The organism is Gallibacter sp. Marseille-QA0791 (assembly GCF_965119705.1).
Lineage (GTDB): Bacteria > Bacillota > Clostridia > Peptostreptococcales > Anaerovoracaceae > Lentihominibacter > Lentihominibacter excrementipullorum.
Genome location: NZ_CBCPMH010000001.1, coordinates 2,651,774 through 2,709,444 on the forward strand (window position 1 = coordinate 2,651,774; position 57,671 = coordinate 2,709,444).

The window sequence follows — 57,671 nt, forward strand, 5'->3', positions numbered from 1 at the left end:
TTATCCCTATATTCCATGCAAAATCATTTTTCTATTAGGCATCATGGGCATCAAAATCGTAATTATAACTGAAATGACCTCAAAATTATAGGTTTGTCTTTTTTATCGCTTTTTGAAAATGCAAGTTATAACCTTGATTTTTATAACTGCTACTCATGGTAATTATCCATTAGCCCAGATTTCTGATAAATCTACAGTGGAACTCTGAGGCTGCAAGTTTTTCGGTAGCAAATCAACTTGTACTAAAACAGGAAAATTGGATGCGATACCGGTAAAAATACAAGCGCCTTGAGGTAGCACCGAAATCATCTCATACGACGTGTTATCAATAAACGCTACCGCTTTTCCTATCGCACGAATATCTTCATTATTTACTAGGCGATGAATAAAATAATTATGAAGTTGAGAAATGATAGTTTCGGATATATCAGAAGGACGCTGGCTAGAAATTGTAAGAAAAACGCCAAACTTGCGCCCTTCCTTAATTATTTCTTCAAAAGTCTCCAATCGATAATCTTTCCAAGTTTGACTTTCTCTTTCCGAAGCGGTAGATAATATGTTATGTGCTTCATCGATAATAATATGTAAACTCTTTCCTTGATAGTTCTGTTTATGAATATCATAAAAGTGCTTACAAATTATCAGAGGTATTATTTTTTTGAATTCAACATTAACATCGACGAGTGAGTACACAGACAACCAATCGTTAGTAGTATTATCCGAAATAGAAAATAGCTTTTTTACCCTTTTTGAGCGATTTTCATATCTACCAATCAGTGGAGCTATATGTTCTTCATTTATTCGTTGTGAACTGAGTTCTTCCAGGAATTTGAATTTTATTGAAAAGTCAAATAAGGAGTATTCATCAAGTGCACTAAAATTACCGTTAATAAATAGCGCATCCACTATTTCGCTTGTAATTGCTTGGTTGAACTGAGCCTTCGTATCTGGCCATATGGTTCCAGTTGTAGAATCTCGACATAGTATTACCTTTGAGCCTTGATTGCGAGGATATAGAGAATCAAGAATATTGTATGCCTCATCAGTATTACGAAAAAGTATTTGTAGTATATCTTTTATTTGGTTTAGCTGTTTTACAAATAATGTTGGATTTTCATAATAATTATCGAACATTGATGTCAACAAAACCCGAATATAATTCGCAACTGACCCGTTTTCTAAATTGATTTCGCGCAAACGTTTATATAAGGATATTGTTCTATTTAGGAACGGGCGTTGAGTCTTTTCGGTTGCTTCACATATGATCGCCCACATATCAATGTCTTCAAGAAATGCATGGGAAATAGGTATTTTATCTCCATCGTCTGTTCTTGTAGAGAGATTGTATACTCGCTTAGTGTCGTCAAATGCTTTTGTATACTCGCCATTAAAATCAATTAAAATAAATTTGCTTTTTGAGAATCCAGGGGCTGGCTTAAATTTGGAGAAACATTCGGTATATATCTTAGCTAATGTATTAGATTTTCCGCTACCGGTATTGCCAAATATGCCAATGTGACTTGCAAAAAGAGAACTTGCATTTACATATAGTTTTTCTTCCTTGTAGTCATTAATTGCTCCAATACAAATGGATGTCTCTTTTTTTTCACTAAACTCAAATATTTTTTGTACTTCATCATTAGAGAGAATATATGCATCCGAAAAGACAAGCGGAATATCAATTAGCCCTCGCTGAAAGCGACCATTGTTGAGAACACCCATAATACTGACTTCGATAATACGATCAATAGTTGCACTCTCTTTTGTAAAACGCTGTGTATTTATAGAGTTTGTGGGGAATGAAATCTCTTGTATATACTCGCCTTCTATCTTCCCGATAATATTACTAAAGCCTTTTGGTATCTTAAGAAAGCTGCCAACAGATACATTTTTAATAATTTGACCTTGGTAAACTAAAATATTACTGTTTTTATTTTCAAAAACTCTAATTCGTATTTTTTGCCCTCGTACCTCTACCACTTGTCCAATTTTATAGAAATCATTTTGCATAACTATCCCTCATAAACTATGCATGAATACAAGATAATATTTGATTGAAATACTCCAAAGATAATTCTTGTCCTTCAAGGCAAATATAAGTAATGTTGTTGTTCTTGGTTTCCCCAATAAGTCGCTCGTATTTTGCAATGTCTTCCTCTTCGTAACAGGAAATTAGGCATTTCAATGATGGATTAACCATAGACCGCTTTATTAAATCTCGAATGTGTTCATCTCTAAAGGAAAAACCATTTGCAATAAGTAATACATTTTCTTTTTCTAACTCGTTAGAAAAAATTCGTAGTAACTCATAATATGTCTTATTCAATAAAGTATCACTGAACTTCTCTTTTGTCGGATTAACAATTAGAAAAGCGTGTTTGTACGCTTCAAGCATAGAATCAAAGTCTTTATATCTTCCAATTAGAGTATCTAAAAAATTTGATTCAACCATAGCTCTAATTTGTTTTATGGCATCAGATGATGTTGTAGCTGAAAAGTGCTTTTCAATTGGTTCCTCTATAGCGGCATCAAACAAAGGAGTGTATTTCTCATGGAACTTCTGTATAGCAGAATTGTACAACTGGTATTCAAGATTACCTTCAATAATATCCCATGCCCAAGTTACGGAACCGTGTAACTTTACAAGATTAAGTGACGGAATCTCAGCTTTTCTATTTGAAAACACCGCTTGTCTGTAATACGATTTTGTATAATTATCAGTAGAAAACAAAGGCCGTATTCTACCCTCAAAACCATCGTTACATATACACTTTGAATGATCGAAAATTGTTTCAATAATTGGGTCATAATTCGTAGTGAAAATATTAAACTGCCGGTCAAGTACTGGATTACTTCTTTCATTGAAAATACGATAAACTATATTGCCAAATTCTTTATAGGGTGTAAAATCAGCCGAGTATATGTTAACCTTATCAGCGATAGGAGCAATACACTTCTTGAAGAATAGCCAGTAAAGATACGCTGAAATAATGGTCGCCTTTTTTTCTTCATTTTCATTGTGAGCTTTGAATATTCTAAGTTCCTCAAAAACGATTTCATTATTACCCAGCATACCAAGTAATTTTGATGAAAAACCAGCACCAAGCAAAAAGTTTACTCTACAGCCGGAAAACAGATTCTTTAGGCAGCTACTTATATCTTCAGGCATCTCCACCATACTATCTTTTACGCTCAATTTAATTACTTTTTCCATATTTTTACCCCCACAAAAAACATCCTGCCTATTTGGCAGGATGCATATGTTTACCTTGCATAGCTGCCGTTCAAATAATCTTAGAAAGGCTTTGCTGTACAATGTCACTTTTCACTTGTCCAAAGAAAAAGCATTGTAATTTATTATAGCACATTTTTTCATAGTTCTCAACAACAAGCGACAATTAACGGCTATTGAAGCAAGAGTGTAGCTCTTTAGTTTCATACAGCATAAAAAGCGGGGAAGAAGTCATTGACCTCTTCCCCGCTTTCGTGCACCCTGTATGGCAACTGCCCTGTTTTAGTCGTTTGTTGGTATTGTTTTATGAGTAGCTACCCTTAGGCAGCGTTCTTTTTATATTGTTGTGAAATGAACTGTTGTCGGCGATATATCGGTTGTAATCAAAACAGGCATCTGGTACCATAGTGATACTGACATTACTTTAACTGTAAATGTTGGGCAAGTTAGACAGCAATGGAAAACAGAGAAAGAAAGTATGAGAGAAATATTGAGACTGAAGAAAACAAACTGCAAAAACTGCCATAAGTGCATCAGAAACTGTTCTGTGAAATCCATAAGGTTCACGGCGGGGCAGGCACATATCGTCGAGGAAGAGTGTATACTGTGCGGGCGATGCTTCGCGGTCTGTCCTCAGAATGCGAAAGTCATAGCCAGCGATCTGGAGAAAGTAAAGGTGCTGTTGCAGCAGGGGCAGGTTTATGCCAGCGTTGCGCCGTCTTTTGCTGCCAGTTATCCCGGGATAGGTATAGACTCGCTGGAGATGGCATTGAAAAAGCTGGGATTTGCAGGAGCCGAAGAGACCGCCATAGGAGCTACGATAGTGAAAAAGGAATACGAGCGGATACTGGAAGAGGAACGCCCTAATATTTTGGTTTCCTCATGCTGCCCTAGCATAAATTTGATGATGCGAAAGTATTATCAGGATATATTATTTACGTTAGCACCGGTCATCACGCCGGTCCAGGCTCATTGCCGGGATATAAAGCGCCGTCATCCGGACGCGAAAGTGGTTTTTATCGGACCGTGTATCTCGAAAAAAGCTGAAGCAGAGGAAGACAGCTTGATAGATGCAGTCCTGATGTTTGATGAGTTCAATAATTGGCTCAGTGAAGAAGGCATAGAGCTGGAAAAGAGCGAAGACAGACGTGAAGGCGGGAAGGCCAGACTGTTTCCGACAGCAGGAGGCATCATAGAGACTATGGTGAAAAATCCGGGATACACATATTTTGCTGTGGACGGAGTAGAGAAATGTATGGACGTTCTGGAGGAGATCAGGGAGGGCAGCCTGCATCGGTGTTTCATAGAGATGTCGGCGTGCGAGGGAAGCTGCGCCGATGGACCTATCCTGGACAAGATGAAAAATACACCTGCTCAAAACTATCTGCAGGTGGTACGATATGCGAAGAAGCAGGATTTCCTTGTGAATGAGTATGACAGAGAAGATATCCGCGAGATCCATGAACCTATTCCGCAGAAGACGGAGCAGCCATCTGAAGCCGAGATAGAAGCAATGCTGACAAAGATGCATAAGGTATCGGGGCAGAGAGAACTCAACTGCGGTTCATGTGGATATGACACATGTCGTGAGAAGGCCGCAGCTATTATACAGGGAAAGGCCGAGATTTCCATGTGCCTTCCGTATATGCTCAATCGCAACGGGGACTTGTCGGATTCCGTCGTGGTCAATTTCCCGGATGCCGTTATCGTCCTCAACGAGAAGCTGGAGATACAGAGACTCAACACAAAGGCGAAAAAAATACTCAGAGTGATGGATGAAGGAGATGTATTGGGCGAAAACATCGGGCGGCTGCTGGATCCGGAACCTTTCGAAATGGTGATGCTGAAGAAACGCGATATCGTAGATGAACAGGTATATCTGGCAGAGTATGAGCTCTATGTGGAACAGACAATAATGTATGACAGTGAAAGTCGCCAGTTTATCTGTGTCCTGTGCGATATCACGACAGAGATGGATCTTAGAGAAAAAAAGCGGGCCAGTCAGTATCAGGCGATCGAGATAGCTGATGATATGGCCAAGAAACAGCTGAAGATTGTCCAGAGCATAGCCTCTCTGCTGGGCGAGACCACGTCGGATACTCTCGTAGCGTTGGAACGCCTCAAGGAGGTGATATCCAATGACTGAGACGTTTTACGCTGATATAGGATATGGGAGCCTGACGAAGGAGGGAGAGATGATCTGTGGAGATCACGTTGAGCAAGTGGAATGTGAGGACGGCTCTACGGTAGTGGTCCTGGCCGATGGGCTGGGAAGTGGAGTGAAGGCATGCATACTGTCGACTCTCACATCAACGATGCTTTCCAGGATGATAGCCGAAGATCTTCCCATTGCCGATTGTGTCAACGCTGTAGCGGAGGCATTGCCCATCTGTTCGGTGAGGGAGCTGGCATATTCTACATTTACAGTATTGCATATATCGACATCCGGACTTCTCAGTATATTCCAGTATGATAATCCTTCTGCGATATTGCTGAGAGATGGGGCAGAGGTGGAAATACCTTTTTCTTCCTTCATCGTAGGGGACAAGGTCATAGAGTCGGCACGGATGCAGCTGCAAAAAGGCGATGTTATCATCGCTGTCAGTGATGGTGTGGAAAACGCAGGAGTCGCTCATGGCGGAGCCAGTTATGAAGGGAGATGGGGCAGGGCCGATATAGCGGAATATATGGAGCCCATCAGCGTGGTGGGATTTTCCGCGAAGACTATGAATACCATATTGCTTGATGAGTGTTTCAAGAGGTATGTGGCAGAGCCGGGAGACGATACGACTGCGCTGACTATCTGCATAAAAGGAAGGGAGCAGGTCAATGTGCTGATAGGACCGCCTGCCAACATGACGGATAATAAGAAGATGATGTCGCTGTTTTTCTCAAAAAGGGGAAAGCATATCGTATGTGGCGGAACTACAGCCAGTATAGCGGCTGATTATCTTGGCGAGAAGATAGTGGAGGATCCTTATATACAGAGCGATCCGGATGTACCGGCTATGGGAAAGATAAAAGGTGTGGATCTGACCACTGAAGGTGTCCTGACCATTGGCAAAGTCCTGCAGTATGCGGAAGATTATCTGGAAGATAACGGGACTTATGTCCAGTGGTGTTACAGCAGGGACAGCGCGTCATTGATGGCCCGGATACTATTCGAAGAAGCGACTGATATCGATTTTTTTATAGGGAGCGCTGTCAACCCGGCTCATCAGGGAATGGAGGAGACCATTACCTTTTCCACGAAAATGAAGATCATCAATGATCTTAAGAAGTGTCTCAAGAAGATGGGGAAACGAGTACGGAGCACGTACTTCTGACAATCACATAAAACCTCCTGCGGCATATTTTTAATGTAGGAGGTTTTTTATTATGAAAAAGGAAGTGACAAGGTCCATCATCAGATTGATAGTGACGGCCTTTTTATTGATAAACGCTATTCTTACGGCTAAAGGGATAAATCCTATCCCATTTGACGAGTCGGCTGTCACTGAGATGGCGACGCAGATAGCGGCGATCGCAAGTTGCATATGGGTATGGTGGAAAAACAACAATGTGACAGAGAGCGCTCAGTATGCTCAGGAGACTTTGAAAGTACTCAAGAAGGAGCATACGGACGATGGAGAAGCGGGGATATTCGATGACGACGATGAAACGGGGGAACAGTGATGCTTACGGTGAAACAATATCAGAAGAACCTGACTCACTATTATGCTTATTATACCGGGCCGATAGACGGTATAGTAGGGTCGAAGACTGTCGCGGCTATCAAAGCTTTTCAGCGAGGGCACAGTGTCTTTGCTGACGGGATATATGGTGTCGATACCAATGCCAGACTGGTATCGTCGATCAAGTCGCTGCAGGGAAAACTCAGTGTGACGAAAGACGGTATCATAGGACCCGATACCATTGCAGCCATAAAAGCTACACAGCGCAAGTACGGCCTGACGGTAGACGGCATTGCAGGGACCCGGACCATCGCCAAGCTCAATGGCGGTGTCGGAACGGCAGGAAGTTCATCATCTGCTGCGTGGAATGGTTCTTCCCATTTCAGCAAGGCGGAATTCAAGTGCCAATGCGGAGGAAGATATTGTAACGGATATCCTGCCAATGTCAGCAGCAAACTGATCGATATCCTCGAGGCGCTGCGGTCATATTATGGGAAGCCTATAACCATAACATCCGGTTTGAGATGCGCCCGTCATAACGCTAACGTGGGCGGTGTTTCCAATTCCGCCCACAAGTACGGGCGGGCAGCCGACATCTATATCCCGGGGATCTGCGGTACAGCGGCAGGCCGCAGACAGGTGGTGTCGAAGGCTTATTCCCTCGGCGCCGCTTATTCCTATGCCAACACATCAGGGATGGGGAACGTGGTTCATGTCAACGTGTGATGGGGCCATGCATGCACAACTGCCCGGATAAATTGGAGCTCTCGGCGTCTTTCTGGATTTTTCGGGATGCCGGGGGCTGTTTTTTATAGCTTCGCATGACGGAATGAAATATCGTCGTATCTTTTACATGGGGATTTTATCTTAACTTTTTTGCCGAATCGGGAAAAATGTATCTGGCCGCTTCCGATGGCCGGAGCGTTTTTGGCAGTGATGGTGAGCGGCATGTAACCGTTCAATTCCTGTACACCGTATTGGAAGAGAAGTGAGGACATAGGAAAGCTTGGCCCGATTATGATAGGGTATTTGCTCAGATGGATGAGCCTTGGAAGAGTTTTGTTGATAAAAGCAGAACCTGTTATGAAAGTGTAATCCATTTCGGGAAGTATGTATTCGCATGCAGGATCGGGATAATCACCTGGTTCCGGCCTGCGCTCCAGCACATATACATCGGAATCCAAAAGAAACCGTTCCAGATTTATGAAGTGACCTACTATCCCGACCTTCTTACCTGCGGCCAGTTTCCTGTAATCATCGAATCCATTGGTATCATTTTTACATATGCGAGCTGCCGTATTTTCAGGAGAATTTACATACGCATTCAGCGCGGCTGTACCGAAGGAAGCTTTTATGAAATCCCATGACTTGCAAAAAGCTGCGGCTTCTTTCAGTGGCATGTGGAGGAGATGGTTCATATCGGGTATCTGCTTGTTCTGTTCGTTGACCGTTACAGCGATACCAGCGTATTTCCCCGCAGTGACGATGGTCCACATGGGGCCTACGTGGATATAGTCGATACATGCATCCAAATCGTCAGGAATTTGGTTTATTATTCTGTCATAAAATTTCCACATTTAGGACGTCCTTTCTTAAATAAATACCTTTCTTTCACATTATCGTGTCTTTTTTATATTTAATATTTTAACATATTTGGGAATGTGAGAATGTTTTTCGGAAGGGATCCCGCGTTATTAGGAAATATCGGATAGATACCTGCATCTTCTGCTGACAGTCTCATTGTGACAAAAATGTAAGATTGGTGTAAGCCCCAGTCTATTGTGTTGCGACCCATCCCCGCTTATACTGGTGCTGTAAGGAAGATGAAACTTCCGGCAGCACAGTGACAGAAAAGCGGAGGTGGGTTTTTTATGAAATGGTTGAAGCGTATCGTATTGACGGCGGTGATGCTGCTGGCTTTGGGGGCGGCGGCAGTGATATGGCAGGGGTATCAGATGTACAGCGATGCTCTGGCGGAAAAACCGCTGACCGAAGCGGTGGAAGAGATACAGAGCCAATCTCAGTATACGTCTCTTTCGCAGCTGCCGGATATGTATCTGGATGCCGTTGTAGCGGTGGAAGATCACAGGTTCTGGAAGCATCACGGCTTTGACATTATCGCCATCGGCCGTGCCGTGAAGAACAACGTGGTGGCGGGGAGCCTGCAGGAGGGCGGCAGCACCATAACACAGCAGTTGGCTAAGAATATGTATTTTTCACTGGACAAGACCTTTACGAGAAAAGTTGCGGAGACCTTCATGGCTATGAAGATGGAACGGGAATATACCAAGGATGAGATATTGGAAATCTATGTCAATACCATCTATTTCGGGGACGGATACTACGGGATAAGGCAGGCCAGCGAAGGATATTACGGAAAGGAGCCGGCGCAGCTCAGCGATGATGAATGTATTATGCTGGCAGGACTTCCCAATGCGCCTTCCGTCTATTCCCCTTCTGTGAATCCTGAATTAGCTGCGGAGCGTCAGCAGTATGTGGCGGAGCAGATGGAAAAGTACGGATATACCGGAGATGAAGAAAAGTGATCGCGTCGGCTGTGAACGGTAATGGCAGAACTCCGCATTGATTTACGGCTGTCTTTCTGATAGACTGATATAAGAGAATAAAAAGGGAGGTGACGATATGCCATATATAGCTATAAAAGCATATCCGAAGGATGAAAAGACCAAGAAAGAGATCGTCGAGAAGATAAATCAGCTGTTCCTGGAAACATGGGGATGCCCTCAGGAAGCTATCAATATATCCATGGAAGAGGTGGATCCGGCAGACTGGGAGGAAAAGGTGGCTAAGCCGGACATCCAGGCTAATCCGGAGAAAATGATGATGGTCGACGGAAAGAAGACGTATTGACGGATACGGAACGGGAATATGGAGCGGCGATAAAGCAGTGAGATGGAGCATTGCTGTTTGCCGCTCTTTTTTTGAAACAGGCTGAAAACGCCGGAATAAATCACATCTCGCCGGGAATAATCGTTACACCGCCGGCGACGGATGGATTTGGCAGCCCGTGGACGGATCCTGTAAAGAGTTGTTTACAGGGACCCACAGGAGGTCCGGGACAGCCGGAGCAAAGTAGAAAAAAGGAGGGTAAGCCATGTGTACAGCAGTAGTCTACAGGAACGGGAAGACTTATTGCGGAAGGAATTTGGATAATTCCTGTTCGTACGGCGAAGAGATCGTCGTGATGCCGAGAAATTTCCCACTCCGTTTCAGACATGCAGATGAGATGAAGCATCATCATGCAATTGTGGGGACTGCCAGTGTTATGAAGGGCGTTCCGCTGTATTACGACGCGATGAATGAAGAAGGTGTGTGGGCGGCAGGTCTCAATTTCGTTGGAAATGCCATATATAGCAAAGCCTCCGGAGCATCCGGAGAGGTGGCGCATTTCGAGTTCATCCCGTGGATATTGAGTCAGTGCTCTGATATCGAGCAGGTCCGCGGGCTGTTGAAAAAACTGACCATCGTGGATACGCCTTTCGATACCGATGTCCCTCCGGCGCAGCTTCACTGGATAGTGGCTGACCGCAGCGGTGCTTCGATAACTGTTGAGAGTGTGGTAGATGGTCTTCGAGTGTACGATAATCCTGCAGGCGTGCTGACCAATAATCCGCCTTTTCCCATGCAGCTGTCGGGGCTCGGCAGATATATGGCGCTGTCATCTAAGGAACCGGAAAATCTCATGGCACCTCGGATCCCACTCTCCTCTTCCAGTTATGGGACGGGAGCAATAGGACTTCCCGGTGACCTCTCGTCGGAGTCAAGATTCGTGAGAGCCGTCTTCGTGAAGGAAAATTCCGCGGTGACAGATCCGGAGGAGGAAAGCATAGGTCAGTTCTTCCACATATTGGATTCGGTTGCCTTTCCGCAAGGATGCTGCGATTTAGGGAATGGTCTGTATGAAAAGACCATATACAGCAGCTGCTGCAGCTTGGAAAATGGGATATATTACTATACCACCTATGAAAACAGGCAGATAACAGCTGTCGATATGAGTCGGGAAGACATGGAGAATACTCAGCTGGCTCGCTTTGCCATGGAGCGAAAGCAGAGGATATTTTTCCGCAACTGAGTGCCGACACCGCCCTCGGCCGAAGAACAATTGAAGGCGGCGCCGCACTGTGATATAATTTCCATATCAAAAGCAAAGGAGACATGAAATGAACGACAGATATGCAGCCGCGTTGGAACGCGCTTTGTTCAACTGGTATCACAGCGGCGACGGGGCTCCCACAGAGCCGGTGTTCAATGCCCTGAAGGAGGGTCAGACTAACGATATGCAGCTTCTGGTCCCTATCGATATACCAGAAGCGTTGCTGAGACAGCTTTCCAGCCAGGAAAATCTTCAGGAGGGAGTGCGCTTTTCCATAGATGAGGATATGCCTATCAGTTTTAAGCACATACCTGTCGATGAGGAAGGCCGTTACCTGATCCCATTGTTCACCAGCGAGGAACAGATGGAGCTGGGAGAAAGCAGCTCTGCGATAAGCCAGCCTTTCGGCGCGTTGCTGGCAGCTATGGATAAATGGCCTGATTGTGTGGGGTTTGTGATAAACCCTTATTCCGATAAGATATGGGTGAATGAGGCGATACGTGGCAAAATAGCAGGTTTTGAGCCTAAGTCCCATGTCGCCTTCGTAAAGGGGAGCGTGCTGGATATGAAGGTGAGCGCCATCGTCAATTCGGCTCACAGGACTCTTTTGGGAGACAGCATGGTGGATGAGATAATCATGGACGACGCTGACGGCGCTCCGGTAGCAGAGGCTTATCTGTGCAGCGGGGGTCTCAATGGGGCTGTCCACAAGATGGCAGGGCCGGAGCTTTTTGACGAGTGCAGGACGCTGGGTGGCTGTGAGACGGGCGAAGCCAAGGTCACGGGAGCTTATGGCATCGACAACGCCGATTATATAATCCATACGGTTGGTCCGGTCTACGGTGGCGAGGCATCTGATGAGGAGGACAGTAAACTGTTGGAGCGCTGTTATCGCAATGCCCTGGATCTGGCTGTGGAAAAGAAGTGTGACAGCGTGGCGTTTCCGTGCATTTCTGCGGGTGCGGCAGGCTTCCCGTTGGGAAAGTCGGCTATGATCGCTGTCATCACCGTAGTGGAATGGTTCGAGGCCCATCCTGATGTGGTGATGAATGTATATCTCTGCAGCTTTACGGAAAATGAATATAAGAATTATCTCAGGATGATAAAGAGTTGATCTTGTTGTGCTGTATGAACGGCCCCGTGTCATTGCACGGGGCCTGATTTTATTATCGGTCTGCGGTCATGTGTGGGACGAAGGAGATCTTCTATGGATGAAAGAAAGATGAGAAAGGATATAGTGGAGCTGGGAAAGCAGCTGTTGGAACGGGAGCTGGTGGCGAGGACCTGGGGCAATATAAGCGGCCGGCTGGACAGGAGTGAGTGCCTGATAACGCCCAGTGGACTGGATTACAAGAGGATGGAAGAAGCGGATATTGTCCGTCTGGATATATCCACAGGGCAGTGGGAAGGGAACCGGGAACCTTCGAGTGAAAAGCTGATTCACATGGCTGCTTACAGCCGCTTCGAGGATGTGAGATTTGTCGTTCATACTCATCAGAAATATGCCACGGCTTTGGGAATGACGGGATTGGAGTCCATGGATATCAATGAAAGAGAGTGGGAAAGACTGGCGGGCGTAGGGATCGCTGCCTATGGACCGTCAGGCAGCGAAGAGTTGAGAGATGCCGTCGATGATGTGCTCAGGAGCGGCATGGAGACGGTATTGATGATACATCATGGAGCTCTCGTCTGTGGCAGGACCAGGGAACAGGCCATGGAACGTGTGTTGCTCCTGGAACAGGTATGCGGACGTAGTGTGAAAGGGATGGAGGGTGCCGGCGATTACGGCATCGTGAGTATATCGGGAGAGCTTGCTGATGAGCTGAGAGCAGGCTTTTCGAAGGCGGATGTTTTCAGGACGCCGGCTGTCGACATATGCGCGGCTAAAGGAGATGATATATATGCCCAGGTCGACGATATGGCTCAGATGATAGGAGAGCGGATACCTGTTGTCGGAAACACCAATGAGGCTGTTTCTTCCCTTAAGAGGTGGCCGGCAGTGCTGATAAAGGATGTGGGGGCAGTCGTAAGGGCGAAAACGGAGGATGATGTGGAGGCGCTGCGGCTGCTGGTGGACAAGGCATGTATCTGCTGCGTCCATACCCGCACTATGGATATGGAGCTGAAACTGGCAGAATCGGACGTTATCAGGATGCGTCACAAATATGAGGATGATTATGCCAGGAGAAAGGATGAGATGTGACGGGCTATTGCTCCACCGGCCTGTTTTTGGTATAGTTAAATGAAGACGATACGACGAAACCGGAAAACGAGGGGGAATACCATGGATTTTGAAACAGCGATGGAAATGCAAAGGATATGTACTGGAGAAAAACGGGAACTGACCAGAGGTCAGATAGCCGGACAGGTTATAGATGTCAGGAGCCTTACCAGGGGCCTTAAAGCGGAAACTGTCGCCAGGTGTGAGGAATACTATGAGGAGATGAAGCGAGACGGCACGAAAAAACTCTACGATGTGGACTCACTGATGGAAGAGACGGAGTCTGTGAAAGCGCAGTTCGAAGATTTTATGAAAAATTACAAGGCGGACGATATCTTCACCAAACTGTATGACAAGCTCGGCGATTTTTTCCAGGTGCCGCCTTTCGAAGGGCTGGACAGCATCGAATACGGAGTACACGAGGTCTGCGTCTTTTCTGTGCTGGAATATTTCACGTGGAAAAGTCTGCCGGGACATGATCATCAGCTTTGCCGCGGCGAATACAGGGAGAGTATAGCAAGACGGACCTTTGAGGAAGTGGCTGACAAATGGATAGGTGTCTTTGATGAGCTGCAGGAGAGATACGATAAGGTATCAGGCGATATGGATGACGAATACGGCTTGAAGGTGAAGCTGGCAGGATGCTGCATCATATCGGTAACGGCTATAAGAGATCAGGACGCGTTGGCGCTGGACATGGCTCAGGAAGGTGCGGAAGCCAGAGCGAAGGCTATCGTGGAGGCCAGGGAGAGCGACACGTACAAGGAAGGAGAGAGCGTTCTCACGGATAATGTAATAAAGCTGTTTGATTTTGTATATGAGCAGATAAGAGAGAACAGGCAGATAGAACGATGAGCAGTACACTGGATGAAGACCTGATATATGAGATATTATCAGTGGTGGAGGAAATACCGGAAGGTTGCGTCGCTACCTATGGTCAGATAGCCCGGCTGATAGGACGGGAAAAGAATGCCAGACTGGTGGGGAAAGCATTGTCGGTGGCCGGAATATATGGAGAATATCCGTGTCACAGGGTCGTCGATCATGCTGGCAGATTGGTTCCTGGATGGGATGAGCAGAGAGGTCTGCTGATAATGGAAGGAGTCCCTATGAAGGATGAGCGCCATGTGGATATAAAGAAGTGCAGATGGGATGAGAAAGGAGAGCAGTATGGCATTTAAAAAGGTGAAAGGCGACATAACAGAGATGAAGACCGACGCGATCGTCAACGCAGCCAACTCTCAGCTGGCGCGAGGTGGCGGAGTGTGTGGCGCCATATTCAGAGCAGCCGCGTCTGACAAATTGCAGGAGGATTGCAGGAAGCTGGCTCCATGTCCGACAGGTCAGGCAGTGATAACGGACGGATATGGATTGCCGGCCAGATATATCGTCCATACAGTGGGGCCTGTATGGAACGGCGGCGGTAATGGAGAAGAAAAACTGCTGCGCAGCGCTTATACCAGCGCCATGGAACAGGCGTGGAGAAAAGGGTGCCGCTCTATTTCCTTTCCGCTGATATCCGCCGGGATATATGGTTACCCGAAAGATGAGGCCATGAGAGTGGCTGAGGAGGCCATAGAGGAGTTCACAGAGGAGCATGATATGGAAGTATATTTGGTCCTGTTTTAATATTGCAAATATGTATCGCAAATGCAGCAAATTGATATCGAAAAGGTAACATATATAGTTGACTTTTTTAGCCATTTCCTGATAAAATATTATCAACGTGACAGATGAATAAAGAAATCCGAGTCCTGAACTCCTTCGTTTTGGCAAAGCATGGAGACTGGACCGATAGGGTCTGTGTGGAAACATATGGGCCTCCCGTATTAGGAAAGGATGAGTGCCGACTCTGTGAGCGTGCCGCGAAGGGGATATCGCGGGGCGAGATCGCGTTTGATGCTGTTTGATGTTATCGTTATTTACGATCCTTTCCGAGAGACGGAAAGGATTTTTTATTTGTCTCTAAAGTTGTTGTGCAGTTTGGGTTAATGTTGTTAAATCGGAGGCAATTATTATGAATTTGAAGAAAATGACATTGAACATCAACGGTGCTGACCGTATGTTCATCTGCGATCCGGAAAAGGATACGCTGGCATCCGTACTTCGTCGTCTTGGACTTACCGGAACGAAAGTAGGCTGCGGCACAGGCGTATGCGGCGCATGTTCCGTTATCCTTAATGGCAAAGTAGTTCGTTCCTGTACCAGGAAGATCAACAAGATCGAAGAGTACAGTTCGGTTATAACCATAGAGGGGATCGGTAATCCGCTCCATCCGCACCCGCTTCAGTATGCGTGGGTAAATCTTGGAGCTGTACAGTGTGGATTCTGCGTTCCGGGATTCATCGTCTCGGCTTACGCGCTGCTGCAGGAAAACTCGAATCCTACGAGAGAAGACGTCCGCGACTGGTTCCAGAAGCACAGAAACGTGTGCAGATGTACAGGATACAAGCAGATCGTAGACGCTGTAATGGAAGCTGCTGCTATCCTCAGAGGCGAGAAGACATTTGAGGATATCACATATGACTGGTCGAAGGATATCAAGGAAGGCTTCTATGGCAAACCGCTCGTTCGTCCTAATGCTATGGCAAAGGCATGTGGTGTATGCGACTATGGTGACGATATCGAGCTGAAGATGCCGGCTGAATCGCTGCATGCTGTCCTCGTGATGCCAATGAAGACGAACCACGCGAAGATCCTCAATATCGATTTTGAAGAAGCAGAAAAAATGCCAGGTGTTGTAAAGGTCATCACGGCTAAGGATCTTGCTCCGGCAGGAAAGCTGATGGCATATCAGTTCTCACCGAGAACGGTGGAATTTGAACAGACACATAAGATCCTGCAGGATGAGAAGATCGTAAGATGGGGAGATCCTGTGGCTATGGTAGTAGCTGATACTAAGGATCATGCCAGAGCTGCTGCCAATAAAGTGAAAGTTGAACTGGAACAGCTGACGGAATACATGAATTATCTGGATGCTGTAAAACCTGATGCTGAGAGAATACATGCGTCTTTCGACAACATATACAGCCAGCAGCCTGTACTGAAAGGCGATTACGAGCATGTGCCTGAGATGATAGACGAAGCTGCATATTCCGTAGAGGGAAGCTTCTATTCATCGAGAGAGCCGCATATGTCGATAGAAGGAGATACGGCTCAGGCATATTATGATGAAGATGGCAAGCTTTGCGTACATTGTAAGACCATGACCCTTTACTTCGACAGAGACGATATGGCGGAAGCTATCGGTATCCCTGTTGAAGATCTGCGAGTTATAGAAAACCCTACGGGAGGTTCCTTCGGATGGGCGATGAACGCCGCTTCCTACGCACTGGTAGGAGCTGCTACCAAGGTGACGGGAATGCCTGTTGCACTGTCCATGACTTATGCTGAATTCATGGCCTTCTCCGGTAAGCGCTCCCCTGCCTTCTTCAACGGAAGACTGGCTTGCGACAAGGATGGAAAGATCATAGCAGGTGAATTCGATTCAGGTCTCGACAATGGTGCATATCCTGAGATGGGTGACGATAAGCTGACGAAGATACTCAGATTCATGTTCTTCCCTTACTATGTTCCTAACGTAGTCGGTCTTGCCAGAAGTGCTGTGACCAACCACAACTTCGGCGTACCTTACAGAGGGTATGGAGCTCCGCAGGCTTATACATGCGGCGAGGCTCTTATCGATATGATGGCGGAAAAGATCGGCATGGATCCGTTCGAATTCAGATATAAGAATATTGCAAGGCCTGGAGATACGAACCTCAACCAGAGACAGTTCCTCCAGTATCCTATGGAAGAAATGATGGATACTCTGAAGCCTCTCTATGAAGAAGCTGTAAAGAGAGCCAAGGCTGAAGATACACCGGAAGTGAGAAAGGGCGTCGGTATCGCTTGGGGCGGATACAACGTAGGCCTGGGCGGAGTCGATGAAGCTACCGTGGCTATCGAGCTGGTAGGTGACGGCAAGTTCAGAAAGTACGACACATGGCAGGATCAGGGCCAGGGCGGAGATGCCGGTTCCCTTGTCTGCACGCTGGAAGCACTCAGACCTTACTTCCCTGACGTTACTCCGGATGATATAAAGGTGATCCAGACGGACAGCAAATACTGCCCTAACACCGGTGAGTCCGCAGGCTCAAGATCTCACTTCGCCAATGGTAAAGCCTCCATCGTAGCTGCCAAGATGCTGGCTGACGCTATGAGAAAGGAAGATGGGACATACAGGACCTATCAGGAGATGATAGACGAAGGAATACCTACGAGATATGACGGACACTGGGTTGCCGCGGACGAATGGGATTACTTCGACTTCCTCGATCCTAACGACGGAACAGGCGAACCTACATACGCTTACACATATGCCCTGTTCATGGCAGAAGTATCCGTAGAGACTGCTACAGGAAAGACTACGGTAGATAAGATGACATGTATCGACTGGGTAGGTAAGGTAGGTAATATCCAGTCCGTAAATGGTCAGGCATTCGGCGGAATGTCACACGCTATCGGATTCGCTCTTCAGGAAAATTATGAAGACGTGAGAAAGGACACCAATATGCTGAGAGCAGGAGTTCCTTACATTAAGGATATTCCTGACGATATGGTGGCTATCCATATGGATGGTTATGACGAGAGAGGACCTTTCGGTTCGTCCGGAGCATCGGAAGCATTCCAGTCCTCAGACCACGTGGCTGTCATCAACGCTATCAACAATGCCTGCGGCGTGAGGATCTACGACCTGCCTGCATCGCCTGAAAAGGTAAAGGCCGGTATCGATGCCATAGCCAGAGGAGAAGAGCCTGAAAAGCCAGGAAAGTACTTCCTCGGTTCAGAGCTCTATGAAGAACTTGAAAACCTCAAGGCCAATCCGCTCAGCTGGGATTGATAGCTGACTGTTGATCTGACGGATCGGAATAAGGAAGATATGGGAGTTGTCGCAGCGGAGAGTTTATCGATGCGGCAGCTCCCTGTTTTATATGAGTTGCACAGGTAATTTCGTGACGGAGAGGAGCGGTCATGACTAATTTTTATATCCATGTCTGTGAAAAAGGGCATGCAAAAACGGATTTCAGAAGGATAAAACCGGGACAGACTTGCGAGAAATGTGGTGCTCCACTTCTGGATTCGTGTCCGCAGTGCGGGGAGCTGATAAAGAAGTGGCATTACTACGGTTCCGTCCCCAGAGGTCCTAAGGCCGAGAGCTTTCCGTTGCCTGACAGGTGCCAGCACTGCGGCTGTCGTTTTCCGTGGGCAATAAAATAATCAAGATCTATCATTTGAATATGATTCCCTATAGAAACAGCAGGTTGTACAAATTGATGATTGCAACTTTTCGGGACAACTACCATCTTTTATGGGTTTATTTCGAATGTTGATAGAATCCGATGGACTTGAGACTGTCGAGCTGCTTCCACGTCGCGACGACTTTACTTTTGGAAGGCCGTAACGTATAATGTAGGAAGCTGAGAATAGAAAAGCAACCTTGATATCAGTAAGGAGAAGAGAATGAACTACAATCAGAATGGATCGGGAGGTTATCCTAACGGAGATATCCCCGGAAAGAATAAGGCTATAGCGTCCCTGGTGCTGGGTATAATATCGGTAGTGCTCTGGTTTTTCGGATATTCGTCCATATTGTCCATAATCCTGGGGATCATAGGACTCGTCCTTTCGTCCAAGGCGAAGGAGGAAGGATACGATGACAACCTGAGGATGGCGGGATTCGTCCTGTCGCTGATAGGTATTATCGGAGGAGCATTTTTCTTCGTGGCCTGTGTGGCGTGCGTGGGTCTGCTGGGGATAGCAGGCATAGGAGCCAGCCTGTGATGTCGGACATCATGGTGTTGGGACGGGAGATACCAATATATGGAGCGATAGGGATAACAGGCGTGTGCCTTGCATTGGCATGCGCCTTGTTTTCATGTAAAAGATTTGGATTGAGCAAGGACGATACGCTCTATGTGATGGTCTTCGGCGCCATAGGTGCTATGGCTGGCGCCAAGCTACTGTATCTGGCAGTATCCGCAGGAGCCATAGCAGGAGAGCTGACATCGGGGCAGGCGCCGTTGTCAGTGACTGCGCTCAAATACATGAGCGGAGGCATGGTATTTTACGGAGGGTTTATTGGAGGACTGGCGGTGAGCTGCTTTATGGCAAGACGATATGGGAAAGCCGGGGCGGATTTTTTTCCTGTCATCGTGCCTGCTTTCGCATTGGCTCACGGCATTTCAAGGTCAGGATGTTTGCTTGTGGGATGTTGTTACGGCGTTGAAACGTCAGGAGCTTTCCATATCACATATGAGTCGTCCATGATAGCGCCCAACGGAGTGCCGCTGATACCGGTGCAGGGCATGGAAGCGGCAGGAGAGCTTATCATTTTTTTTATACTTATTTGGCTTTCTCGTCGTGTGAAGGACAGGAGAGATATCTTATATGCGTACATTTTTATGTATGCTCCAATGAGGTTCTGCCTGGAATTCCTGAGGGGAGATGAGGCGCGGGGGTTCATCATGACTCTGTCCGTATCGCAATGGATAAGCCTGGCGTTGATGGGGGCAGTTGTGGTGATGAAGGTGACGGACGTGACAGTAAGAGCGTGGCGCAGGCGGGATATACGGAAAGACGGAGAGTGAAAAAGCGTTGTTTTCTTTTCAAAAAGCATTATAATATTATTGTTGCGTACGGATAAGAAACGCGTCAAGAAGGGGGAACAGATGATAAGGAAAGCGACGAAGAAAGATCTGGACTCAGTGGTTCGGATATACGAATCAGTACTGATAGAAGAGGAAAAAAGGAATGAGAAAATGGTGGGATGGGTAAGGGGGATCTATCCTACGGATAAGACTGCCCTGGACGGATTGGAACAGGGATCATTGTTCGTTTATCAGGAGGGCGACAGAATAGTCGCGACTGCCAAGATGGATAACGTACAGGCGCCGGAGTACGCAGAATGCGACTGGGGATATGATGTGCCTTACGATAAAGTAATGGTGCTTCATACGCTTGCGGTCGATCCGGAATGCTCGGGGCGTGGATACGGCGGTAAGTTCATAGATTTTTACGAAAAGTATGCATCGGAAAATGGCTGTGATTATTTGAGGATAGATACCAACGTGAAGAATACCATAGCCCGCCATATATATGAAAAGCATGGCTACAGCAGAGCGGGAACAGTGAAATGCTCGTTCAAAGGTATAAATGATGTGTACCTTGCATGCTTTGAGAAGAAACTCTGAAAGGCGGAGCAACCTGAAGGCAGCGGAAGGGTAGACATCGGCAGGAAAATGTCTGACGAGGAACAACGGCAAATCTGACGGACCGGCCTCAGTCGGTTTGATCAGCAAGATAATCCTTGTCCTTATCCTTCTTGTGTGGTATGAGTTTTACGACGACCGAGTCGTCGTTTTTGTTTTTCACGAAGAAATATCCCAGCACGGAGAACACCAGGGCGCCTATGAAGTTCACGAAAAGATCCTGCATCGTATCGATGAGCCCGATATCGAGGTATCCTCCGAGGCCAAGATCATGCCCGGAGACTGTGACATCGCTGATATTTTCCATTACGACAGGATCATTTTCTCCTGTGGGATTGAGCATCACCGAAGATATTGTATGTATGACCGTATCTTTCTGCATATCGAAGCCTAAAAATCTGTCCATGGAGAACTCGAAGAATTCCCAGAACACTCCTATGGTCATGGAAAAGCAGAACGCCACGATCGATGTGAAGAGTGGTGACAGGTATATGAGGAGCCTGTCGCTCTTGTTGAGCAGCCGTACCAGTGAAAGACCGATGGCGGCGGCCAGGAAACCGTTAAGAGTATGGAGCACCGTGTCCCAGAAGGGGAAAATACTGTAGAAATTGAATATTTCACCCAATATTTCGGCAGCAAATATGAAAATGAGCATAGTTATTTCCAGCATGGTAGGCAGCTCGATGCGCAGCGCTACCTGGAGAAAGCTGGGAACTATCAGCAAAACAAGAGTGAGAAGGCACAGGAAGGCGCTCTCATAATTTTCAGTTACGACTGTGAATATCAGTACGCCGATAACAAGAGCACGTAATATCGTATATATGATAAAGGAACTGCGGTGTTCCCGAAGCTCCCGTTTAAGTGCGTTATGTAATCTGGGGATAATATTTTTTCTGTTTTTCATGCCTGTATCATGTCACATCCTTTTATGTATTTATAATATTATAACAGCAGACACAGGATAAATCCAGAACTCTCGAATAGTATGTATCATATCAGATATATGAGGAGGACGATATGATAACCATCAGTTTGTGTATGATAGTGAGGGATGAGGAGTCGGTTCTCGGGCGGCTGCTGGAACAGATGAAGGATGTGGTCGATGAGATCATCATAGTGGACACAGGATCTGTCGATAAGACAGAGGAAATTGCCAGACAGTATACATCGTCGGTCTTTCATTACCAATGGCATGACGATTTCGCTGCCGCCAGGAATTTCGCGTGTCAGAACGCTGCCATGGATTATTGGATGTGGCTGGACGCAGACGATGCAGTCACGCCGGAAAACCAGGCGCGCTTGCTGGAATTGAAGCGGACGCTGGAGCCTGATACGGACGTAGTAATGATGAGGTACGCGACCGGGTTTGACGAAAAAGGAAAGGCTAATTTCTCGTATTACCGAGAGAGGCTGATCCGGAACGGGAAAGGGTTCCGCTGGGAGGGGAGAGTGCATGAAGCGGTGACTCCTGCAGGAAAGGTGGTCTATTCCGATGTGGTGATAGAGCATCGTAAGGTGTTTCAGGGAGATCCAGACAGAAATCTGAGGATATATGAAGATATGCTCTGTGCCGGAGAGGAATTCAGTCCGAGGAGCCTTTTTTATTATGGGAGAGAGCTGCTGTATCACCAGCGGTATGAGGAGGCGGCTGCGGTGCTGGAAAAATTTCTGGAGACGGAGGAAGGATGGAAGGAGAACAAGATAGACGCGTGCTTGCAGGCGGCCAGGTGCTACGAAAAGATGGGCAATGCGGAAAAGCGTATGGGGCTGTTGCTGGAGAGCTTCCGGTATGATATACCGAGGGCTGAAGTGTGTTGTGATATGGGGCGCCTGTTCATGGAAAAACGGGACTTTGAAAAGGCGGCATATTGGTATGGTCAGGCATTGGCTGTTCCTGACAGATATGGAGAGGGCGGGTTCGAGCAGAAAGAATTTCACGGATTCATACCGCTGATACAGCTATGCGTGTGCTGTGACAGGATGGGCGATATCAACGGGGCGTGGCAGTATCATCTCCGTTCCGCTGTCCTGAAGCCTGAGGACGAATCTGTCAGAAAAAATCAACGATACTTCGAGCGCCTTTTTGCGGAGCGGTGAAAGGATGAAAAAGTGTCACCCTATTGGGGAAAAAGCATATGGTAGAGTATGGGCGTCGAGACGGACGCCGATATGACGTATGGATGAGAGATCCATGACAGTCAGCAATGAGGATGCTGATAAGGGGGAAAGTATATGCTTTTTAATAATTCCAACAATAACGACTGCTGCTGCGGTAATTACAATAATAGCTGCTGCAACAGAGGTGTTACCGGCCCGACAGGTCCGACAGGCCCGAGGGGTTGTCCGGGTCCGAGAGGACCAAGAGGCGAGCAGGGGCCGATGGGGCCTGAAGGGCCTATCGGATTTCCGGGTCCGGCAGGCCCAACTGGTCCAACCGGACCGACCGGAGCAACCGGTACTGCCGGAGCTATGGGGATAGCTGGAGCAACCGGACCTACAGGAGCGACGGGGCCTACAGGAGCAACCGGACCGACCGGAGCAACAGGTCCAACTGGCCCGACGGGCGCTGCCGGTGCAGGCCTTGATACAGTAGCCGAATTCACACCGGGAACAGCTTACGCTGCAGGAGCGATGGTTTATTACAATGGAGCGCTGTACCAGGTGGCCAGAAGCAATCCTGCCGGGACTCCGGGAACGTCGCCGGATTTCAATCTGGTCACTGTTACTGAGGAGACTGGTATCGCGGGACCTACCGGAGCTACCGGCCCAACAGGCCCAACTGGCCCGACTGGGCCAACCGGAGCAACAGGCCCAACCGGGCCGACGGGGGAAGCCGGAGCAACCGGGCCTACAGGAATAGCAGGGACAATGGGAGCAACCGGACCTACAGGAGCAGAAGGCGCCACGGGCCCGACAGGCCCAACAGGGCCAACCGGTGCAGAAGGAGCTGCAGGGACGGAAGGCGCTACCGGCGCAACAGGTCCGACCGGACCGACAGGCCCGACCGGTGCGGAAGGAGCCGCAGGAGCAGAAGGCGCCACCGGCGCAACTGGCCCTACCGGGCCGACAGGCCCGACCGGAGCTACCGGAGCGGCACCGACAGCCGCGTCGGCCGTTACGGACCTTTCGCCGAGCAGCTCCACTACCGATATAGAGAACAAGGTCAATGAGCTTCTGGCAAGTCTCAGAGCGGCAGGATTCCTGGAAAACTAGGGGAGTTGATATGCCACTGGCCCGGTGAATAAGAAGAGGTGTCGATCTGATACAGAACGACACCTCTTTTGTAATAGCTTTCCCGGAGGCACATGCTTCGGTGGTATTTACCAATTTCTCGAATATCGATATCCCAGGTGGCATCGTTCGTATGCCTGATTCTTTGAATGATGAAATGTTGATATCATCGAAAATGCCAAAATACATATATTTATGAAGTCTAATAGGCATTATTGACCTGTTTTGGTATTCTGCCAACCGACTGGTATGCCAAATACGTTGAAAAAATGCTGCTTTTAGGCATAGCTACGCCGTTTTCTTACAAGAAAAATGCTAAATGCTCAGGAAAAGAAACTGTCATTAGGCATATCGCTTTTGGGAAAGCGGGTCCGGATCTGCTATTTATGCCTAATACGCTTTAAAAATCCAGTCAATAGGCATATCCGCTGTGGGGAATGTTTCGTCGCGGCAGATATCTGACACGACCTGTTCACTTCACCGGTCGATGCTTTCAGAAATGTAATGTGATAAGACATATGTAACAAAAAGAAAAAAGAAAGAGGAATACTCTGATATAATTAATTCACCACAAAAAACATATCAAAAGGAGTATCGCCTCATGGCTATTGTACCCTGAAGGGCACAGGTAACAGAAGAAATGAGTATCGCCAGCGCGTATATGAATATGCGCTAAAGCATGGAGTGACAAAGGCAGCAAGAAGATATCACACCTACAGGCAGTTCGTATACAGACATCTTGAAAAGTATGAAAGTATGATGGAAGCGTTCGGAGCCTTGCGTTGAGGTCGAGGAAGCCTCAGCACAGCCCGAATGCATATACGGAAGAAGAGCTGAAGAGGATAAAAGAGAAAAGTGCATACGAGATGAAGGAATTCATAAAGAGTCTGAGAAAAAGAATGGGATTCAAGATAGAGACTATCCAGGTAGACAATGAACCGGAATTCGTAAATGACGATGCTAAGACGGAAAAGGACAGTGCATTTGAAAAAGCAGTAAAGAGGAGGAGATGAAGTTTAAAAGGACGAGACCGTATTCACTGTGGCAGAATGGTAAAGTAGAGAGAAGCCACAGCGAAGACAGTATTGGACTTCAAAATCCCCCATCAGGTAGTAGCAGAGTATTTCTCAAAGTGTAACAAATGTCTTGACAGTTAAGAAGCGGCAGCTTTCTTTACATCAAAACATGATTGTAGACCTTTTGAAGAGATGATATAATAATAACGATGCGCCTAAAGGCGCAGAAGAGCTACGGCAATCATATCTCAGCAATATTTTTGATCAGGTGGTGAAAGTTTGAAGGAAAGAAATGTGGTGTTTCTATTGATGTGCGTGCTGGTGTGCGCATGGGGACTGGATTATATCGTGGCAAAATCGGCCCTTGAGCTGTTGGAACCTCTCAATCTGTTGTTTTTGAAGTATACCATGGGTGTGCTGGTAGTCTTCATCGCTAAGATGATAAAGGACAGGAAGTTCTACGTCAGGCCGAGAGACATCCCGTTTTTTATCATATGCTCTCTGACAGGAGAGATATTGTATTACTTCTGTGAATACTCGTCGATGGATTATCTGCCGGTGTCGATCATCACCATAATACTGGCCTTCGTACCGGCTGTGTCTATCATAGCGGAACGCGTCGTATTCAAGAAGCGATTCACCGCTAAGATGATGTTGGGAGTGCTGATATGTGTGATAGGCGTGGGGATCGTCATCGGAGCGGATTTTCGGGAACTGCTGCAGGGCAGAGCTATAGGATATCTGCTGGCCTTCGGGGCGGTGGTATCGTGGAACATATATAATTTCATAACGGCGAAGATCTCGAGAAATTACGCGAGCCCGACGATGGCGTTCAATCAGCTCATCTGTACGATCCTGATACTTGGACCGTATGCGATACATACGATGCCGCCTGTAGATACGTTTACGCCGGAGATAGTAGGCGGGATAATGTATCTGGGATTTGTCAGCGCAGGGATGGGATTCATGATCACAGTCAGGAGCCTGAAGGTCCTGGGGCCGACCATATCCGCGATGTTTTCAAATTTCCTGCCGGTGACGGCTACATTCTTCGGATGGATATTCCTGGGCGAGGCGATAGGCGCGGCGCAGTTCATAGGCGGCGCCGTAGTTATAGCGTCATCGTGCATAGTGATAAAAGAGAAAGGTAAAATGGAGGAACGGTTAAATGAAGGAGAAACTGAACCTGACGATGCTGACTGACTTTTATGAGATAACCATGGCCAATGGATATTTCTGCAGCGATATGGCAGACGACATTGCGTATTTCGATATGTTTTTCAGGAGGATCCCGGACGAAGGCGGATACGCCATAATGGCGGGGCTCGAACAGCTGATAGAGTATCTGGAGGATCTGGAGTTCACGGATGAAGATATAGAGTTCCTCAGGAGCAAGAAGATCTTCGACGAGAAATTCCTCAGCTATCTGAAGGACTTTGAATTTACATGTGACGTATGGGCTGTCCCGGAAGGTACTCCTATATTTCCGGGAGAACCGATAATTACAGTCAGAGGACCTGTGATGCAGGCTCAGTTCATAGAAACGATGATACTCCTGATAATAAATCATCAAAGCCTCATAGCCACCAAGGCCAGCAGGATAGTGAGGGCTGCGGCCGGCAGACCTGTCATGGAGTTCGGCACGAGAAGAGCCCATGGCGCCAGCGCGGCCATATATGGGGCGCGGGCAGCGTATATAGGAGGCTGCGCGGGTACGGCATGTACCATATCTGACAGAGATCATGGGATCCCTGCCATGGGGACCATGGCGCACAGCTGGGTACAGATGTATGATGATGAATATGAGGCTTTCAAAAAATACGCGGAGATATATCCTACCAACTGCACATTGCTGGTGGATACTTACAATGTGCTGAAGTCGGGCGTACCGGCAGCAATAAAAGTTTTCAAGGAAGTGAAGCCGGAGAAGATGGGCATCAGGATAGATAGCGGAGATATATCATATTTGACGAAGAAGGCCAGAAAAATGCTGGACGATGCGGGGCTGGAGGATTGTTCCATCGTCGTTTCCAACTCGCTGGACGAGTATCTCATAAGGGATATAATCTCGGAAGGCGCCTGCGTGGATTCCTTTGGAGTGGGAGAACGTCTCATCACCGCCGGCTCGGAGCCAGTCTTCGGTGGCGTGTATAAGTTGTCAGCTCTGGAAAAGAACGGCAGGATGATACCGAAGATAAAGAAGAGTGAGAATGTGGAGAAGATAACGAATCCGGGATTCAAGAGCGTCTTCAGACTTTTCGATAAGGACAGCAACAGAGCGTTGGCGGATGTCATCGTCCTGGACGGGGAGACGATACCTGAAGGAGAAGAATATGAGATCTTCGACCCTGAGGCTGTATGGAAGAGAAAAAAAATAAGGAATTTCTATGTGAAGAATCTGAGAGAGAAGATCTTCGAGGGCGGAAAGTGTGTGTACCGATGTCCTGATATCGAAGAGATAAAGGATTACTGCGCAAAACAGCTGGACGCCATGTGGGATGAGATGAAGCGCTTTGAGAACCCGCAGACATATTACGTGGACCTTTCATATAATCTATGGAAGCTAAAGCATGATATGATAGAAGAGCTTTAAGAATGGGTCGGCCACGAAAGGCCGCATGTTTCGAAGGAGTGATCTGGACTAAGGATCGCCCTTCGATTTTTTTGCCGCGAATGGGTCGTACGAGTCAGTTAATGTATTGAATTTTCGCAAAACCGTTCAAATTTGCGGCGTTGCGGCTACATGTGTGCTCAGAAACGAAAAAAGCAAATATTTGCCGTATCTTTACTTTCGCTGTGTTATAATGTCCGTGCTGGAGGGGAATATGGTAGAAATGAAAAATCAAATAAGAGATTTTGTGGTGATGACAGTGGTCCTGGCATTGTCATTCGGACTCACTATTTCCATTCAGAATTTCCTTGACACGGAGGCTATCGCTCCGGTCATCTTCGTTCTGGCAGTGTTTATCGTCGCCATGGGAACCGACGGGTACAAGTGGGGGATACTGGCGGCGTTTCTCAGTGTATTGGCTGTAAATTTCGCTTTCACATTCCCGTATTTTGAGTTCAGTGTTTCCATGCCGGAAAATATCTTTTCGGGCATCGTTATGCTGCTGGTCGCTGCGATGACCAGTGCGTTGGCTACGAAGACCAAACGCCAGGAAGAGCTGAGACGGGAGGCGGAAAAGGAAAAGGTCAGGGCAGATCTGCTGCGAGCCGTTTCCCACGATATACGCACGCCGCTGACGACCATATACGGCGCGGGATCAGCTGTCATGGAAAATTATGATCTGCTATCGAAAGAGCAGCAGATGAAAATGCTCAAGGGCATATGTGAGGAGTCGGAATGGCTCATACGCATGGTTGAAAATCTGCTGTCGGTCACCAGACTCGACGGCGGTAATGTGTCCGTCATCAAAACTCCCGTACCGCTGGAGGAATTGATAGATTCGGTACTGATGAAATTCAGGAAACGTTATCCAGGCGTAGAGCCGGAAGTATCCATGCCGGAAGATTTTATCAGCGTCCCTATGGATGCGCTCCTCATAGAACAGGTCCTGCTTAATTTGATGGAAAATTCCGTTCGGCATGCTAAGGGGATGACGAGGTTGATCCTTTCGGTAAAGGTCGAAGATGAGAAGGCTGTTTTTCAGGTGTCAGATAACGGCAGCGGCATAGATGAGGGGAAAATCGGGGCGCTCGTGGGAGAAGACGGGAGATATGGAGAACGTTATGGAGATGCCGGCAGGACAAACAGCGGCATCGGACTTTCGGTTTGCGCCGCCATCATAAAAGCTCATGACGGCACCATCGAAGCCGAGAGCGGAGAAAGAGGCACCACAGTGCGCTTTTTCCTGAAGATGGAGGATTTGCAGGATGAGCAATAATAAATACAGGATATTGATAGTCGAAGATGAGGAGAATATCCGTGATTTTGTGGAAACAGTATTGGAAATGAACGGATATCAGGTCATGACGGCAGCCACCTGTGAGCAGGGGATGACTATGTTTGCGTCTCACAATCCTGATCTGGTAATATTGGATCTGGGCTTGCCGGACAGAGACGGGATGGATATGATAGAGGAGATAAGGAAGTCTTTCATCACGCCTGTCATAGTATTGTCGGCCAGACTGGCGGAATCGGACAAGGTGAAGGCTCTCGATATGGGTGCTAACGATTATATAGCGAAGCCTTTCGGGACTGCGGAGCTGATGGCCAGGATACGGGCCACACTGAGGAACGCCAGGTACAATGCTGCGGCGAGGGTGTCGCCTGAAGGAGTTTTTAAGGCCAGGGATCTCAGCATCGACTACGATCGGCGTCAGGTGAAGATAAATGATGAGAAAATAAGCCTTACCCAGACAGAATACAACATCGTTGCTTTCTTATCGGAGCATTCGGGAAAGGTAATGACATATTCGTCTATTATACATGCCATATGGGGCATGGAGGATAGCGGCAGTATAAAGCGGCTGCAGGTCAATATGGCCAATATACGGAAGAAGTTCGGAAGCAGGCCGGGGAAGAACCGGTATATATTGAATGAACTGGGGGTAGGATACCGTATGATAGACGGTGAATGAAACGAATGAGAATATACAGTAAGATATAGAATACAGATACAGACAGGAGGATAATCAAAGGATATTCATGTTTAGATTCATAAAGAAGCAGCCGACAGGACGCATCATAGCCATGGGCTTTGCGTTGGCTATATTGCTGGGCTCAGTGCTGCTGATACTGCCGTGCAGCGTAAAGGAAGGAGTAGATCTGAGCTATATTGACGCTCTCTATACATCTACCAGCGCCGTATGTGTGACGGGACTGATAGCCGTCGACGCAGGCGACACGTTCACGTCGCTGGGGCAGTTTTTTCTGGGACTTCTGATACAGATCGGAGGACTGGGCGTCACGGCTGTGGGCGCCGGTGTCATCGTTGCCATAGGTAAAAAGGTGAATTTCAAAGGGCGAAATTTGATAAGGGACGCGATGAATGTCAACTCGGGAAAAGGGATGGTCAAGTTTGTCAAAAGTATATTTTATACGACCATAATATTCGAGTTGCTGGGAGCTGTATTCAGCTTCATTGTATTCGTTCAGGATTACCCGCCTCTCAGGGCCGCGGGTATCAGCATGTTCCATTCGGTAGCCGCGTTCAATAATTCAGGCTTTGATATACTTGGAAATTTTCAGAATCTGATACCATATCAGAACAATGTGCTGCTGAACATAGTCACATGTGTGCTGATATTCTTCGGCGGTATAGGGTTCCTGGTAATAAGAGAAATGCTGGCTAAGCGATGTCGCTGGAAGAGGTTTTCCATGCACACGAAGGTGGTGCTGTCGGTAAGTCTGGCGTTGATAGTGGCCGGGACTCTGTTGATAAAACTGACGGAAGATGTATCGTGGCTTGGAGCTTTCTTTCACAGTGTTTCTGCCAGAACCGCCGGATTTTCCACATATTCGTTGGGTGAATTCTCCGACGCGGGGCTTCTGGCTATCATCGTGCTGATGTTCATAGGGGCTTCGCCGGGGTCTACCGGAGGCGGTATAAAAACCAGTACCTTCTTCATATTGCTCCAGGGGATAAAGTCGTCGGCGACCAACAAGATGGAAGAAGCTTTTCACTATGCGGTACCGGCCAACGCCTTCCATAAAGCGGCAGTGATAACGCTGATAGCTATCGGAGTGATACTGACGGGAACGTATGTGATGGTGATAATGGAGCCGGGGGTCTCCACCATAGATGCGCTCTTTGAGATGACCAGTGCATTCGGCACCGTAGGCCTTTCTACGGGAATAACCCCTGACCTGAGTGTGGGAGCAAAACTGCTTTCCATCATGGTCATGTATATAGGAAGACTGGGGCCGCTGACAATAGCGTCTCTATGGTACTTTATAAAAGGCGAGAGAACTCGCTATCCAGAAGGCAATATTTCCATTGGATAATGACAGGAGGTAAAAATGTTCAACAGATATAAAAGAGGAAAGATGTCCTACGGGATCGTAGGCCTGGGTCGTTTCGGATACGCTCTGGCCAGTGAACTGGCGGCGATGGAGGCAGACCTGCTGATCCTCGATAAGAATGAGGAAAAGGTAAGAGAGATAAGGGAATACACGGAGAACGCGCTGGTGATAAAGAATCTGGATAAAGCGTCGCTGCTGGAGACGGGTATACAGAACTGTGATGTGGCTGTCGTCTGTATAGGAGAGCAGATGGATACGTCTATTCTGACGACCCTCAATCTGGTGGGAATGGGGATACCCAGGGTGATAGCAAGAGCCACCAGCAGTGAGCACGGTGAGATACTGGAAAAGCTGGGGGCGCAGGTAGTATATCCTGAGCATGATATGGCGGCGCGTCTGGCAAACCGCCTTGAAGCGGCTAACCTGCCGAACTTCGCCCAGCTCAGTGACAGGATCAGCATATCGAAGCTGAATATCTCCTATGAGATGGAGGATGAAACTGTTGCGGAGACGGATCTGAAAGGGAGGTTCGGTGTCAACGTCATAGCCATCGAGAGCAGTGGTGTCGTATATAAGGATGTGGATCCTGATTATGAATTCAAGGAAGGAGACATCATATTCGTCATCGGTGACAAGGACAATATCAAAGAGCTTACGGAGTGGATAGAGGACGATTGATGAGTTTGATAGCATTAAAAAGGGGAGCCGCTGAGATGCGTCTCCCCTTTGCTGTAAGTCAAGATTATTTTTTCGATTCTCTTTGCGCGTCATCGCTTATTGGATGCGTTGAGGACGTTTCTTATCTTGTGCTGCACCATTCCTTTGATGGCGTCTCTGGCAGGTCCCAGATACTTTCTCGGATCGAAGTCCTCCGGATGTTCGGCGAAATGTTTTCTGATCTCAGCTGTCATAGCCAGTCTCAGATCCGTATCGATGTTGACCTTGCATACTCCGTGCTTGGTCGCAGTCCTTATCATATCCTCAGGCACACCCTGAGCGCCCGGTATGTTTCCTCCGTATTCGTTGCATTTTTCCACGAATTCCGGGAGAACGGTCGATGCCCCGTGGAGAACCAGCGGAGTATCAGGTATCAGCTTGTGTATTTCCTCCAGCCTCTCGAAGTCCAGATATGGAGTGCCTTTGAATTTGTAAGCTCCATGGCTGGTGCCTATGGCTACCGCCAGCGAGTCTACGCCTGTCTTTTCCACGAACTCAGCGGCTTCTTCAGGAACGGTGAATGTAGCGTTCCTGGCGTCCACCTTGATGTTATCCTCGATACCGGCCAGTTTACCCAATTCGGCCTCTACCGAAACGCCTTTGCTGTGGGCGTATTCGACGACTTCCTTAGTCAGCCTTATATTTTCTTCAAAGGGATGCTTGGAGCCGTCTATCATCACTGAAGTAAAGCCGTCGTCCACGCATTTTTTGCATATGTCGAAATCCTCGCCATGGTCGAGATGAAGGGCGATATCCAGTCCCGTATCCTCGATGGCAGCTTCCACCAGCTTCACCAGGTATACCGGTTTGGCGTATTTCCTCGCGCCTGCGGAGACCTGGAGTATGAGAGGAGCCTTTTCCTCTTTTGCAGCCTCAACTATGCCCTGAATGATCTCCATGTTGTTGACGTTGAAGGCGCCTACCGCATAGTCCTGCGTCAAAGCTTTCGCGAACATGTCCTTTGTAGTAACTAGAGCCATCATTGACCTCCTTTTATTCAAATGATGATAAAAGTTATTCGATTATTATGTCCAGGATGTCTTCCTGTGTTGAACCTTCCGGGATCTGGAAGGTCCCCGTTTTCAGCGTCGCTTCCTCTCCGTCGGCAGTCTGACTGTTCACGTATTCTTCGAAGTCAGCGGCCGAAGAAACGAGACCTTCGCTTTCCAATGTTTCAGAGACTGTCGTTATGGTGGCAGCGTCGTCGATGGTTATGGAGACGATGTTGGAGTCGGTATTTGAAGTTTCCTCTTGCTGCTGAGATTCAGCCGCTGCCGCCTCCCTCGCCAATTGCTCCGGATAATCCATTATGACGCCTATCCTTGTATATATTATAAAGGCTGCCGCCGCCAGTATTATCAACACGATTATTATGTCGTTCTTATCGTAAAAAAAATCCTTGATCTTTCGCATTTCAATACTCCTTCCACATACATATTAACTTTAACATATTTCATATGGTTTCTCAAATCCAAAAGCCTGGTTTTTGATGAAAATTTCTTCACAGATAGGTTTTTCGCTACAATAAATTTGTATTTGGATGTGAAAGTGTTGTATAATTACATTTATGGTGCGATTAATGATAACCGAAAATGAGGCGGATCAGAGACTCGACAGATTCCTGCGAAAATATTTCAGACGTGCTTCTCTCAGTTTCATCTACAAGATGATAAGGAAGGATATAAAGCTCAATGGTCGGCGTGTCAGGGAGGATACCATACTCAGTATCGGTGATCAGCTGACTGTATATATGCCTGAGGAAAAGTTCAGGGAGCTGACTGCCGGGAAAAAGAAGAGCACCGTCAAAAAGCAGTTCAAGGTGGTCTATGAGGACGAGGATATCCTGATAGTGGATAAGCCTCGCGGGCTTCTTATCCATGGAGATTCCAGGGAAAAGAAGAATACGCTGGCGAATCAGGTGTGCGGATATCTTCAGGAACAGGGCAGCTACGACCCGACGGGGGAAAAGACTTTCACGCCGTCGCCTGTAAACAGGCTGGACAGAAATACGACGGGGCTTGTGATCTTTGGGAAAACTGCCGCCGCGCTGCGGAGCTTCACACGCCTTATCAGGCAGCGCGATGGTGTTGAGAAGTACTACCTGGCCATAATCTGCGGTCGTTTGGAGACGGCTCTGGTCCTGGATGACAGGATGAAGAAGGATGAAAGACGTAATGTTTCTGAGCTGGCGGACAGCAGTGAAGGTAAAGAGGCTGTCACCTATATAAGGCCGATAGAGTGCGGAGATCAGTTTTCCCTCGTCGAGGCGCGTATATTGACGGGCCGGACTCACCAGATCAGATTTCATTTGGCCAACGCCGGGTTCCCTATCGCAGGGGACAGCAAATACGGAGACGTCAGGATAAACGGGCGGCTGAAGAAGCATGGGATAACGACGCAACTTCTTCACGCTTGCAGATTGAAATTCGACGATTCGCCGGATATCCCGGAAGACCTGAGGGGCAAAGTGATGGAAGCGCCGGCTCCGTCCGACTTTATAAGAGCGGAACATCTGTTGATACATGGAAAGGATTAGCTTATGAGCAGCAGTGCAGCAAATCAGCAGGCATATGGAAGAAGAAGGAAGTCACCATATATGGTAGCCATCGTGTTGGCGATGGTCATGTTCATATTGGTGGCACCCGAAGTAAATGACGGTGATGCCATGTCTCCTACGATAAATGACGGGCAGATCCTGGTAGTCAGCAAGACTTCATATTCGCAGAACAGAGGGATCCCGGAACGGGATCAGCTGGTCATACTGGAAAAGAACGCTACCAATGCTCAGAAGGTGTCGGATGACAATATAATCGCAAGGGTGGCCGGACTTCCGGGAGAGACTGTTGAGATAAAGGATGGCAAGGTATATATAGACAGTAAGGAATATATTACAGAAAACGGTATTGAGGGTTCGGATGGAGAGATGTCGGTGACGCTGACGGAGGACGAGGTCTTTTTACTGTGTGATAACAGGGAAGAGTATATCGACAGCAGAAATGAAAAGCTTGGTCCGGTCAACATGCGTGATATAAAGGGCAATGTCCTCTTTTGCGTATGGCCGTTTTCCCGGTTTGGAGGAATCGACTGAAGATGAAGGAATTTATAAAGGACATAATAATAGCGCTGGTGATAGTCCTGGCCATAACGTTGGTGATAAAGCCTACGATAGTGAAGGAAAGCTCCATGGAGCCGACCCTTTATGAGAATAACTATCTGTTCGTCAATAAGCTGGCGTATGTAACTAAGGATCACCCTGATTACGGCGATATCATAATATTCAATTCCGATGTGAAAAAGGACGACGGCAGCGGCAATAAGATATTGATAAAGCGTGTCATAGGAGTTGAGAACGATGTGATGTCCATTTACGACGGCAATGTCTACAGAAACGGAGTACAGCTGGAAGAAGACTACACGCTGGAAGGGTATACGACAGGTGAGCTTTACGATTATGTGGTGCCGGAGAATGAAGTTTTCGTAATGGGAGATAATAGAAGTGTGAGCCTGGACAGCAGGTCAGCCGAAGTAGGCGCTGTCAGCGAAGATGACATAATAGGCAAAGCGTTTTTCAGGCTGTATCCTTTCAGTGAGATAGGATTGCTGTGATTTTCATCTGATGGGATGGGGAAAGGCCGGGAAAACAGGAAGATAGAGCAATACCGGGTACATATTTTCGACAGGAGGATCTATATGGTCAGAAAAATGGTGCTCTATCTGACAGCTGCTTTGATGGGGATGCTTGCAGCTGTCGCTCTTTCAGCGGTGTTTACCGTGACTTCAGTTACAGGCAGCGGGATGGAGCCGGCTGTGAAAAACGGGGAGAATATCCTCATCAATAAGCTGGCCTACAAATCATTTAGCAGTGAGAAACCGCAGGTGGGTGATGTGGTGGCATTCGGCAGTGATGTCCATGGAGAGGAAGGAGAAGGATCCGTTCTGGTAAGAAGGGTGGCAGGCGGCCCCGGAGACAAAGTTGAGATAAAGGATGATATATTTTATCTCAACGACAAACCGTATGAGAAGCATATGGTCGAAGCTGTGCATATGGAACCGATGGGTGAAGTGACATTGGGGAAAGATGAAATCTTCGTATTGAGCGATGACAGAAGTTCATCTATGGACAGCAGGAATGAAGCGATAGGTATTATAGATATCGGAGAGTGCATAGGGAAGGTGTGCTTTCATTGAGAAAGGACGATATTGGATGAAGGTCGCGGCCAATAACAAAAAGGCAAGACATGATTATTTCATAGAGGAGACATATGAAGCGGGAATATGCCTCACAGGCACGGAGATAAAGTCTGTGAGACAGGGAAAGGTCAGCATCAAGGAAAGCTACGCGAAGATAGAGGGTGAGGAGATCGTGCTCTATGGGATGAACATAAGCCCCTATGAACAGGGCAATCGATTTAACGCTGATCCGCTGAGACCCAGGAAACTATTGCTCCATAAACGGGAGATAAGGAAGCTGATCGGCTATACTACGCAGAAAGGCTTGACTTTGGTGCCTCTGCGGATGTACATTAATGATAGGGGACTGGCCAAGGTGGAAATAGCCGTGGCTCGTGGAAAGAAACAGTATGACAAGCGACATGATATCGCCAAGAGGGATGCTGACAGAAGGATGCAGCAGGCGATGAGAAGGTAAGGAGGCCGTGTTATGCAGAATTTCCTTAACAAAGTAGGCAAAACAGCGGGAGCTGCCGTCAACAAAGCGGGAAACAAGGCGAACGAGCTGATAGAAGTGAGTAAACTGAAAGCCAAGATAAGCACAGAGAAGCAGGACATAGAAACGTTGAAACAGGATATTGGCGATTACTGCTATTATCTTTTCAAGGATGGCAAGATAGAAGATGAGACCATTGCGGGGCACTGTGAGAGGATAAAGATCTGCGAGGCGATGATAGCGGAGCTGGAAAAGCAGATCGAGGATGTCAGAGAGGAGTACAGGGGAGGTTCTTCGGTCGATCTCAACTCTGAGGATGAAGCGGACGATCATTCTGATGCTTCCGAAGACGAAGGTAAAGCACAGTGATAAGGCATATTGAAACGCCGGGGACAGGAGATGCCTGACCGCATCAGCCGGCTGAGCCGGTGGCATAATAAGCAGATCTGTGATATAATATATAAGAGAGATATGGGGATGTTTTTGGTTTCGACGGGGGTGTGGAAGCCGGATAAGCGAGCCGTAGTCGCCAAGTCTACGTTAAAAGTGGCCGTTTAAATATAAACGCTAAAAAGAACAATAATTTCGCACCTATGGCTATGGCTGCGTAAGGCAGTCTGAAAGCTGTGCGTATCGTCTCCGGTTTACCTGTAGGCCGGATGTACGGTATCAAGCATACAGGAAAACTTCATGTGAAAGCCCGGCAGCATGAGGGAACAACGGGATAGCTGATGGAAAAGCCTGCTTCTGGGCGTTTTCAGAGGCGAAATCTTAAAACAGAAGATGCGCTCGGAGAAAGTCCGTCGGAAATGCTTTCGGACACGGGTTCGATTCCCGTCATCTCCACCACTAATCGGCTCGGGATGCTGACGCGTTCCGGGCTTTTTTATTGCAACGGAAAGCGCATGATTTCAATGGTTGCGGCGTTTTTTGAAACGTGATTTCAGACCGTTTACAAACGCATACAAACGGCAAAAAAACACAAAAAATAGGGGATTTTTGAGGAGAATAGGGGACAGATTGGGGACAAAAATGTGCGATTTCTTTAAACTGTACCCCATGTCAAGGACAAATAATTAGGGGTTGACCCTGTAAACTGGACATGCCCAAATAGATTTGCCCATGATACTGGACATCTCTAATTGTTAGACTGAAATATATAGAAGGTTAGACTGATATGCTGACCTTCTATTTCTTTAACGGATAAATCCCCGTCGTGATATATGAGTAATATTCATTGGGCGAAAGTTTTGCCAGATCCCATTGATAACGCTCATTGTTGTAATAGTCGATCCAATCATCTATGATGTCCTTTACTTCGCAGAAGTCAGTGCAGTTGCTGACATCAATCTCATCTTTCATATGTCCGAAGAAACTCTCCTGAGGAGCATTATCCCAGCAATTGGCTCTTCTGGACATAGACTGCCTGAGATTGCTGTCTTTTACAATTTCGATGAATTTGTAACTTGTATAATGGACTCCCCGGTCGGAATGGATAATTGTTTCTTCATCCAAAGAAATCCTATGGTTCCTGATTAGCTGTTCAACCGTGAGAAGTACAAAATCCAGCTTTAAATTATCGCTGATGGCGTATGACAGCACCTGCTTGGTAAAAGCATCAATTATGGTCGATAAATATGCAAATGTGCCATTGTAAGGAATATATGTAATATCAGTCAGAAGGATGCTTCGTGGTCCGTGTTCCTCAAACTCACGGTTTACAAGGTTGTCGGCAACATTATTGGTTTTTAATGCTGCGGCCATTCTCCGGTACGGGTTTGCCTGCCGTATGGGACAGATCAAGTTGTATTTATGCATCAACCGACTGATTTTTTTGACATTCATGAGAATCGGCGGATCCATGTGCAGAAGCCGCATGTGGATCCCTCGAACTCCTTTATCATATCCCCGGTGAGAGAAGGCTTCCAAGATCAATTCAAAGTCATGGCGGTCTTTCCGCTCCTGTTCATCCCGCTTATCTTTGCTGTTGACCCAGTTGTAATATCCGGATCTGGAAACACGGGCAATCGAGCAGAGTTCAGTGATCGTAAGAACATTATCTTCCCGGCTGACAAGCTCATGTATGAGCTGGAATTTAGATGAGCTTGTATCCATAATCAATCCTCTGAATCCTTTTTTATCTCCAGCTGCGAAAGTTTTTTTAAAAACTCAACTTCCTGACGAAGATATGTAAGTTCGGCAGACATGTTTTTAATGGCTTCGCTGGCATACATATGTGTATAATCAGTATTGGCAGGCGGACGTGTAATTCGCTGCGGAGATGAGGAGGCGACCCTTTGCTCCGGTGTCAGGCGGTTCTTTCTGAGGTTGTAAATGAAACCTCCAACACGTTTTTCGCCAAGGACGTCGTAATCATAGCCTAAAGTCCTGACGATGTCACGCAGGGGCATATCCTGCAGATACAGACGCCAGAATGCATCTTTGAACTCTTCTGTGAACTTTATGGTCGTATTGCTGACATTATAGGTGTATGGGTTTAACCTGAGTTCATCAATCTGTTCCTTTGTAAACAAAGATTTCATTTCATCACCTCCGTGAAGATACATAGATTATATCGTATTTTACTGCTTGGAGGTGGATTAAAACTCATTTTCCTTCAAGCTGTATCCCAAATTCTGTGTCCAGTTTTATGGGTACAGTTTAAACCTTCTTTCTGATACACTGCCAGCAAAGGAGGGAAGAACGATGTTTGAAAAGAAAATTCGAATCTGTCTCAACTCGGAAGAAATAAGAATTTTAACCAGAAGTCTCATTGACCTGAGAAATGATTTAATTCAACAGGGTAGATATACGGACGCAGTAGATGAGATCCTGCTGAAGCTGCTGAAAAAAGCATAGAATCCAGTACATACATATTAGTGAATATCTGTTTTACATAGCCATCTCAATAAGGAGGTGGCTTTTTTCATGCAGAATTTCAGGAGGTAGAACATGAAGATTTCCGTATTTGAAGGAAAAAGAAAAGAAAACGAAGCTGTAAAATGTGAAGAAAAAGAAAGATGCCCTGTGGAGTTTATCGAAGCTCTGGCAAGAGTTCTCGACCGAAGCATGTTGCAAGCGGCAAAAGAAAAAGGAATCACAATCGACGTATATACGGATGTGATCCACAGGATAGGCAGGTATACGGAGAAGGAAGAATATGACGTGGCATTTGATATGCTGCTTCAGCTTGCCTCTGTCCTTGAAACGGATGCGAAGTTTATCATAGAGGGACTTCCGTTTCTGGATGAGAACGCAGTAGATATATTCCTGGAATACTTTGCGGAATATATCGAAGACGGGCATGTACTGGATCTTCTACTTGAGCTTACGGAAGAGGATGAAGAGTGGGAAAAGGAGTCCATTGATGAAGTGCTGGAGGAGGCGTATAAGCAGATCAAGGCGATGTTTGGCTGTGAGGTGAAAGAAGATGAAAGGTGCGAAGATAATCGCCATATGTAATCAGAAGGGCGGAGTCGGCAAGACAACGACAACGGTCAATTTGGGGATCGGTCTTGCAAAAGAGGGAAAGAGAGTCTTGGTGATCGATGCAGATCCGCAGGGCGATCTGACGACCTGTCTCGGATGGAAAAATGGCGATGAACTGCAAACCACATTAGCCGACCTGATGAATAAGACTCTTACAGAAAGACCAATAGGAAAAGGAGAGGGAATCCTGCATCATGAAGAAGGGGTGGATCTCCTGCCATCGAATCTGGAACTTTCCGCAATGGAAATGAATCTGGTAAACGCCATGAGCAGAGAGATGACCTTAAAAAATTGCCTGAAAGAGATCAAGAAAGACTATGAATATATCCTTATCGACTGTATGCCGTCTCTTGGAATGATCACCGTGAACGCATTGGCAGCGGCAGACAGTGTGATGATTCCGGTGCAGGCACAGTATCTTCCGGCAAAGGGCATGACGCAGCTTGTTCAGACCATAGGGAAAGTGCAACGGACCCTTAATCCGGACTTGAGAATTGATGGTATCGTTTTGACGCTTGTGGACGGCAGGACGAATCTTGCGAAACAGACGCTGCATATTTTAAGAAATCAATACGGAAACCGGATGAAGATCTATTCTTCTCAGATCCCGGTTGCGGTAAAGGCTGCTGAGACAAGTTTTCAGGGGAAAAGCATTTATGCTTATGATAAAAACAGCTCTGTAGCAAAAGCCTATGAAAATCTGACGAAGGAGGTGATAAGGAATGGCGAGAAAACAAGAGATCGACTTCGAACTTCCGAAGCTCGATGACCTTTTTACTACGCAGCAGGAGCGGGACGAGGCGAAGCTAAAGAAGATCCATGATATACCTCTCGATCAGATCGACGATTTTCCGAGTCACCCTTTTAAGGTCATGGACGATGAAGAGATGTTGAAGCTGGTGGAAAGTATTCGGGAATACGGCGTTATTACTCCTGCTATCGTGAGGAAAAAGGAAGAGGGGAAATACGAAATGATCTCTGGACACCGGCGAAAGCGGGCCTGCGCCCTTGCAGGAATTGAAACATTAAGGGCGGAAGTCGTTGAGATGAGCCGCGATGAAGCCATTATCTTTATGGTGGATTCCAATCTCCAAAGGACGAAGATCCTTCCGAGCGAGAAAGCTTTTTCCTACAAGATGAGGTTGGAGGCGATGAAACGGCAGGGAAAGAGAACGGATTTAACTTCGTCGCCAGTGGCGACAAAGTTAAAAGGTATGCGCTCTGACGAGCAATTAGCAGCCATGGTTGGTGAAGGAAAAGACAATATCAGACGATATATACGCCTGACGGAACTGATTCCGGAGATTTTGGAAATGGTGGACCAGGAACAGGTTGCTCTGCGTCCGGCGGTGGAGATCTCTTATCTTCCGAAGAAGATGCAGAAAACCTTATGTGAAATCATGGATATGGAACAATGCACTCCGTCTCATGCCCAGACAATCCGAATGCGGCGTATGCTTGAGAGCGGGAAGCTGACGGAAGAATCGCTTCTTGCTATCATGCAGGAAGAAAAGCCGAATCAGAAAGAGAGGCTTGTTTTAAGAGACAGCAGAGTGCAGAAGCTTTTTCCGAGGAATCTTCCGGCTGAAAAGCGGGAGGAATATATCATAAAAGCAATGGAGTATTACGGTAAATACCGTGAGAGGCTGAAGGAAAGCAAAGAGCGGTAAGCATAGCAGGAGTATCTTTGCCGTTTCCTTCCCCACACCCCAACCTTCGGACAACCTGTAACTTACTGAAAAAGAAGAATCTTACTCATAAGTATAGCCATCTGCAATGCAGCAGATGGTTTTTACATATAGCCTGAAGTCCGCAGGCAGTATGAATTTAACGACAAGGAGGGTAAAGAGCTATTGCGGACATTCTCCCTTAAGAATCAGGGAATTGGAGGAGTAACATGCAGAATATACGAAAGAAAAACAGGAGTAGGATCCTTGCAGGTCTTCTGTGCATTGCGCTGCTTATCGGCATGATGCCGTTTAATGCAATAAACGCTCATGCAGCAGACGGGAAGATCACGATCAGAGTAGGTGAAAGGATCGACTACAGTTCACACTTCACCCATTATTTTTACGCAGGGGATAAAGAAAGCCCTGTTTACTGTGCTCAGCCGCAGCTTCCAACGCCGGGATCGGGAACATATTCATACAGCTTCCTAAAGCCGGATTCGGTTTTGGCAAAGTGTCTTTACTACGGATATGGCGGGCCGGGATTTTCGGAGTATACGGATAAAACTCTCAGCGGCCAGTGGGATGGAAAGGATGACGCCTATGCACTTACGCACATCATAATTTCCATTGCGTATGATAAGACGACAAGTGAAGATGTTGATCCGTTCAGAGGGCTCAGCGGTACATGGAAAACAAAAGCACAGAATCTGTATAACTATGTGAAGAGCCTGCCGGATCCGCCGGTAAATTATAGAGCGTATCTGATCAAGGTGGATGGGTGCCAGGATCTTTTAGGATCGTTTAACGACACAGGAAGTATAAAGCTTAAAAAAGCGTCTGCTAATGGCGTAGTGACCGACGGAAATCCAAACTACTCCCTTGCGGGGGCGAAATATGGCGTGTACTACGGAAGTGAGCTGATCGGAACGATCACGACGGATTCTTCCGGTGAGGGAAGTCTTGACAATGTTCTCGTTGCAAATTACACGGTAAAGGAGATTGCACCATCGAAAGGCTATGCGATCGATGTGTCGGGTCATAATGTAAGTGTGAAAGCTGATACTACAGTGACGGTAAATGTAAAGGAAGTACCGCAGGTAAATCCTATGGATCTCGTGCTTCAGAAGCTCGATCTTGAAACAGGAGAAAGCAGCCCGCAGGGCGGAGCAAGTCTTGTAGGAGCCGAATTTACAGTGGACTTTTATAAAGCAAAGGCGGAAAGCAGTGTATCCGGGATGGAGCCGGAACGAAGCTGGACATTCAAGACCGATGAAAACGGGCAGATAAAGTTCACGAAAGAATATCTTGTTTCAGGTGATGATTTTTATTACGCAAACGATGGAAAGACCATAAGCCTTCCGCTCGGAAAGGTCGTGATCAAAGAGAAAAAAGCTCCGGAGGGATATCTTTTAAGCGATGCGGTATATACGGTGAATATCACATCTGAGGGAACTGCGGAAACCGTCAGGACATATAACGCACCAGATGCACCGGAGCAGGTAAAGAGAGGGGATCTGGAATTTGTAAAGGTATCGGATGGCGATTTAAATAGGCTCGCTAATGTGCCGTTTCAGATCACATCTCTTACGACAGGAGAAAGTCATATTCTCGTGACTGACAAAAACGGATATGCAAGTACCAGCGCAGAATGGAATCCGCATACGGCAAATACGAACAGGGGCGAAACATCAGAGGATGGTATCTGGTTTGGAACATCTGCGCCTGATGATAATAAGGGCGCACTGATCTATGATGACTACGAACTTGAAGAATTAAGGTGTGAAGCCAATAAGGGAATGAAGCTTCTGAAGTTCAAAGTGAGTGTATATAAAGACAGCGTAACCATTCCTCTTGGCACGCTTACGGATGACCGTATCGAAATAGGAACGGAGGCACTGGATGAGGAAACAGGCACTCATTTTGGTAAAGCGGAAGACACCGTGATCATCGTAGATACCGTTTCTTATGAAGGACTTGAAAAGGGGAAAGAATATAAACTGATCGGGACTTTAATGGATAAGGAAACAGGAGAACCGATCAAGCAAGACGGTAAAGCGGTGACCTCAGAGACTACTTTCGTTGCCAGAGATGAGAGTGGAAAAGTGAGTGTTGAATTTGAAGTTGAAGGGAAACTATTGAGAGGTAAGGCGGTCGTTGCCTTTGAAAAGCTGTATTACGAAGATATAGAGCTTGCAATACATGCGGATATCGAGGATGAAGAGCAGAGCGTATATTATCCGGAAATCGGAACGCAGGCAAAAGATAAGGAGTCAGGGCTTAATAAAAGCATTGCAAATGAAAAAGTAACAATCGTTGATACTATTTCCTATGAAGGACTTCAGAAAGGAAAGACTTATACTCTGAAAGGTACTTTGATGGATAAGGAGACGGAAAAGCCGCTTCTTATCGGCGGCGAAGAGATCACCGTAGTAAAGAAATTCAAGGCAGAAGATATTTCCGGCGAGGTAAGCGTGGAATTTGTGATCAATGCTTCCGATCTTGACGGAAAGGAAATTGTTGTCTTTGAGAGCCTGTATAAAGGGGATCGAGAGCTTGCAGTCCATGCAGATATTGAGGACGAAGGGCAGACGATTTTCTTCCCTGAGATCGGGACAACGGCAAAGGATGGAAGTGATGGAGATAAGATTCTTTCTTCTGATGGCGAAGTGACGATTGTAGATACGGTGGAATACGACGGTCTTATAGAAGGCAGGAGTTATACTCTGAAAGGCACTTTGATGGATAAAGACACAGAAAAGCAGGTCTTGATAGATGGAAATGCGATTACAGCGGAAGCAACTTTTATCGCGGAAAAAGAGAGCGGAACTGCGGAAGTGACCTTTAAATTCGATGCAGGGCGCTTAAATGGAAAAGACCTTGTTGTATTTGAAACACTTTACTATGCAGATTCTGATATAGAAGTGGCAGATCATAAAGATATCGAAGATGAAGGCCAGACCGTTACTGTAGAAAAGCCTGTAATGCCGGATACTCCAAAGACAGGAGATGATTTCAATGTCTGGATCTGGATCGCACTGCTTGTAATAGCGAGCGGAACAATTGCAGCTTTGCAGATAAGAAAAAAGAACGGGCAGGAAAACACGGATGACGAAGAGTAAATAGTTTTTACAGAGGAGCAGTATGCAGATTGCTCCTCTGTTTTCTGTAAATGGAGGGGCGATATGTGTTTATTTCGAATGGATTTGGCGATCCGCTTTGGAATTCATGCTGCCATTATCATGCAGTTTCTTTGGGAACACTTAAAGCCCGGAGTGTGTGATGAGCGGATCAGGAAATTCAATAACAAAAGATGGTACAGGTGCTCGCAGAAGATGATGAGTGGATTTCTTCCTTTTCTCAGCCGCAGCATGATACAGGACGCCATGGGAACGCTGGTAAAGCAGGATGTGATTAGAAAAGGATGTCATAATGAGAATCCATTTGATAAAACGAACTGGTATTCTTTTACGGAGTACGGCGAGTATCTTATGAGAGGAGAATAAATCGTGAAGATATTATGTGAGGAATGCTGCTATTACGATGCAAGATCCGGGCTTTGCGGGTTTTGTATGAAAAGGATCGTAAGAGAGGTGGAGGAAAAGTTAAATGGCGATGGACAAGACGACGATAAAGGTACTGAATAAGCTGTTCGAGCATGGATATCGAACGGAAAAGGCGATCTTGAATTTCAGCCTGGAGGATATTCAGAAGATAGAGTGTTATGCACCGTCAGAGATCGCAGCGCTGATAGGACTTAAAGAAGCGGTAAAAGGAAATAAGGTGATTTCCTATCTCAGCGGTGGGGAAGAAACCTGATAATTACGGGGCGTACAAAAGCAGCTGCGCCCTTTACATAGGTCAGTTGTTTGTCATAAAGTGAAGAAAGGCAGGTGAAGTATATGGCAAGCAAGTATGTGTATATTGCGAAGCTTTATGATTCCATATCAAAAGAAGTCGCAAGAAGTCCGGAGGACTGGAAAGCTTTTCTTGAAACAGCAAGTAATAACTATAAGCTGAGATTTGATGAAAATCTGCTTGTTTACGCACAAAAGCCGGAAGCAACTGCGGTTCTTGAAATTGAGAAATGGAATGGCAGATTTCACAGATGGGTAAATCGAGGAGCCAAAGGAATTGCTGTGTTTTACGATTCTCCGGATGGGAAAGCCTCACTGAAACATTATTTTGACATTGCAGATACGCATGAAGGAAAGAATCCGGTTCCGGTTCCGATCTGGAAGATGAAGGACGCATATAAAGATGAAGTAATCAGCGCATTAGAAGGGGTCTTTGGAGAGCTTGAGAGGAAAGACAGCCTGAAAGAGGCAATTATCAGCGCCGCTGAAAACGGGGCGGAAGATAACTTTACAGAGTATCTGGAGGCTCTGAAGGCGTGCAGGCAGGGAAGCTTTCTTGATGATCTTGACGAAGACAATCTTTCGGCAGTATTCCGGGAAACTGTAGCAGAAAGCGTTGCATATATGATGGGAAGCCGCCTTGAAGCTTCAAAGGATATGGCGGAAGAAATGATGTTCTCGTGGATCAGTCAGTTTAACACAAAAGACAGCCTGAATGCTCTTGGATATGCAACCGTGGATATTGCGGCAATGGGACTTAGAGAAATTGCGAAAACCGTTCTAATGCTCGAAAAAGAGAATCGCACATTTGGAGCTGTAAAACAGAGCGAATATAATGAGGAAAAGGAAAGGAGCGAAAAAGATGGAGATCACTTATACGATGATAAACGGGGTTCAGATACCGGATATAAAGGTGCCGGAGACAGAAGAAACGGAACTCGGAGTCTGGGCAATGAGAAGGAAGGCTTATCTTCAGAAGGAGAAGCGGACCGTATATTACAATCTTCTGACGTCGTGCAAGTTGAGCGAACATCTGCAGCAGACCGAGCGCGAAGCGGAAGAGATGATGCAAAGGCTTACAGAGCAGATGAAAGTGAAGGAGAAGATCAGCGAAGAACTGAAGGAGAAATCTCCGATGCAGTGGACACAGGAGATGAACAATATCAGACAGAGAGCAAAGGAGATCGTACTGAGGGAACTCATATACAATTAGAATACTTTGATCGCGGAGCGGAAGACAGAAGTCTTCCGTTTTTTTATATAGACAAAGTGGCGGAAGCTGTACGCAGTTTTTTTGATGAGAATACTTTACAGGAGATCGAGCTTTTCTATAAAGAAAACACTGATGAAGGAAGCAGGATTTCTTTTCTGAAAGAAAAATTTTCGGGACTCCCTGAAAAAGAAGCGCTTGGTTATGGTTGTAAACTCTACAGTAATGTCCTGTTTCTTTATGAAGGCGAGCAGGGAATACCGCAAAGCGGAGCCTACTATGACTGGCGCGTTATAGAAGAATGTCTGGAAGGACTTATGCTCACGGGAGCATTTTACAGTGAAATCGATCCGAGAAGCTTTACCTTTTCACAGGAGATCATCGATATAGCCTTAACCTCCGGAAGCCTGTATGAGAATGGGAAGTTCCGAATTTATGAGCAGTTTCAAAAGAGCCTTTCAGAGCAGGAGAATATAGCGTTTCTGAAACAGGAATACGGGATCGGAGGAAGATCCGATATCAAGGAAGGAACCAGGATTGGTGAAAATCATAATAGTAAGGGGATCGAACTTCATAGAGGTTACGGTGAAGATGCTCCGAGGTTCTTTTTAAAGTGGAAAGATGTCTGCCGCAGGATCGGGGATCTGATAAAAATCAACAGATATCTGAACGCGAAGGAACTCTCCGAATATCCCAAGTGGCTTGAACGACAGGAGGAGAAAAGAGCGCAGAAGAGGGCGGAACAAGAGGAGGAGCTTAAGCAGCCGGATAAAAATATCCACTATGAATATCATCTTGGAGACACCGTGTATCTTGGAGCCTCACAGTATGAAATCCTTGAGATAACGGAAGATTCGGTAAAGCTCTTTGATGAGAACTGCCCTCTGATCAATCAGGAACTTCCAATCGAAGTGTTTGAGCGAAGGATGAGAGAAACGCCTGCAAATGAGCACCTTATTGCAGGAGATAAGCAGGATGCTGCACATGAACTTTCTGAAAAAGAAGAAATTGAAAAGACAGTATCCGAAGAAGATTCTTCAGAGCAGAGCTTAAAAGCAGATATCGTTCCTCTTTGGGAAAGAGCTGATTCTGAAAAGAATGTGCCGAAAACACTTAAAGGTGAGAAAAAAGATTATCGTATCGCAGGCGGGTTTGATGATTATAGAACGAAGAAGGAGCGCTTTGCAGACAATATAAATGCGATTGAACTTTTGAGAAAACTTGAGCAGGAAGAAAGATACGCAGATACTGCTGAGCAGGATGTGCTTGCAAAATATGCAGGCTGGGGAGGAATACCGGAAGCATTTGATGAAGAAAATGAGTCGTGGTGCGATGAATATATCCGTCTGAAAGAGCTTCTTACAGATGAGGAATATTTATCTGCAAGGGAATCGACGCTTACCGCCTTTTATACTCCAAAGACCGTGATAGATGGAATCTATAAGGTGCTTGAAAATATGGGCTTTAAGCAGGGGAATATCCTGGAACCGTCCTGCGGAGTTGGAAATTTCATCGGCTGCCTTCCTGACAGCATGAGAGAAAGCAGGGTTTATGGTATTGAACTTGATAAAATAAGCGGCAGCATCGCAAAGCAGCTTTATCAAAATGCGAGTATAGCAGTCGATGGTTATGAGAATACAAACCTTCCGGACAGCTTCTTTGATGTGGCGATAGGCAATGTGCCTTTCGGAGATTTTAAAGTGTCTGATCCGAAATACAATAAATATAACTGGCTGATTCATGATTATTTTTTCGGAAAGACATTAGATAAAGTAAGACCCGGAGGCATAATTGCGTTTGTTACAGCAAAAGGCACGATGGATAAGACGAACAATTCAGTGCGGAGATATCTGGCGGAGCGTGCGGATCTTCTTGGAGCCATCAGGCTTCCTGATAATACCTTTAACAGCGCCGGAACAGAGGTCACTTCGGATATCCTGTTTTTGCAGAAACGAGACCGCATGGTAATCCCGGAACAAAACTGGATGTATTTAAGCGAGCTTGAAGACGGAATAAAGATCAATTCCTATTTTGCAGATAATCCTGAAATGATACTCGGCGAAATGAAGATGATTTCAGGAAGGTTCGGACCGGAAGCCTCTTGCGTTCCTTTTGAAAATGCGGATCTTGGTACGCTTCTTTCGGAGGCGGTCTCCGGAATTCATGGTGAGATTTCAGATTATGAAACAGATGAAATGGAGGAAGAAGAGGCAGTCCCGGCAGACCCGGAAGTGCGAAACTTTTCGTTTACCGTAGCGGACGGGGCTGTATATTTCAGAGAGAACTCCATGATGTATCCGGTAAAACTTTCCGATACGGCAGTCAGCAGAGTAAAGGGAATGATCCGAATACGCGATAGCGTTCGCCGCCTGATAGAACTGCAAACAGAAGATGTTCCGGAAGAGGAAATCAAAGAAGAACAGGGAAAACTCAATGCTCTATACGATACCTTTACAAAAAAATATGGTCTTATAAATAGTAGAGCAAACAGTTCGGCATTCTCAGAAGACAGTTCGTATTGCCTGCTTTCAGCACTTGAAGTGATCGATGAAAACGGTAATCTGATTCGAAAAGCGGATATGTTTTCAAAGAGAACGATCTCACCTGCACGGCCGGTGGCAAGGTGCGATACTGCGTCGGAAGCGCTGGCGGTCGCAATCGGCGAGCGGGCTTTTGTGGATATGCCTTTTATGTCAGAGCTTACGGGAAAAGAAGAAACGGAGATATATGACGACCTGAAAGGCGTAATTTTTCTTAATCCAAAGTACGAGCTTGGTGCAGAATCTCAAAAGTACCTTACGGCGGATGAATATCTGTCGGGGAATGTCAGGGAGAAACTGAGGGTGGCGAGATCCCTGGCTGAAAGCAATCCAGGATATCGGATTAATGTAGGGCACCTTGAGAATGTGCAGCCGCAAGATCTTAATGCAGGAGAGATAAGCGTAAGACTTGGAGCCACCTGGATTCCGGCAGAGGTGATAAGTGAATTCATCTTTGAGCTTCTGTCCACGCCTAAATATGCGCAGTGGAACATTCATGTGCATTATTCAAACTATACAGGTGAATGGAGCATTGAAGGAAAAAACAGTGATCGCGGAAATGTCAGTGCATACAGCACCTACGGTACGAAGAGAATAAACGCATATAAGATTATTGAAGAAACTTTGAATCTGAAAGATGTGAGGATCTTTGATTATCTGACGGATGAGGATGGGAAAAAGAAGGCGGTGCTGAATAAGAAGGAGACTGCAATTGCACAGGGAAAACAGGAACTTATAAAGCAGGCTTTTGCTGACTGGATCTGGAAAGATTCAGAAAGGCGTCAGTATTTGACGGAGAGATATAACCAGAAATTCAATTCGATCAGACCAAGGGAATATGATGGCAGTCATATAGTCTTTGCCGGCATGAATCCGGAAATTGCGCTGCGAAAGCATCAGAGGAATGCTGTTGCGAGGATATTGTACGGAGGAAACACATTGCTTGCACACGCTGTAGGTGCGGGGAAGACTTTTGAAATGGCAGCTGCCGCGATGGAATCAAAGAGGCTTGGACTTTGCAGTAAATCCATGTTTGTTGTGCCGAATCATCTGACGGAGCAATGGGCGAGTGAGTTCCTGCAGCTATACCCTTCCGCTAATATTTTAGTGGCAACGAAGAAGGATTTTCAGAAAAGGAACAGAAAAAGATTTTGCGGGCGAGTGGCCACAGGTGATTACGATGCCGTTATAATTGGACATTCTCAGCTTGAGAAAATCCCGGTAAGCGAGGAAAGGCAACGAAAAATATTAGAGGAACAGATCGAAGAGATTACGGCAGGGATTGCAGAGCTTAAAAACAGGAGAGGGGAAAGGTTTTCCATCAAGGCTCTTGAAAAGAGCAGAAAAAAACTGAAAGCAAAGCTTGAAAAGCTGAATGATCAGAGTAAAAAGGACGATCTTGTAACCTTTGAAGAGCTCGGCGTAGACCGCCTCTTTATCGACGAGTCTCATTATTATAAGAACCTGTACCTTTATACCAAGATGAGAAATGTAGGCGGGATCGCACAGACGGAAGCATTCAAATCCTCTGATCTTTTCATGAAATGTCGGTATCTTGATGAAATCACGGGAGGCAAGGGAATCGTATTTGCAACGGGAACGCCAATAAGCAATTCCATGACGGAGCTCTATACGATCCAGCGGTATCTGCAATATGATATGCTGCAGAGAAATGATCTCCAGCATTTTGATGCATGGGCGTCTACCTTTGGCGAGACGGTGACTGCGATAGAACTTGCGCCGGAAGGAAGCGGATATCGCTCGAAAACCCGGTTCGCCAAATTCTATAACCTTCCGGAGCTGATGGCAATGTTTAAAGAGGTTGCCGATATTCAGACGGAGGATATGCTGAAACTCCCGGTTCCGAAAGCCAATTATCATAATGTGGCGGTAAAGCCATCTGATTTTCAAAAAAAGATGGTAGAGGAGCTTTCTGAAAGAGCGGAGCGTGTGAGAAATAAAATGGTTGATCCGTCAAAAGACAATATGCTTAAAATTACAAACGACGGAAGAAAGCTCGCCCTTGATCAGAGGCTTGAAAACGAAACATTGCCTGATTTTGAAGGCAGCAAGGTCAATGCCTGTGTGGACAACATATTTAAAATATGGGAAAAAGGGAAAGCTCAAAGGCTGACGCAGCTTGTGTTTTGCGACCTCTCCACGCCAAAAGATGATGGCTCTTTTAATATTTATGATGATATACGGGACAAGCTTGCCTTAAGAGGCGTGCCGCAGGAAGAGATAAAATATATCCACGAAGCAAACACGGAAGCGAGAAAAATGGCACTGTTTTCTCAAGTGAGACAGGGGGCGGTTCGTATCCTGATCGGCTCTACCCAGAAGATGGGCGCAGGCACAAATGTGCAGAATAAGCTCGTTGCAATACACGATATTGACTGTCCGTGGAGACCGTCTGATGTAGGACGGATTTTGCGGACATTCAAAATAAAAAAGAATGTGGAGGTAACAGACAATGGCAAAGACAATTTTTGAGGAAATGGGCGGCAAATACGAAAGGCAAGGCGATTATTTAATACCGTGCTTAACTGTACCCGCCGAAGAAGAACAGGCAATAGGCATCTGGGGGCAACGGCATTTAGATTATCTAAAACAGTACCGTAAAGTTACATACACCAATCTTCTTACAAGCGGCAGGCTAAACGCCTACCTTGCCGACATTGACAGACAGGCACAGGAGCGCTTTGAAAGGCTCATAGAGGGTATGAAACAGGCACAGGGCATAACGGAACAGCTAAAGGCAGAAAACGCCTTAGAATGGACAAGATGCCTCAATAACATAAGGGCTTGTGCGAGGGAGATTGTGGAAAAGGAAATTATTTTTGCATAAACAGATGATTAGTGGCAGGGGGAAATCCTGCCGCTTTTTCTGCTTTAGTTTGTCAGCTTGACAAATAAAGGGTTAAGGAATATAATTGAAAGTACTAAACCCCCAGCTATGCTGGGGAGAATGGTGTAAGTGGAAACGGTGAGGATATCAAGAAAAAGCCTCCTATGATACAATGAGTATGGTGTCGCAAGCCAACTCAAAGAATAGGAGGCGGTCCAAGTGGACAATAAAAGCATATCACATACCCGCTGGAAATGCCAGTACCATATAGTTTTCATTCCGAAATATAGGAAAAAAACGTTGTATGGAAAAGTGAGGGAAGATGTTAGAGAAATAATAAAAACATTGTGCAACTACAAGAATGTAGAAATTATTGCAGGTGCAGTTTGCGTGGATCATGTACATCTTAGTGTAGCAATACCGCCTAAACTGAGTATTTCAAGTTTCATGGGATATTTAAAGGGAAAGAGTACACTAATGATTTATGATAGGCACCCAGAATTGCAAAGTAAATGGAACAAAGCATTTTGGGCGCGAGGGTATTATGTCGAAACCATTGGTAATATCACTGATGAAGCTGTACAGAAGTATATAAAAGAGCAGGCAGAAGAATCAAGAAAAGAAGATTCTAGTAGTACCGCTTTATAGCGGACCAGTAAAAGTGCTTGTGACACCGCCCTGTGGGGCGAGTAGTAATATAGCCCTTTGGAGGGCTAAAATCAAACCACCAGTTGAACTGGTGGTTGGTGACTTAGATTCAGTATTATACAAGGAGTTAATAAATATGCGGCAAGGTATTCTTAAATAAACTGTCAATTTGATAGTGGGAACAAAAAGTAGCAGTCCCGTTTCACTTTTAATATGGGGCTTAGTTTTTTGTACCCAGTTTAAGAATACTTTTATCATGTAATTTTATATGCCCGAAAACATATAAGTGTTTTGGGGCTATTGGAGTTATTTACCCAGTGATAGGAGTATTTATCACTGGGTATTTTTATGCCCTTTTTTGGGTGTTGATAGGAGGAAAATCACATGAAAATAATTAACTTAGGCATTCTGGCTCACGTTGACGCAGGAAAGACAACATTAACGGAAAGTTTATTGTATACCAGTGGTGCAATTGCAGAACTAGGGAGCGTAGATGAAGGCACAACAAGAACAGATACAATGAATTTGGAGCGTCAAAGGGGAATCACTATCCAGACAGCAGTGACATCTTTTCAGTGGGAGGATGTAAAAGTCAACATTATAGATACGCCAGGTCATATGGATTTTTTGGCGGAAGTATACCGTTCTTTATCCGTTTTAGACGGAGCAGTATTATTAGTTTCTGCAAAGGATGGCATACAGGCACAGACCCGTATACTGTTTCATGCACTACAGACAATGAAGATTCCGACAATCTTTTTTATCAATAAAATTGACCAAGAGGGGATTGATTTGCCAATGGTATATCGAGAAATGAAAGCAAAGCTTTCTTCGGAAATTATAGTGAAGCAAAAGGTTGGGCAGCATCCCCATATAAATGTAACGGACAATGACGATATGGAACAGTGGGATGCGGTAATTATGGGAAACGATGAACTATTAGAGAAATATATGTCAGGGAAACCGTTTAAAATGTCAGAACTGGAACAGGAAGAAAACAGGAGATTCCAAAACGGAACGTTATTTCCCGTTTATCACGGAAGCGCTAAAAACAATCTGGGGATTCGGCAGCTTATAGAAGTGATTGCCAGTAAATTTTATTCATCAACGCCTGAAGGTCAATCTGAACTATGCGGGCAGGTTTTTAAGATTGAATATTCAGAGAAAAGGCGGCGTTTTGTTTATGTGCGTATATATAGCGGAACATTGCATTTGAGGGATGTTATTAGAATATCTGAAAAAGAGAAAATAAAAATCACAGAGATGTGTGTTCCGACAAACGGTGAATTATATTCATCCGATATAGCCTGCTCTGGTGATATTGTAATTTTACCAAATGATGTTTTGCAGCTAAACAGTATTTTGGGGAACGAAATGCTGTTGCCGCAGAGAAAATTTATTGAAAATCCTCTCCCTATGCTCCAAACAACGATTGCAGTAAAGAAATCTGAACAGCGGGAAATATTGCTTGGGGCACTTACAGAAATTTCAGATGGCGACCCTCTTTTAAAATATTATGTGGATACTACAACGCATGAGATTATACTTTCTTTTTTGGGGAAAGTGCAGATGGAAGTCATTTGTGCCATCCTTGAGGAAAAATATCATGTGGAGGCAGAAATAAAAGAGCCTACTGTTATATATATGGAAAGACCGCTTAGAAAAGCAGAATATACCATCCACATAGAAGTCCCGCCAAATCCTTTCTGGGCTTCTGTCGGGTTGTCCATAGAGCCGCTCCCTATTGGAAGCGGAGTGCAGTATGAAAGCAGAGTTTCACTTGGATATTTAAATCAATCGTTCCAAAATGCGGTTATGGAGGGGGTTCTTTATGGCTGCGAGCAGGGGCTGTATGGATGGAAAGTGACAGACTGTAAAATCTGTTTTGAATATGGATTGTATTATAGTCCTGTAAGTACCCCCGCAGACTTTCGGCTGCTTTCCCCTATCGTATTGGAGCAGGCTTTAAAAAAAGCAGGGACAGAACTATTAGAGCCATATCTCCACTTTGAAATTTATGCACCGCAGGAATATCTCTCACGGGCGTATCATGATGCTCCAAGGTATTGTGCAGATATTGTAAGTACTCAGATAAAGAATGACGAGGTCATTCTGAAAGGAGAAATCCCTGCTAGATGTATTCAAGAATACAGGAACGATTTAACTTATTTCACAAATGGGCAGGGAGTCTGCTTGACAGAGTTAAAAGGATACCAGCCAGCTATTGGTAAATTTATTTGCCAACCCCGCCGCCCGAATAGCCGTATAGATAAGGTTCGGCATATGTTCCACAAGTTAGCTTAACAGCTTGCAAAAGTCATATAAAATGAGATTTGAAAGGATTAGAGACTAATTATGATGAAATGTGAATGGATATTGTGTCCTGTTTGTGGGAGCAAAACCCGTAATAAAATTAGGAAGGACACTGTTTTGGAGAATTATCCTCTTTATTGTCCAAAATGCAGACAAGAAAGATTGATTAAAGTTGACAACTTGAAGATAACTGTCATCAAAGAGCCAGACGCTTAAGACGCAGAGCCGATGAAATTGTGGAACAATTCACGAATCATCGGCTCTTTTTGTTTCGTATTTGAAAGAACAAACTCACCAAATAAAAAAAACGATATTCGGGTGGGTTATTTTGTTATACCCTAAATTACCCTCTGAATTTGTTTTTAAATTTGGAGGGATTTTTTTATGTCCTTTTTTCGGGCGGTTATTCATCTGCTCATACGAAGTAAAATTTATCAATACATAGCATATCAGAGAACGGCAGGAAACCAGTTAAAAAAATTTCTGCCAGTGCAGCGGTACTTCTCACCTTGAAAGTAGAAGTACAATCTCCATACAACAGAATTATAAATTCCTATAACCGTAAAGGTCACAGAGCCTTTGCGGTTTTTCTTTTGTCGATTTTTGTTGGAAAGTGCCGCAGGATTGTTTCTGATGTGCGTTGCCGCTCCCCGCCTCTCCATCTGGATTTTAAGCATTTCAAAAATTCAGATGGGAGGTACTTACGGTGAAGTATGCACCAAGAAAAGTATATATCAAAGAAAGTGGCGGCTATGTGGAATTATCCTACACGGAGTTTTGTCGTTGCAGGGAATCCGACCAGACTTATATGGACAAGCTGTTTATCCCCGTTCAGGGCTGTCTGCTTGAAGTTGTGAGGGAGCAATACACAGACTTCTACCGAGATAAGGAACGGTGGCGTTATCTGCAAAAATTAGATACGAAGAACAGCCTGCTTTCTCTGGATGGATTTACGGACAGCGAGGGGAATCCTCTGGACTTTATCGCTGATGAAGCGGCGGACATTGCGGAAACCGTTGTCAATGCGGTCATGGTGGACAGGCTGAATGCCGCCCTGCCTTTGCTGTCGGATAGTGAACAGGAGTTGATACAGGCAATCTTTTTTGACGGACTTTCCGAGCGTGAAGTCGGGGCGAGGTTGGGCATAACCCAGAGCGTTGTAAACAAACGAAAAGCCAGAATCCTAATAAAACTAAGAAAGATGATAGAAAGTTAAAATTTAAGGCGTTCAGCCCCCTTGTTTTTTCCTTTGGGAAAATGAGGGGGCTTTTCTCTGCCCTCTCAATCAATTCTGATTGGAGGAAGAAAGAATGGCATACAACCACGGACGGGAGGACAGGAAATGGCGTATCTGGAAAGAAGCGGAGGAAAAGCTGCTGCGTGAGTGCGGCGTTGATGAAGCGACCATTGAGCAGATACGCATTGCAGACAGGGCAGACTTCAATTCCAACAGGCGGTTTTACCGATGGACGAATGACGTTGCGGAATATCTTGAGGACATGGCAGACAGGGAGCGGCAGACGGAAGTGGGTACGGTTGCGGAGTTACTGGATGAAATTGAAAGTGAAAACCTCTATCAAGTGTTAGTGGAAGTAGACGGACGTACCTTGAAAATTGTCCTGCTGAAAATGCAGGGGTATTCCACAAAAGAAATTGCCCCGCTCGTGCATTTGACGACTGGTGCCATCTATGCGAGGTTAGACCATCTGCGGAAGAAGCTGCGGAAAATTTTATAAGCGTCTAATACATCCCATTATCCTGCGGGCTACTGGGTGGGGAGCGGAATCTCCCCGCTTATTTTTGGCAGGAGGACAAAGGGATGGCATACAGGGTTAAGGCGTACACGCTTCGGGAGGAATCCACGGAAAGCGGCACAAGGTATTTTATCAGCTTTAAGGACGGGCAGGAGAAACACCACGAACTGGAAGTATCCGAGCGGTTATTCTTTGAATTTCGGCAGATGGAACGCAGGAACAGGAATCTTCTCCAATGGGACGAGCGGCACAGGGAGTTCAACGAGGTATGGGACGAAACCCTTTACAGGCGGGCGTTGCGTGTGCCTAAGAGCCTTGATGAAAGCATGGTTGAGGAAGAACGGAATGAAACGCTCTGTAAGGCGGTTGGGAGCCTGCCAGAGATACAAAGGCGGCGTTTCCTGCTCTATTACGAGTATGAGTTCAATTTTTATCAAATCGCCGCTATGGAGCATTGCACCGCTTCGGCAATACAGAAATCTGTTGCGATTGCAAAGGAGAAAGTAAAGGCGGAAATGAGGAAGTATCTCCAACCGTGACCGACACCGCCCGAAAAAGAAATTTGTTTTTTATTTGTGTGGGATTGGCGGCATTACATACTCTCACTTTTTTCGTGGGAGTAAATCTTTTTTAAGGAGGTCAACGCCTATGTGCAATGAAAACAAAGACACCGCCCGAAAGGAGGAAACCCATGCAGAAGTTACAGACAGTCAACGCCGAAACGCTCCTTTATGAGCCGCTTGAGAAGCCGTCCTTTGTGGTGGACAGCCTTATCCCGACAGGCTTGTCGCTGTTCTGCGGCTCACAGAAGATAGGCAAGAGCTGGCTCATGCTGAAGCTATGCCTATGCGTGTCGCAGGGAATCCCTTTATGGGATATGCCGACAATGGAGGGCGACGTGCTTTACCTCTGCCTTGAGGACACGTTCTGCCGCATACAGGACAGGCTATTCCGCTTGACGGACGAAGCAAGCGGGCGGCTCCACTTTGCCGTGGCAAGCTGCAAGCTGTCAGACGGTCTTATCGTGCAGCTTGAGGATTATCTGAAAGACTATCCAGAAAGCAGGCTCATTGTAATTGATACCTTGCAGAAAGTCCGTACAGCTTCAAAAGACAACGCCTATGCCAGTGATTATGGGGACATTTCCCTAATCAAAGACTTTGCCGACAGGCACTCATTGGCGGTCATTGTCGTCCACCACATCCGAAAGCAGAATGACAGCGATGTGTTCAACAAGGTGTCTGGGACGACAGGCT

Annotated in this window: 56 protein-coding genes, 1 other RNA gene, 1 pseudogene and 1 riboswitch (1 of these 59 cut by a window edge); of the genes and pseudogenes, 50 read left to right on the plus strand and 8 right to left on the minus strand. The window is 46.2% G+C overall.

The genetic code is table 11. The features are described 5' to 3' along the window. Nucleotides 1-162: 162 nt before the first annotated feature. The gene (locus tag ACQY69_RS12160; protein WP_428260780.1) at nucleotides 163-2,010 is read right to left on the minus strand and encodes an ATP-binding protein; all 1,848 of its coding nucleotides are present in this window, start codon (nucleotides 2,008-2,010) and stop codon (nucleotides 163-165) included. A 16-nt stretch (nucleotides 2,011-2,026) separates the two neighbouring features. Next, on the minus strand, nucleotides 2,027-3,214 hold the full coding sequence (locus ACQY69_RS12165) for an SIR2 family protein (protein WP_428260781.1): 1,188 nt from the start codon (nucleotides 3,212-3,214) through the stop codon (nucleotides 2,027-2,029). A 496-nt stretch (nucleotides 3,215-3,710) separates the two neighbouring features. On the opposite strand from ACQY69_RS12165, the gene ACQY69_RS12170 reads away from it, so the two are divergent. From ACQY69_RS12170 to ACQY69_RS12185, 4 genes are read left to right on the plus strand one after another with little or no spacing between them, the layout of a single operon-like run. After that, entirely contained in the window at nucleotides 3,711-5,378 is a 1,668-nt protein-coding gene (locus tag ACQY69_RS12170) for a [Fe-Fe] hydrogenase large subunit C-terminal domain-containing protein (protein ID WP_428260782.1), read from the plus strand. Continuing rightward, nucleotides 5,371-6,558 (plus strand): SpoIIE family protein phosphatase, encoded by a 1,188-nt coding sequence (locus ACQY69_RS12175; RefSeq protein WP_428260783.1) that lies wholly within the window; start codon nucleotides 5,371-5,373, stop codon nucleotides 6,556-6,558. Before ACQY69_RS12170 ends, ACQY69_RS12175 begins: the two co-directional genes overlap by 8 nt. 52 nt (nucleotides 6,559-6,610) lie before the next feature. Continuing rightward, nucleotides 6,611-6,907 carry a phage holin gene (locus ACQY69_RS12180; protein WP_428260784.1) on the plus strand — a complete coding sequence of 99 codons (297 nt, stop codon included), beginning with the start codon at nucleotides 6,611-6,613 and terminating at the stop codon, nucleotides 6,905-6,907. Further along, nucleotides 6,907-7,632 (plus strand): peptidoglycan-binding protein, encoded by a 726-nt coding sequence (locus ACQY69_RS12185; RefSeq protein ID WP_428260785.1) that lies wholly within the window; start codon nucleotides 6,907-6,909, stop codon nucleotides 7,630-7,632. The genes ACQY69_RS12180 and ACQY69_RS12185 overlap by 1 nt, the downstream gene beginning before the upstream one ends. Nucleotides 7,633-7,715: 83 nt before the next feature. Here ACQY69_RS12185 and ACQY69_RS12190 read toward each other — a convergent pair whose 3' ends face one another. Continuing rightward, nucleotides 7,716-8,483, minus strand: a complete 768-nt coding sequence (locus ACQY69_RS12190; RefSeq protein ID WP_428260786.1) for a Rossmann-like domain-containing protein — start codon at nucleotides 8,481-8,483, stop codon at nucleotides 7,716-7,718. 294 nt (nucleotides 8,484-8,777) lie between these two features. Between ACQY69_RS12190 and ACQY69_RS12195 the strand changes: the two genes are divergently transcribed. The 13 genes from ACQY69_RS12195 to ACQY69_RS12255 all read left to right on the plus strand — a co-directional run bounded on the left by ACQY69_RS12195 (nucleotide 8,778) and on the right by ACQY69_RS12255 (nucleotide 20,473). Then, on the plus strand, nucleotides 8,778-9,452 hold the full coding sequence (locus ACQY69_RS12195; RefSeq protein WP_428260787.1) for a transglycosylase domain-containing protein: 675 nt from the start codon (nucleotides 8,778-8,780) through the stop codon (nucleotides 9,450-9,452). Between the two features lie 97 nt (nucleotides 9,453-9,549). Further along, the gene (locus ACQY69_RS12200) at nucleotides 9,550-9,777 is read left to right on the plus strand and encodes a tautomerase family protein (RefSeq protein ID WP_428260788.1); all 228 of its coding nucleotides are present in this window, start codon (nucleotides 9,550-9,552) and stop codon (nucleotides 9,775-9,777) included. A 244-nt stretch (nucleotides 9,778-10,021) separates the two neighbouring features. After that, nucleotides 10,022-10,999: a choloylglycine hydrolase gene (gene bsh / locus ACQY69_RS12205; protein ID WP_428260789.1), complete on the plus strand. Its 978-nt coding sequence runs from the start codon at nucleotides 10,022-10,024 to the stop codon at nucleotides 10,997-10,999. Nucleotides 11,000-11,087: 88 nt separating this feature from the next. Continuing rightward, complete coding sequence (locus tag ACQY69_RS12210) at nucleotides 11,088-12,134, plus strand: macro domain-containing protein (RefSeq protein WP_428260790.1); 1,047 nt, start codon at nucleotides 11,088-11,090, stop codon at nucleotides 12,132-12,134. A gap of 93 nt (nucleotides 12,135-12,227) precedes the next feature. After that, nucleotides 12,228-13,223: a class II aldolase/adducin family protein gene (locus ACQY69_RS12215; RefSeq protein WP_428260791.1), complete on the plus strand. Its 996-nt coding sequence runs from the start codon at nucleotides 12,228-12,230 to the stop codon at nucleotides 13,221-13,223. A gap of 81 nt (nucleotides 13,224-13,304) precedes the next feature. Next, the gene (locus ACQY69_RS12220) at nucleotides 13,305-14,096 is read left to right on the plus strand and encodes a hypothetical protein (protein WP_428260792.1); all 792 of its coding nucleotides are present in this window, start codon (nucleotides 13,305-13,307) and stop codon (nucleotides 14,094-14,096) included. Then, entirely contained in the window at nucleotides 14,093-14,422 is a 330-nt protein-coding gene (locus ACQY69_RS12225; protein WP_428260793.1) for an MGMT family protein, read from the plus strand. The genes ACQY69_RS12220 and ACQY69_RS12225 overlap by 4 nt, the downstream gene beginning before the upstream one ends. Next, nucleotides 14,412-14,870 (plus strand): macro domain-containing protein, encoded by a 459-nt coding sequence (locus ACQY69_RS12230; RefSeq protein WP_428260794.1) that lies wholly within the window; start codon nucleotides 14,412-14,414, stop codon nucleotides 14,868-14,870. The genes ACQY69_RS12225 and ACQY69_RS12230 overlap by 11 nt, the downstream gene beginning before the upstream one ends. A gap of 104 nt (nucleotides 14,871-14,974) precedes the next feature. Further along, nucleotides 14,975-15,098, plus strand: a riboswitch (molybdenum cofactor riboswitch). Between the two features lie 160 nt (nucleotides 15,099-15,258). Then, a complete protein-coding gene (locus ACQY69_RS12235) occupies nucleotides 15,259-18,123 on the plus strand; it encodes a molybdopterin-dependent aldehyde oxidoreductase (protein WP_428260795.1) in 2,865 nt (954 codons plus the stop codon). A 131-nt stretch (nucleotides 18,124-18,254) separates the two neighbouring features. Beyond that, nucleotides 18,255-18,500: a DUF2321 domain-containing protein gene (locus ACQY69_RS12240; protein WP_428260796.1), complete on the plus strand. Its 246-nt coding sequence runs from the start codon at nucleotides 18,255-18,257 to the stop codon at nucleotides 18,498-18,500. A 243-nt stretch (nucleotides 18,501-18,743) separates the two neighbouring features. Continuing rightward, complete coding sequence (locus tag ACQY69_RS12245; protein WP_428260797.1) at nucleotides 18,744-19,064, plus strand: hypothetical protein; 321 nt, start codon at nucleotides 18,744-18,746, stop codon at nucleotides 19,062-19,064. Next, a complete protein-coding gene (locus ACQY69_RS12250; protein WP_428260798.1) occupies nucleotides 19,064-19,870 on the plus strand; it encodes a prolipoprotein diacylglyceryl transferase in 807 nt (268 codons plus the stop codon). Before ACQY69_RS12245 ends, ACQY69_RS12250 begins: the two co-directional genes overlap by 1 nt. A gap of 81 nt (nucleotides 19,871-19,951) precedes the next feature. Next, nucleotides 19,952-20,473: an N-acetyltransferase family protein gene (locus ACQY69_RS12255; protein WP_428260799.1), complete on the plus strand. Its 522-nt coding sequence runs from the start codon at nucleotides 19,952-19,954 to the stop codon at nucleotides 20,471-20,473. Between the two features lie 88 nt (nucleotides 20,474-20,561). Here ACQY69_RS12255 and ACQY69_RS12260 read toward each other — a convergent pair whose 3' ends face one another. Further along, entirely contained in the window at nucleotides 20,562-21,395 is an 834-nt protein-coding gene (locus ACQY69_RS12260; protein WP_428260800.1) for a hypothetical protein, read from the minus strand. Nucleotides 21,396-21,508: 113 nt separating this feature from the next. Here ACQY69_RS12260 and ACQY69_RS12265 point away from each other — a divergent pair, with 113 nt between their 5' ends. From ACQY69_RS12265 to ACQY69_RS12305, 9 genes are all read left to right on the plus strand, one after another. Then, the gene (locus ACQY69_RS12265; RefSeq protein ID WP_428260801.1) at nucleotides 21,509-22,588 is read left to right on the plus strand and encodes a tetratricopeptide repeat-containing glycosyltransferase family 2 protein; all 1,080 of its coding nucleotides are present in this window, start codon (nucleotides 21,509-21,511) and stop codon (nucleotides 22,586-22,588) included. 135 nt (nucleotides 22,589-22,723) lie between these two features. Further along, a complete protein-coding gene (locus ACQY69_RS12270; protein ID WP_428260802.1) occupies nucleotides 22,724-23,704 on the plus strand; it encodes a collagen-like protein in 981 nt (326 codons plus the stop codon). Nucleotides 23,705-24,504: 800 nt separating this feature from the next. Then, nucleotides 24,505-24,735: a hypothetical protein gene (locus ACQY69_RS12275; protein ID WP_428260803.1), complete on the plus strand. Its 231-nt coding sequence runs from the start codon at nucleotides 24,505-24,507 to the stop codon at nucleotides 24,733-24,735. Nucleotides 24,736-25,017: 282 nt separating this feature from the next. Next, nucleotides 25,018-25,941, plus strand: coding sequence for a DMT family transporter (locus ACQY69_RS12280; RefSeq protein WP_428260804.1), 924 nt, complete (start codon nucleotides 25,018-25,020; stop codon nucleotides 25,939-25,941). Beyond that, the gene (locus ACQY69_RS12285) at nucleotides 25,907-27,331 is read left to right on the plus strand and encodes a nicotinate phosphoribosyltransferase (protein ID WP_428260805.1); all 1,425 of its coding nucleotides are present in this window, start codon (nucleotides 25,907-25,909) and stop codon (nucleotides 27,329-27,331) included. Before ACQY69_RS12280 ends, ACQY69_RS12285 begins: the two co-directional genes overlap by 35 nt. Before the next feature lie 232 nt (nucleotides 27,332-27,563). Then, complete coding sequence (locus tag ACQY69_RS12290) at nucleotides 27,564-28,625, plus strand: sensor histidine kinase (protein ID WP_428260806.1); 1,062 nt, start codon at nucleotides 27,564-27,566, stop codon at nucleotides 28,623-28,625. After that, complete coding sequence (locus ACQY69_RS12295) at nucleotides 28,615-29,322, plus strand: response regulator transcription factor (RefSeq protein WP_428260807.1); 708 nt, start codon at nucleotides 28,615-28,617, stop codon at nucleotides 29,320-29,322. The genes ACQY69_RS12290 and ACQY69_RS12295 overlap by 11 nt, the downstream gene beginning before the upstream one ends. A gap of 67 nt (nucleotides 29,323-29,389) precedes the next feature. Then, nucleotides 29,390-30,688, plus strand: a complete 1,299-nt coding sequence (locus tag ACQY69_RS12300; RefSeq protein ID WP_428260808.1) for a TrkH family potassium uptake protein — start codon at nucleotides 29,390-29,392, stop codon at nucleotides 30,686-30,688. 15 nt (nucleotides 30,689-30,703) lie between these two features. Continuing rightward, a complete protein-coding gene (locus ACQY69_RS12305; RefSeq protein WP_428260809.1) occupies nucleotides 30,704-31,384 on the plus strand; it encodes a potassium channel family protein in 681 nt (226 codons plus the stop codon). 89 nt (nucleotides 31,385-31,473) lie between these two features. Here ACQY69_RS12305 and fba read toward each other — a convergent pair whose 3' ends face one another. After that, the gene (fba, locus tag ACQY69_RS12310) at nucleotides 31,474-32,403 is read right to left on the minus strand and encodes a class II fructose-1,6-bisphosphate aldolase (RefSeq protein ID WP_428260810.1); all 930 of its coding nucleotides are present in this window, start codon (nucleotides 32,401-32,403) and stop codon (nucleotides 31,474-31,476) included. A 34-nt stretch (nucleotides 32,404-32,437) separates the two neighbouring features. Beyond that, nucleotides 32,438-32,836 carry a hypothetical protein gene (locus ACQY69_RS12315; RefSeq protein ID WP_428260811.1) on the minus strand — a complete coding sequence of 133 codons (399 nt, stop codon included), beginning with the start codon at nucleotides 32,834-32,836 and terminating at the stop codon, nucleotides 32,438-32,440. A 166-nt stretch (nucleotides 32,837-33,002) separates the two neighbouring features. Here ACQY69_RS12315 and ACQY69_RS12320 point away from each other — a divergent pair, with 166 nt between their 5' ends. The 7 genes from ACQY69_RS12320 (at nucleotide 33,003) to ssrA (ending at nucleotide 36,938) form a co-directional block, all read left to right on the plus strand. Continuing rightward, complete coding sequence (locus ACQY69_RS12320; RefSeq protein ID WP_428260812.1) at nucleotides 33,003-33,959, plus strand: RluA family pseudouridine synthase; 957 nt, start codon at nucleotides 33,003-33,005, stop codon at nucleotides 33,957-33,959. Nucleotides 33,960-33,962: 3 nt separating this feature from the next. Beyond that, nucleotides 33,963-34,511 carry a signal peptidase I gene (lepB, locus tag ACQY69_RS12325; RefSeq protein WP_428260813.1) on the plus strand — a complete coding sequence of 183 codons (549 nt, stop codon included), beginning with the start codon at nucleotides 33,963-33,965 and terminating at the stop codon, nucleotides 34,509-34,511. A gap of 2 nt (nucleotides 34,512-34,513) precedes the next feature. After that, entirely contained in the window at nucleotides 34,514-35,029 is a 516-nt protein-coding gene (gene lepB, locus ACQY69_RS12330) for a signal peptidase I (protein WP_428260814.1), read from the plus strand. Between the two features lie 84 nt (nucleotides 35,030-35,113). Next, nucleotides 35,114-35,611, plus strand: coding sequence for a signal peptidase I (gene lepB, locus ACQY69_RS12335; protein ID WP_428260815.1), 498 nt, complete (start codon nucleotides 35,114-35,116; stop codon nucleotides 35,609-35,611). A gap of 16 nt (nucleotides 35,612-35,627) precedes the next feature. After that, nucleotides 35,628-36,071 (plus strand): SsrA-binding protein SmpB, encoded by a 444-nt coding sequence (gene smpB, locus ACQY69_RS12340; protein WP_428260816.1) that lies wholly within the window; start codon nucleotides 35,628-35,630, stop codon nucleotides 36,069-36,071. Nucleotides 36,072-36,083: 12 nt separating this feature from the next. Next, complete coding sequence (locus ACQY69_RS12345) at nucleotides 36,084-36,458, plus strand: hypothetical protein (protein ID WP_428260817.1); 375 nt, start codon at nucleotides 36,084-36,086, stop codon at nucleotides 36,456-36,458. Nucleotides 36,459-36,562: 104 nt separating this feature from the next. After that, nucleotides 36,563-36,938, plus strand: a transfer-messenger RNA (tmRNA) gene (ssrA, locus tag ACQY69_RS12350). Nucleotides 36,939-37,277: 339 nt separating this feature from the next. On the opposite strand, the gene ACQY69_RS12355 is transcribed toward ssrA, so the two are convergent. Together ACQY69_RS12355 and ACQY69_RS12360 are read right to left on the minus strand one after the other, a co-directional pair. Further along, entirely contained in the window at nucleotides 37,278-38,204 is a 927-nt protein-coding gene (locus ACQY69_RS12355) for an IS3 family transposase (protein ID WP_428259361.1), read from the minus strand. Between the two features lie 2 nt (nucleotides 38,205-38,206). Further along, a complete protein-coding gene (locus ACQY69_RS12360) occupies nucleotides 38,207-38,623 on the minus strand; it encodes an HTH domain-containing protein (protein ID WP_428260818.1) in 417 nt (138 codons plus the stop codon). A 172-nt stretch (nucleotides 38,624-38,795) separates the two neighbouring features. Here ACQY69_RS12360 and ACQY69_RS12365 point away from each other — a divergent pair, with 172 nt between their 5' ends. The 17 genes and pseudogenes from ACQY69_RS12365 to ACQY69_RS12445 all read left to right on the plus strand — a co-directional run. Continuing rightward, nucleotides 38,796-38,948: a hypothetical protein gene (locus tag ACQY69_RS12365; protein ID WP_187301804.1), complete on the plus strand. Its 153-nt coding sequence runs from the start codon at nucleotides 38,796-38,798 to the stop codon at nucleotides 38,946-38,948. A 93-nt stretch (nucleotides 38,949-39,041) separates the two neighbouring features. Continuing rightward, nucleotides 39,042-39,551: a hypothetical protein gene (locus ACQY69_RS12370; RefSeq protein ID WP_428260819.1), complete on the plus strand. Its 510-nt coding sequence runs from the start codon at nucleotides 39,042-39,044 to the stop codon at nucleotides 39,549-39,551. Next, on the plus strand, nucleotides 39,520-40,347 hold the full coding sequence (locus ACQY69_RS12375; RefSeq protein WP_428260820.1) for a ParA family protein: 828 nt from the start codon (nucleotides 39,520-39,522) through the stop codon (nucleotides 40,345-40,347). The genes ACQY69_RS12370 and ACQY69_RS12375 overlap by 32 nt, the downstream gene beginning before the upstream one ends. Further along, nucleotides 40,301-41,248, plus strand: coding sequence for a ParB/RepB/Spo0J family partition protein (locus ACQY69_RS12380; RefSeq protein ID WP_428260821.1), 948 nt, complete (start codon nucleotides 40,301-40,303; stop codon nucleotides 41,246-41,248). The genes ACQY69_RS12375 and ACQY69_RS12380 overlap by 47 nt, the downstream gene beginning before the upstream one ends. 227 nt (nucleotides 41,249-41,475) lie before the next feature. Continuing rightward, the gene (locus tag ACQY69_RS12385; RefSeq protein WP_428260822.1) at nucleotides 41,476-44,367 is read left to right on the plus strand and encodes a VaFE repeat-containing surface-anchored protein; all 2,892 of its coding nucleotides are present in this window, start codon (nucleotides 41,476-41,478) and stop codon (nucleotides 44,365-44,367) included. Between the two features lie 213 nt (nucleotides 44,368-44,580). Continuing rightward, nucleotides 44,581-44,751 carry a hypothetical protein gene (locus ACQY69_RS12390; RefSeq protein WP_428260823.1) on the plus strand — a complete coding sequence of 57 codons (171 nt, stop codon included), beginning with the start codon at nucleotides 44,581-44,583 and terminating at the stop codon, nucleotides 44,749-44,751. A 3-nt stretch (nucleotides 44,752-44,754) separates the two neighbouring features. Next, on the plus strand, nucleotides 44,755-44,892 hold the full coding sequence (locus tag ACQY69_RS12395; RefSeq protein WP_415931592.1) for a hypothetical protein: 138 nt from the start codon (nucleotides 44,755-44,757) through the stop codon (nucleotides 44,890-44,892). Continuing rightward, nucleotides 44,855-45,064, plus strand: a complete 210-nt coding sequence (locus ACQY69_RS12400) for a hypothetical protein (RefSeq protein WP_187301811.1) — start codon at nucleotides 44,855-44,857, stop codon at nucleotides 45,062-45,064. Before ACQY69_RS12395 ends, ACQY69_RS12400 begins: the two co-directional genes overlap by 38 nt. Nucleotides 45,065-45,147: 83 nt before the next feature. Then, on the plus strand, nucleotides 45,148-51,345 hold the full coding sequence (locus ACQY69_RS12405) for an N-6 DNA methylase (RefSeq protein WP_428260824.1): 6,198 nt from the start codon (nucleotides 45,148-45,150) through the stop codon (nucleotides 51,343-51,345). Then, complete coding sequence (locus ACQY69_RS12410) at nucleotides 51,326-51,700, plus strand: TnpV protein (protein ID WP_117515770.1); 375 nt, start codon at nucleotides 51,326-51,328, stop codon at nucleotides 51,698-51,700. Before ACQY69_RS12405 ends, ACQY69_RS12410 begins: the two co-directional genes overlap by 20 nt. A gap of 219 nt (nucleotides 51,701-51,919) precedes the next feature. Further along, a complete protein-coding gene (gene tnpA / locus ACQY69_RS12415) occupies nucleotides 51,920-52,348 on the plus strand; it encodes an IS200/IS605 family transposase (protein ID WP_117515769.1) in 429 nt (142 codons plus the stop codon). 384 nt (nucleotides 52,349-52,732) lie between these two features. Further along, a complete protein-coding gene (tet(O), locus tag ACQY69_RS12420) occupies nucleotides 52,733-54,652 on the plus strand; it encodes a tetracycline resistance ribosomal protection protein Tet(O) (RefSeq protein ID WP_063856405.1) in 1,920 nt (639 codons plus the stop codon). A gap of 51 nt (nucleotides 54,653-54,703) precedes the next feature. Continuing rightward, nucleotides 54,704-54,893, plus strand: a pseudogene (locus tag ACQY69_RS12425) (cysteine-rich KTR domain-containing protein). Nucleotides 54,894-55,367: 474 nt separating this feature from the next. Further along, nucleotides 55,368-55,877 carry a sigma-70 family RNA polymerase sigma factor gene (locus ACQY69_RS12430; protein WP_117515767.1) on the plus strand — a complete coding sequence of 170 codons (510 nt, stop codon included), beginning with the start codon at nucleotides 55,368-55,370 and terminating at the stop codon, nucleotides 55,875-55,877. A gap of 94 nt (nucleotides 55,878-55,971) precedes the next feature. Further along, nucleotides 55,972-56,397, plus strand: coding sequence for a sigma-70 family RNA polymerase sigma factor (locus ACQY69_RS12435; RefSeq protein ID WP_117515766.1), 426 nt, complete (start codon nucleotides 55,972-55,974; stop codon nucleotides 56,395-56,397). A gap of 83 nt (nucleotides 56,398-56,480) precedes the next feature. Further along, complete coding sequence (locus ACQY69_RS12440; RefSeq protein WP_117515765.1) at nucleotides 56,481-56,954, plus strand: RNA polymerase sigma factor; 474 nt, start codon at nucleotides 56,481-56,483, stop codon at nucleotides 56,952-56,954. Nucleotides 56,955-57,106: 152 nt separating this feature from the next. Beyond that, nucleotides 57,107-57,671, plus strand: partial view of an AAA family ATPase gene (locus ACQY69_RS12445; protein ID WP_138271652.1) — the 5' portion only. Its footprint extends 467 nt past the window's final position; 565 of the gene's 1,032 nt are visible here — the first part of the coding sequence; the start codon lies at nucleotides 57,107-57,109; its stop codon lies beyond the right edge, outside the window.

Coding starts and splice junctions, on each gene's coding strand:
- ACQY69_RS12225 (WP_428260793.1), top strand. CDS start 14,093: ATGAGCAGTACACTGGATGAAGACCTGATATATGAGATATTATCAGTG.
- ACQY69_RS12185 (WP_428260785.1), top strand. CDS start 6,907: ATGCTTACGGTGAAACAATATCAGAAGAACCTGACTCACTATTATGCT.
- ACQY69_RS12385 (WP_428260822.1), top strand. CDS start 41,476: ATGCAGAATATACGAAAGAAAAACAGGAGTAGGATCCTTGCAGGTCTT.
- fba (WP_428260810.1), bottom strand. CDS start 32,403: ATGGCTCTAGTTACTACAAAGGACATGTTCGCGAAAGCTTTGACGCAG.
- ACQY69_RS12215 (WP_428260791.1), top strand. CDS start 12,228: ATGGATGAAAGAAAGATGAGAAAGGATATAGTGGAGCTGGGAAAGCAG.
- ACQY69_RS12200 (WP_428260788.1), top strand. CDS start 9,550: ATGCCATATATAGCTATAAAAGCATATCCGAAGGATGAAAAGACCAAG.
- ACQY69_RS12320 (WP_428260812.1), top strand. CDS start 33,003: ATGATAACCGAAAATGAGGCGGATCAGAGACTCGACAGATTCCTGCGA.
- ACQY69_RS12220 (WP_428260792.1), top strand. CDS start 13,305: ATGGATTTTGAAACAGCGATGGAAATGCAAAGGATATGTACTGGAGAA.
- lepB (WP_428260813.1), top strand. CDS start 33,963: ATGAGCAGCAGTGCAGCAAATCAGCAGGCATATGGAAGAAGAAGGAAG.
- ACQY69_RS12265 (WP_428260801.1), top strand. CDS start 21,509: ATGATAACCATCAGTTTGTGTATGATAGTGAGGGATGAGGAGTCGGTT.
- ACQY69_RS12260 (WP_428260800.1), bottom strand. CDS start 21,395: ATGAAAAACAGAAAAAATATTATCCCCAGATTACATAACGCACTTAAA.
- ACQY69_RS12345 (WP_428260817.1), top strand. CDS start 36,084: ATGCAGAATTTCCTTAACAAAGTAGGCAAAACAGCGGGAGCTGCCGTC.
- ACQY69_RS12170 (WP_428260782.1), top strand. CDS start 3,711: ATGAGAGAAATATTGAGACTGAAGAAAACAAACTGCAAAAACTGCCAT.
- ACQY69_RS12245 (WP_428260797.1), top strand. CDS start 18,744: ATGAACTACAATCAGAATGGATCGGGAGGTTATCCTAACGGAGATATC.
- ACQY69_RS12160 (WP_428260780.1), bottom strand. CDS start 2,010: ATGCAAAATGATTTCTATAAAATTGGACAAGTGGTAGAGGTACGAGGG.
- ACQY69_RS12400 (WP_187301811.1), top strand. CDS start 44,855: ATGGCGATGGACAAGACGACGATAAAGGTACTGAATAAGCTGTTCGAG.
- ACQY69_RS12235 (WP_428260795.1), top strand. CDS start 15,259: ATGAATTTGAAGAAAATGACATTGAACATCAACGGTGCTGACCGTATG.
- ACQY69_RS12315 (WP_428260811.1), bottom strand. CDS start 32,836: ATGCGAAAGATCAAGGATTTTTTTTACGATAAGAACGACATAATAATC.
- ACQY69_RS12375 (WP_428260820.1), top strand. CDS start 39,520: ATGAAAGGTGCGAAGATAATCGCCATATGTAATCAGAAGGGCGGAGTC.
- smpB (WP_428260816.1), top strand. CDS start 35,628: ATGAAGGTCGCGGCCAATAACAAAAAGGCAAGACATGATTATTTCATA.
- ACQY69_RS12180 (WP_428260784.1), top strand. CDS start 6,611: ATGAAAAAGGAAGTGACAAGGTCCATCATCAGATTGATAGTGACGGCC.
- ACQY69_RS12390 (WP_428260823.1), top strand. CDS start 44,581: ATGATGAGTGGATTTCTTCCTTTTCTCAGCCGCAGCATGATACAGGAC.
- ACQY69_RS12270 (WP_428260802.1), top strand. CDS start 22,724: ATGCTTTTTAATAATTCCAACAATAACGACTGCTGCTGCGGTAATTAC.
- bsh (WP_428260789.1), top strand. CDS start 10,022: ATGTGTACAGCAGTAGTCTACAGGAACGGGAAGACTTATTGCGGAAGG.
- ACQY69_RS12405 (WP_428260824.1), top strand. CDS start 45,148: ATGGCAAGCAAGTATGTGTATATTGCGAAGCTTTATGATTCCATATCA.
- ACQY69_RS12250 (WP_428260798.1), top strand. CDS start 19,064: ATGTCGGACATCATGGTGTTGGGACGGGAGATACCAATATATGGAGCG.
- ACQY69_RS12295 (WP_428260807.1), top strand. CDS start 28,615: ATGAGCAATAATAAATACAGGATATTGATAGTCGAAGATGAGGAGAAT.
- ACQY69_RS12380 (WP_428260821.1), top strand. CDS start 40,301: ATGGCGAGAAAACAAGAGATCGACTTCGAACTTCCGAAGCTCGATGAC.
- ACQY69_RS12175 (WP_428260783.1), top strand. CDS start 5,371: ATGACTGAGACGTTTTACGCTGATATAGGATATGGGAGCCTGACGAAG.
- ACQY69_RS12370 (WP_428260819.1), top strand. CDS start 39,042: ATGAAGATTTCCGTATTTGAAGGAAAAAGAAAAGAAAACGAAGCTGTA.
- ACQY69_RS12285 (WP_428260805.1), top strand. CDS start 25,907: ATGAAGGAGAAACTGAACCTGACGATGCTGACTGACTTTTATGAGATA.
- ACQY69_RS12255 (WP_428260799.1), top strand. CDS start 19,952: ATGATAAGGAAAGCGACGAAGAAAGATCTGGACTCAGTGGTTCGGATA.
- ACQY69_RS12355 (WP_428259361.1), bottom strand. CDS start 38,204: ATGGATACAAGCTCATCTAAATTCCAGCTCATACATGAGCTTGTCAGC.
- ACQY69_RS12305 (WP_428260809.1), top strand. CDS start 30,704: ATGTTCAACAGATATAAAAGAGGAAAGATGTCCTACGGGATCGTAGGC.
- ACQY69_RS12290 (WP_428260806.1), top strand. CDS start 27,564: ATGGTAGAAATGAAAAATCAAATAAGAGATTTTGTGGTGATGACAGTG.
- ACQY69_RS12190 (WP_428260786.1), bottom strand. CDS start 8,483: ATGTGGAAATTTTATGACAGAATAATAAACCAAATTCCTGACGATTTG.
- ACQY69_RS12410 (WP_117515770.1), top strand. CDS start 51,326: ATGGCAAAGACAATTTTTGAGGAAATGGGCGGCAAATACGAAAGGCAA.
- lepB (WP_428260815.1), top strand. CDS start 35,114: ATGGTCAGAAAAATGGTGCTCTATCTGACAGCTGCTTTGATGGGGATG.
- ACQY69_RS12365 (WP_187301804.1), top strand. CDS start 38,796: ATGTTTGAAAAGAAAATTCGAATCTGTCTCAACTCGGAAGAAATAAGA.
- ACQY69_RS12440 (WP_117515765.1), top strand. CDS start 56,481: ATGGCATACAGGGTTAAGGCGTACACGCTTCGGGAGGAATCCACGGAA.
- ACQY69_RS12230 (WP_428260794.1), top strand. CDS start 14,412: ATGGCATTTAAAAAGGTGAAAGGCGACATAACAGAGATGAAGACCGAC.
- ACQY69_RS12300 (WP_428260808.1), top strand. CDS start 29,390: ATGTTTAGATTCATAAAGAAGCAGCCGACAGGACGCATCATAGCCATG.
- ACQY69_RS12240 (WP_428260796.1), top strand. CDS start 18,255: ATGACTAATTTTTATATCCATGTCTGTGAAAAAGGGCATGCAAAAACG.
- ACQY69_RS12165 (WP_428260781.1), bottom strand. CDS start 3,214: ATGGAAAAAGTAATTAAATTGAGCGTAAAAGATAGTATGGTGGAGATG.
- ACQY69_RS12435 (WP_117515766.1), top strand. CDS start 55,972: ATGGCATACAACCACGGACGGGAGGACAGGAAATGGCGTATCTGGAAA.
- ACQY69_RS12195 (WP_428260787.1), top strand. CDS start 8,778: ATGAAATGGTTGAAGCGTATCGTATTGACGGCGGTGATGCTGCTGGCT.
- lepB (WP_428260814.1), top strand. CDS start 34,514: ATGAAGGAATTTATAAAGGACATAATAATAGCGCTGGTGATAGTCCTG.
- ACQY69_RS12210 (WP_428260790.1), top strand. CDS start 11,088: ATGAACGACAGATATGCAGCCGCGTTGGAACGCGCTTTGTTCAACTGG.